Origin of the sequence: Bacillus sp. AFS040349 (assembly GCF_002577655.1) — a bacterium.
In the GTDB taxonomy this organism is placed as follows: Bacteria; Bacillota; Bacilli; order Bacillales; family Bacillaceae; genus Metabacillus.
Genome location: NZ_NUMC01000016.1, coordinates 54,349 through 97,381, shown reverse-complemented (window position 1 = coordinate 97,381; position 43,033 = coordinate 54,349). Strand labels below are relative to the sequence as shown.

The window sequence follows — 43,033 nt, the reverse complement described above, 5'->3', positions numbered from 1 at the left end:
CTTACTGTAGATAAAGGCCTGATAGTCAAAGAAGAGAGTACATGGATCTTGTGTTAACAGAATTGGATCGAGCCCAAGCCATCATAACTGACTATCTAGGTATGGCTGGACAAAAAAGCATGGCCAAAGAAAAAATAAACTTAACCGATACTCTAAATGATATCACTACGCTCATGACATCTTATGCAAACTATAAAACAGTAAAATTCAAATGTGAAATTGATAAGGATTTGTATGTTTTTGGAGACCCAATTAAGCTAAAACAAGTTTTTATTAATATTATCAAAAATTCCATAGAGGCTGTTCCAAATATGGAAGGTTTGGTAACAATTCATGCATGTTTATTGGAAAGCACAATACATATTAAAATATCTGATAACGGGATTGGAATGACTAAAGAGCAAATTGAGAGATTAGGAGAACCATACTATTCTTCTAAAGATGATGGAACGGGACTTGGACTGACGGTTACATATAGTATAGTTAAAAACCATGGTGGTTCTGTCAAATACATAAGTGAAGTTAGCAAAGGAACAGTTGCTATTATTTCTTTTCCTCTTTACTTCGATACCAGCTCGGATTATTCTCACCTTTTTAACGAGAATTTATCAGGTTAATAAGAAATAAAAGGTGACAGATATGATTCTGTCACCTTTACATGATTATTCTTCTTCCTCAGGTTTGACTTCTTTCTTATCGCCACGATTTGCTTCTTTTTCCGTTACTTCTCCACAGGCAATTCTAGCTCCTGAATCTCCTGCTGGCTGAGTCATGCCGTCATCCATTTTTTCCGTTATCACAATAGCTGCTCCATCTGGATCAAGAATAGAATTTTTCTTTCCACTTTTTAGGGTTAATTGAGGAGCCATTAATTCCGCTTCTGTTTTTCCATTTTCGGAAATAACATTTGGAAGGTCCCCTGCATGAGCACCTTCGGGATGCAAAAGCCCATGCTTTTTATCATCAGGATTCAAATGATCTCCAGCACTTTTAAAATCAGGTCCCTTACAAGTACCTTTTTCATGAATGTTTATTCCATGCTCACCTTCTGGTAACCCCTCTACCATCACTTCAAACTTTACACCTTCTGGTTGCTCAGATACTTTAATGGTACCAAGTGAATCACCACTTGCATTAAACATTTCAACATCCATTTTGGTGATTTCTTTTTCCATACAACCGGACAAAATAAAAGGAAAAACAAAGTACAAAGACAAAAATGTTTTACGTTTCATATTACCCTCCAATGAAATCGTTTGGCTATAGGGTATTTTTTGTCACAATGTATAAACTTATTCATTTTATGAAAAGTTGTCTTCCCTTAGTCTTAGTCTTGATCTTGCTTCGTTTGATTTATTAATTTTTCTACTTGTTCTTGTTCTTTTTTAGAAAGCTTCATGATAAATCGGAAAGCAAAGAAAGCTGCTATAGTAAAAATGATCATTGTAATCGCAGCAGGTATATATTCTGACTTATCCTCAGGAAAATATAAAAATAATCCAAAAATAGGAAATAATTGATTCATGTTTTCACGACCTTTCTTCCTCCTAACTATAGCAAGTTTTAGACGAATTCACTAGCTATTAAAAGTATAGTCAAGAAACAGTCACAAATGCGATTTTAAAGCCTTCATGGTACTATAAAAGATATAAAATAAATATCCAAGGGGTGAGAATAATGGATGAAAAGAAAATCGGAGATGTTGTAACAGGCATTTATAAAACAGGTAAATACATTGGTGTTATTACCGACATTAAACCTATGCATTATTTAGTACAAGTTAAAGCTGTCCTAAAGCACCCACAACAAGGTGATTTACATAATCCAAAACAGGTGGATGTCCAATTTTTTCACGAGAGAAGGGCATTGGCTTACAACGAACAAACAAACGTTCCAAAACAGATGGTAAAACGATTCGAAGACGAAATTCCAGAATATCAGCAGTCGCTAAGAAAAGCGCTGGATGTTATGAAGAAAGAACTTGAAGAAAATAATATTGAATGGGCTAAGGAATCCCTGAAAAGGGTTGATGTTCTTGAGAAAGAGTATTTCCCTCATTAATTGAAAGATGTTTACTCAATAACAATATTTAGCATTTACTTTTAAATATTGTTATTGAGCTTTTTTCATATACATAATTTTGTACATTATTTCTGCTTTATGTTGCATATTTATTTAATACCTTTGACAGATCAATTCGATCACCTATTGTTGTTGGGGATGGCTTTTGCAAGTACCTTTTATCCTCTTCAACTAATTTAAATAAATTGTACGTAGTTAGGGCATCATCTAATGCACGGTGATGTTTACCGGTAGCCTTTTTCCCATATTCCTCAACAGCCTTCCATAAGCCGGTTTGATTACGATCACCAAAAAACTTTTTATATTCCATTGATAAATCTCTAAATTTTCCTGTGAATGGAAATTCTTCACTACTCATTTGGCAATTATGACGGAGCACCTTCATATCCATATTGCCCCAAGTAATAACAGTTGTTGATGATCCATTATTATAATCATTTAGTACAGCTAAAAGCTCTGAAAAAGTCATTCCTTGATCAATTTTATTTTGCGAAATTTGCAGAAAAGTTTTACATCGCTCAGTTAATAAGGGGAATTTGTTCGGTTTAACATATGAGGAGAATTGCTCTTCAATTTGTTGGTTCTTAACAGAAACAATACCCACTTCAATAATTTCTGGATAAAAGCCCTTTGGATTCGCTTTTCCTTCCGGCATGGTAAATTCAAAATCAATAAATAATAATTGCTCTTGTCCCTCCAATCTGTTTCGCTCCTCCTTTAGTTTATTTTATTTAAACGTTAAGAAAATATTGGCAACATAGAAAAGTTTTTTACGTAGGTAATCAACATCCATAAGGGCTACTACTCATCACGCTTCGCCTTTCAGGCTCGCCAATCAACGAGTTTTCTTTATACGTTAAATAGGTATGAATTGGCAGCAAAGAGGGTTGATTCGACGTAGTGGCCAATTCTAAGTATGAAGTATAAGGGCAACTACGTTTCTGTCTTCGCCTTTCAGGCTCGCCAATCAACGAGTTTTCTTTATTATATCACCGATGCATTAAAAAGAACTTTAATTTTTCCAAAAATAATGAATTGTCCCTTGACTATTTTTAATTGACTAGATGATTATCTTTACTCTATCTTACAATATATTCAGCAACGATCATTATTAGGTATAATTTTAAATTGACTGTTGAAATTTATTGAGTTTTTCCGATATATAACATATAAATTGTTTATTCGTTTTGTCTCTGTTGTGTCGTTATAGAGCAGAATAAGTAGAAAGAAAGTGAATCAGTATGCGACATTTATTTGGTTGGGCTTGTATCTTTACTATGGTACCAATCTTCATCATATGTGTTTTTGTGGCAGGTAAAGAATCTCAAGCTATTAAAGGGATTAGTACCATATTGGATGAAAAAATACCCATTGAATCTGTTGATTTAGCACAAAACAGTTATGTATATGATCATGAGGGTCGCCTTATTTCAGAAATAACATCAAATCAACAAAATCGGATTTATGTTAAATACGAAAACATCCCTGAGATCGTAAAAAAAGCTTATCTCATTTCAGAAGATCAGCGTTTCTTTGACCATATAGGCTTTGATGCTGCTGGTATGTTTCGAGCAGTATTAATTAACGCGAAATCTGAATCGGTGGAGCAAGGCGGAAGCACTATTACTCAACAGCTGGCTAGAAACGTTTATTTAAATCACGAACAATCTTATAATCGAAAGCTGAGCGAACTCCTTTATTCCTATCAACTTGAAAAATCCTTTACAAAAGAACAAATATTTGAATACTACTTAAATGCTATTTATTTCGCTAATGGTCAGTATGGAATTGGAACAGCAGCAGATTTTTATTTTAATAAACAAATTCACGAACTACATCTAGCTGAACTTATCTTTATTAGTGCCGTACCAAATAATCCCACACAATACGATCCAGTTAAAAATTATAAAGCAACAAAAGTAAGACAAGAAAGATTACTACAAACTCTATATGAATTCGGAGCTATTACAGCGGAAGAGAGAGAGACCGCAACAAATTTTCCTATAAAACTTTCTATAAAGAAGGAAGTAGATATTCAACCAGATTATGTAACATATGTTCACCATGAGTTAAAGCAGTTGGTTGCTGCAAAAGAAGGATTAAAGGATCATAACCAAATAAATACACGTGTAAATGACATTTTAAGTCAAGGTGTGATCATTTATACAGCGTTAGAAAGTGAACGTCAAAATAAACTTGTTCAATCAATTAACACTTACATTCAATCCGATGATATTCAAGGTGCTGCTGCAGTCATTAATCATCAATCACATCAAATTGTTGCCCTTGCTGGAGGCACAAACTATAATAAATTTGAATTTAACCGCGCTTTTCAAGCTTATAGGCAACCCGGCTCTTCTATTAAACCATTACTGGATTATGCACCTTATATAGATGTAACCGGAGCAACTACCAAATCCCGAATCAACGCAGGCAGATTTTGCAGTGGTGGCTATTGTCCCAAAAATTATAGCGGAAGAAATTATGGCATGGTTTCATTGGAAACGGCTTTAAAATACTCCTATAACACTGCTGCAGTGCGGATGCTTCATGAAATTGGAATTGAAAAAGGTTTTTCTTACTTAGCGCCATTTAATTTTGCGAAAATCTCAAAACAAGATTATCACCTTCCAGCTGCCATTGGTGGGATGATGTATGGAATTTCTCCCCTTGAATTAACAAATGCATACACTACTTTTGGCAATAACGGTATATATTATGAAAATCATGCTATTGTTAAAGTAACTGATCAAACAGGCAAAACACTTTACGAATGGGGTGAGAATCCTATTCGCGTATGGAAGGAAACGACCAACAAACAGATGCGATCATTACTTTCTGCTGTTGTGTCAAGCGGCACAGGTAAAAAGGCTGCAATGAATAAAAGCTATGTAGGTGGTAAAACTGGAACTTCTAACGATTATCATGACTTATGGTTTGCTGGTTTAACGGATCAGTATACTGGTGTAGTTTGGATTGGTAAAGATCAGCCTGCTAACATTAGGAGTGTTTATGACAGAGGCTCACATCTTCTTATTTGGAAAGAAATGATGAAATAAAGACAAGTACTTCAAAAAGGGGGGAATAAAATTTGAATGCAGATAATCAGCCTATTCTTCTCTTTGACGGAGTGTGTCATTTTTGCGATCAAGCTGTTCAGTTTATTATTCGATACGATAAAAAAGCTAAGTTTCAATTCGCTGCTCTGCAGTCAAACACAGGACAAGAACTCTTGGAAAAATTCCAACTTCCGACTACTAACTTCAATAGTTTAGTCGTGATTAGGGGTAGTAGCTATTATACAAAATCATCAGCTGTTCTTGAAATCTGTAAACTTCTAGGTGGAACTTGGCAACTTCTATATCTATTCAAAATAGTCCCCAGACCAATTCGAGACCTGCTATACGACTTCATTGCAAGAAATCGATATAAGTGGTTTGGCAAAAAAGATCAATGTACAATCCCAAAACCTGAGGATAGAAAAAGGTTTTTACCTTGAACAATAAAAAAAGCTGAGATTGATGTTATCCGTCAATCTCAGCTTTTTTATTTTAGACAGGCAAGCTCGCCATCACACTATTATAAAGCCTAATACATAGATACAATGTTCCAAGTATAAAGATAAACCAAAAAAGAACATGAAATAGCACTAATCCTATTAAAGATAGCGAGGTTAATGACTGACTAAATTTATAAACGATAAAAACAAAATAAATCAGTGTTGCTAAAAGAAATATTCCGATGATTGCATAAGGATACTGAACAGCAGCAAGAGAAAGTGCCCCACCAATTAAATAAATGGAAGATCCTCCTCTAATTTTAGTCAAATTTTCACCTGCTACATCTTTTGAAAAAAACAAAAGCGAAAGCTCAGTAACCGTGTTTGCAATTAGTTTTAATGCTGAAAACAGCATAAAAAACAGAAGAGAAAAAACAGTAAATAACGCCAGCTTGATCCCACTATTAGAGAAGAATTCCAGCATTCCATCATAAATACCAAACACCTGCAAATAATCGATTACAATCATGACTGTAACGATCGATAACGAAGCACTAAATAATAAGATTGTAATTAGCGGAAAATAACTAGTAAAGTATGTATTTTTCATAAAATCAGTTTCCTTGCTAAATAATTCAGTTTCCATCCTATTATGAATTAGCAGATTCGCTTTGACAAGACTTCATGTAAATAAATAGAAATTCATATTTCTTTGTACTAAAAAACAGGATGTCTATAATTAACACCCTGTTAACGAAGTACAACGCGTACATATTCACGCGGTCGAAACTTTTCAAATACATTTGCTTCCTCTGTTAACGATTCAATCGGTGTTTCAGTATTTGTTAACTGTATGACTGAGTCCTCAAATGAAATCGTTTCGACATATTCTCGTTTTACTCTTTCATTTATATACCAAGCACTGCTAAACAAGGATGAAAACAAACATCCTGCGACAAAAATCTTTGTTTTGTGCATGGAATCACCTCAAACCTTAGGATGTTCTTAAGGTCTTTATAATATACAAGTTAGCAGAAATTTGTTATCATTTTTATGTTCATATGAACTTGAAATGAGCAATATTTGATATAATTTCATAGTGCTCCACAATCTGGAACATAATAAATCAGTAATACTGAGCCAGATTTGTTTTAAATACTATAAGGAGGTTAAAAGATGACATTATTACATGTGGCAATTTTATCACCATTTTTACTTGCCATACTTATTCCATTCCTGTATAAGTACTTTCGTAACATTCATACAGGCTGGTTTGTACTAGGATTACCGATCCTGCTCTTTGTTTATTTTATACAATTTCTAGATTCAACTATGCACGGTGATCAAGTCAGTTACACCGCAAATTGGATACCTACTCTTGGTATTAACTTTACTGCATACATAGATGGTCTTGGACTATTATTTGCCTTACTAATCTCTGGAATAGGTGCCTTAGTTGTTCTTTATTCGATCTATTACCTATCAAAAGAAAAAGAACAATTAAACACCTTCTATGTGTATTTACTCATGTTTATGGGTGCCATGCTCGGTGTTGTTTTATCTGATAACCTGATTGTTTTATACACATTTTGGGAATTCACATCACTTTCATCTTTCTTGTTAATCGGTTATTGGTACCACCGAGAAAAATCCCGTTACGGTGCACAGAAGTCTATGCTTATCACTATTTTTGGCGGACTTCTCATGCTTGGTGGTTTTATTATGCTTTATATGATGACTGGTACTTTCAGCATTCGAGAAATTGTTGGTCAAGTACCGGAAATAGCACAGCATGAACTTTTTGTTCCTGCTCTTATTTTAATTTTGTTTGGAGCTTTTACAAAATCAGCGCAGTTTCCATTTTATATTTGGTTACCAGATGCAATGGAAGCACCAACACCAGTAAGTGCTTATCTCCACTCAGCAACCATGGTTAAAGCTGGGATTTATCTAGTAGCACGTTTCAGTCCTGTATTTTCCGGGACACCTGAATGGTTTTGGATTGTTTCATCATTCGGTATTTTCACGATGTTCTGGGGATCATTCAATGCAGTGAAGCAGACTGATTTAAAAGGGATACTTGCATTCTCAACAGTCAGTCAATTAGGAATGATCATGTCAATGCTCGGTGTTGGTTCCGCTGCACTAGCTCTAGAGTCTATTGATGATAGCTACTATACAGTTGCGACGCTTGCTGCTATTTTCCATCTAATAAACCATGCTACTTTTAAAGGAAGCTTGTTTATGGTGGTTGGAATTATTGACCATGAAACAGGAACACGTGATATCAGGAAGCTTGGCGGTCTTATGAGTTTGATGCCAATTACGTTCACGATATCAATTATTGGAGCCTTTTCAATGGCAGGATTGCCTCCTTTTAATGGTTTTCTTAGTAAAGAAATGTTCTTTACTAGTATGATTCGTGTAATGGAAATGGATGTTTTCAATATTGAAACAATTGGTCTATTATTTCCGATTATCGCCTGGGTTGGTAGTATTTTCACTTTTATTTACAGCATGGTATTGGTATTTAAAACCTTCACGGGGAAATATCAACCTGAAAAGCTTAAGAAGAAGCCACATGAAGCACCAATTGGAATGCTCATTTCGCCGATTATATTGGCTTCACTTGTCGTTATTTTCTTCTTCTTCCCGAACATTTTAGCTTACACGATTATTGAACCGGCGATGGCTTCAATCATTCCGGGATTACTAGGTGATGAAGGACATTTTCATGTTCATATCTATCCTTGGCATGGATTCACTGTTGAATTATTCATGACAATAGGTGTTATTGCATTAGGTATTGTCGGGTACTTATCTCTTACAAAGTGGAGATCTGTTTATCGTCTAGTTCCTGAAAAGCTAACGCTAAATAAAGGATATGATGCAGCATTACATCAACTTGATCGATCTTCGTTCCGTTTAACTAGATTTTATATGACTGGATTTATCCGTGATTATCTAGCGTATATTTTCACCTTCTTTATTCTTATTCTAGGATCTGCCTTGGTTGCGACCGGAGGATTTTCATTCTCCCTGGCAGGAACTGCTCCAATTGGTGTTTATGAGGCAGTTTTAGCTTTTGTTATGGTAATTGGTACAGTGACAGTTTTATTTTCTAAATCCCGTTTGACTGCCATTATTGCTCTAGGGTCAGTTGGATACTCATTATCACTCTTTTTCGTCCTATTTCGGGCGCCTGACCTAGCTTTAACGCAATTATGTGTGGAAACAGTATCAGTAGCGTTGTTCCTGCTTTGTTTCTACCATTTACCGGAATTTAAAAAGAAAGAAAAAAAGCTTCACTTTAAATTAACAAACCTACTTATATCTCTAGGTGTTGGTACGATCGTTACACTTATTGCTCTATCTGCCAATAGCCAACGTGTATCAGAAACAATTTCAACTTATTTCATTGAAAACAGCTATAAGCTGGCTGGTGGAAAAAATATGGTTAACGTCATTCTTGTAGACTTTAGAGGCTTTGATACATTATTTGAAATAGCTGTTTTAGGGATTGCTGCACTAGGAATTTTTGGTATGATTCGCTTAAAAGTCAGAAGGGAGGAAAAAGGGTGAAAAAAGATATAAAAACAAATGATATCATCTTTCAAACTGTTACAAAGATTGTTGTGTTTATTATCATTATCTATTCATTACACCTTTTCTTTTCTGGACACTATACACCAGGTGGAGGTTTTATTGGCGGACTAATGACTGCTGCGGCACTCGTCTTACTGTTATTAGCCTTTGATATAAAAACAGTTGTCAATACCCTACAGGTTGATTATCTGAAGTTAACGGCAACTGGTTTATTAATTGCTGTATTAACAGGAATCGGTTCATTTTTCTTCAATGTTCCGTTCCTAACACATACATTTAGCTATGTACAGTTACCTCTGCTAGGAAAAACATCCTTAGCTACAGCGGTATTATTTGATTTAGGAGTTTACCTCGTTGTTATCGGTGTAACGATGACCATTATTCAAACGATTGGAGAGACGGAATAATGGAAATTTTAATGTCTATTGTTGTCGGGATCATTATTACGGCTGCGGTTTATTTAATGTTATCCAAAAGTTTATTACGAATTATTATTGGTACTGGTTTGCTAAGTCATGGTGCACATTTACTCATCTTAACGATGGGAGGACTAAAAAAAGGTGCTGCTCCATTGCTTGGTGAGCATGCAGAAGTCTACGTTGATCCACTTCCACAAGCTTTAATTTTAACTGCGATTGTTATTAGCTTTGGAGTCACATCCTTTTTCCTTGTTCTTGCCTACCGTTCATACCAAGAGCTTGGGACTGATGATATGGATCAACTAAGGGGAAATGATCAATATGAATAACTTAATTATCTTGCCAATTGTCATCCCATTTTTAATGGGAATACTTTTAATCTTTTTCAACAAACATATTACTGTTCAAAAATGGCTAAGTGCTGCTGCTTCATTCTTAAGTGTCATTGCTTCCATTGTGATCGTTCAGACCGTTCATACAAACGGCATTCAGACACTAGAGATCGGAAATTGGGCACCACCTTATGGAATCGTACTTGTTGCCGATATGTATGCTAGCTTGTTAGTGTTAACAACAAGTATAATTGGCTTTACATCGTTATTGTTTGCTTTCTCATCCGTAACAAGAGATCGAGAAAAGTTTTACTTTTATCCAGGAGTTCAATTTTTACTTTTAGGTGTAACTGGTGCTTTTCTAACAGGTGATATTTTTAATCTCTTTGTATTTTTTGAAGTCATGCTTATGTCTTCTTACTTGTTGATTGTATTAGGAAGCTCCAAAAATCAGCTTCGCGAGTCAATTAAATACATCTTAGTCAATGTTATTTCTTCGGCACTTTTTGTTATTGCGGTAGCGTATTTATATGCAGTAACAGGAACATTAAATATGGCAGACTTAAGTGTAAGAATAGCAGATATGGGGCAATCCGGGTTATTAACAGTCATCGCCATTCTCTTTCTAGTCATCTTTGGCTTGAAGGGTGCGATTTTCCCGTTGTACTTTTGGCTTCCTGCCTCCTACCAGGCACCACCTGCTGTTGTTACAGCATTGTTCGGCGCTTTATTAACAAAAGTTGGGGTTTATTCCATTACACGTGTGTATTCCGTTATTTTCTATCACGAGCCATCTTTTACACACCAAATACTCGCCTGGCTTTCAGCACTAACAATTGTTTTTGGTGTCATTGGAGCAATTGCCTATTGGGATATTAAAAAGATTGTCATCTATAACATTATTACTGCAGTTGGTGTTATTTTATTTGGAATCGCAGCAAACACTCCAAACTCAGTAGAAGGCTCTATTTATTATTTAGTTCACGACATGATTGTTAAAGGAGCATTATTCTTCTTAGTGGGTACAATTATTGCGATAACAGGCACTAGTAATTTACGTAAATTTAGCGGATTGATTGCTAGCCACCCTTTTCTTGGATGGATGTTCTTAATTGCCACTTTGGCTTTAGCAGGAATTCCACCACTCAGCGGCTTTATCGGAAAGCTAAAAATTATTCAGGGCGGCTTTGAAGCTGGTGAATACACAATTGCTTTCGTTGTACTGCTATCAAGTTTGTTAGTACTATACTCTGTAATGAAGATATTCATCCATGGTTTTTGGGGAGAGCCAAATAAAATCCCAGTTAATAAAGAGGCTACAAAGGGGTTAATACTCCCAATAGTCATCTTGCTTGTATTGTCAATTGCTTATGGCTTTGGGGTTGAATCACTATCACCTTATATTTCACAGGCTGCCGATACTCTGCTTGATCCATCAATCTATATTCAAGCCGTATTGAAGGAGTAGATCATATGGCATTTCAAATTTTACTTAACTTTATTTTAGGGTTCTTATGGATGTTTCTTTCGAATGATTATTCTTCCTTAGCTTTTGCTAAAGGGTACTTTTTCGGGATATTAATTCTTTTTGTTCTAAGACGTTTTTTTCAACACAGATTTTATTTATATAACGTGATTGCGATTATTAAGCTTCTCTATATTTTCTTAGTAGAGCTTGTTAAATCCAATGTATCTGTACTAAAAGTAATACTCTCTCCCAAGCTTAATTTAAGACCAGGAATTTTTTCTCTTGAGACGGAGCTTGAAAAGGAGTGGGAAATTACGATTCTTTCCAATCTCATTACATTAACACCGGGAACTCTCGTGCTTGAAGTTTCTGAAGATAATAAAACATTATATATCCATGCAATGGATATTGATGACGTCGAACAAGCAAAACTTGATATAAAAAATACGTTTGAAAAAGCGATCAAGGAGGTGAGCCGTTAATGTTTACGCTAGTTATGACCATTTCACTCATTATCGTTGCCATCTCGACTCTTTTATTCGTCTATCGACTAGTAAAAGGACCATCAACACCAGATCGTGTTATAGCACTAGATGCAATCGGGATCAACTTAATTGCAATAACGGCTATTATCTCCATTGTTCTTAACACAAGTGCTTTTGTTGAGGTTATTCTTCTATTAGGAATATTGGCTTTTATTGGTACTGTTGCCTTTTCTAAATACCTGGAGAAAGGAGAGATCATTGAAAATGATCGAAATCAGTAAATTCATTGTTGGCTTTCTTATTCTCCAAGGTTCGTTACTAAGCTTAATAGCAGCAATCGGAGTTGTTCGTTTGCCTGATCCGTATACTCGTAACCATGCTGCTTCAAAGAGTGCTACATTAGGTATCATTAGTATCCTATTGGGATTATTTATGTATTATTTACTTATTGATCACCATGCAAATTCTAGGGTGCTTTTAGGGATTATCTTTGTCTTTATCACAGCGCCTGTTGCAGGACATCTAATAAGTAGAGCCGCATATAATACCGGTGTTCCGTTGTGGGAGAAAAGTATTCAAGATGATTTAGCTAAAGCAAGAAAACATGAAAAAAGTAGATGAGCGTTGCTCATCTACTTTTTTATCCTCTAATTAACTAATGTCCTCTTGCTTTGCGCATGCATGATCAATATCATCGTTTAATAAAAGATTTCCTCATTTTTGTTTCTTCAAAATTGCCATTGTACATCTGGACAAGCATATCAGCTCTTCATCTTCATCTACGATCTTTATTTCCCATACCATTGTTGTTTTCCCACGATGTGCAGGTTTAGCATATGCTGTGACTACACCTGATTTTTTCCCACGAATATGATTTGCGTTTATTTCTAGACCTACACATACTTCTGTTTCATGATCAACTAGATTATAAGCGCCAATACTTGCTACAGTTTCTGCAAGAGCAACTGATGCTCCACCATGAAGTAATCCGAATGGTTGGTGTGTACGATGATCTACTGGCATTGTGGCAATCACACATTCAGGTGTAACAGTGGTTACTTCTATTCCTAAAGTCTCTATTAATGTATTTTTCACATTAAAATCCATTATGACCCGCCCCTTCACATAGTCTATTACTCTTAATAATTTACCTTGTTTACTATAAACAATTGTAAATATAGTCTATCATAAGGAGATTCTTGAAGCGAAAAATAAAAGTGCAAAACATCATTTAATGGCTTTAAAGAATTTAAGTGTGAATAATTACAGAAGTCGAAGATGAAATAAACTTCAGGCTTAGATGAAGATGACAGCTAAAATCCTGCAAAAAAATTCTTACTATTTCCTTAGAACAAACACAACAAAAATAAAATAAACAAACAATAAAAGTAATGTTGGAAGTACAGCCATAATATCCATTATAACCTCCTCATTTAGGAAACGCTTTCCTGATTCCTAAAAGGATATAATTAACATCTTAATGGATAAATATCATGGCTATATTGAGGATTTGTTTAGTTTTTGTAAAATTAAAGAAAACAGGAAATGTACTTGAAATAGAAAAGACCTGGCATTCGCCAAGTCTATATTTCAATATCTATTTTTAATCCATTTTCTCTTGATGTTTCAATTAAGAACGATCCTTTTAAAGCTTTGACCCGTTCACTAATACCTGAAAGGCCTGTTCTTTCTTTTTGATCACCTATTTCTTCATAATTAAAACCAATACCATCGTCCTCGTAATGGAGAACAATCTTATCTTTTATAAAAACAAGAATAATCACAACATTTGTTGCTTCTGAATGTTTATGAGCATTTATAAGCAATTCCTGTACAATTCGATAAATGTTTAATTGAGTATCAATATCCAAAGAAGCATTCATATTACCAGTATTAAGTCGGATATCAAAGCTTACAATGTCTTGATATTGCATAATGAGCTTATTTAATGCCTTAACTAAGCCTAAATCATAAAGTAACTGTGGTCGCAGTTCTTGACATGTTTCTCTTGTTTCTTTAATAACCTTCGTCATACTGCTGTTTATGCTTTGCAGCTGTTTTTTAAGAACATCAGCATCTTCTTCTGACATTGCCAATTCACATTGCCTTTTTAAAGAAACCAAGTCTTGAAGAACAGAGTCATGTATTTCCTTAGCTAAATGAGATCGTTGCTTTTCTTCTATAGAAAACAAAATCTTATTTAGCCAATCTGGTTTTCCTCCCTCTGTCTCTGTCTCAACCTTTTGTAAGTGTTGCATTAGTTCATCAATTTTCAAAAAGTTTTCTAATGAAACATTCGTGTAAAACGAAAGAGTTTTTAACCATGACACCTCATCACGAGTTAACTTAGGTGTGTTTAGTATAGACAAGCATACTAATACATAGCTCTTGTTATCAGTTACACCTATATTAATAACAAAACCTTTATCTATTTCAACAATCTTACCAATTTCATTTGACGCTTCTTTAATTTCTTTTAAATAAGATCTATAATTTTGTTCCTTTGCTAAGGGATCAACAGAAGTAATATTCTTTACCTTATCAAGCTCGATAAAATATGCCTTACTAACATGGAGTACATCCACAATTACTTGCTTTAATTCTGCAATAACCTGTTCCAAATTACTTGCTTTTCGTATACTTTGAGTATACTTAAAAATGCTGTCCTGATAATTATACTTTTCAGAAAACCTCTTTAATCTAAAACGATCATCTAAAACTTCCTTCACATAAAAAATGAACACCATAGCTAAGTAAATATAAACAAAAAGTTGGACAGAAGAAAAAGTTTGATTACTGTCTTTTAAAGTGAACATAATCATAACCATAATCAGAGTTGGAATTATGGCAAGTATTGAATAATATTTAAGTCTTCCTAACAAGAATTCTATATCGTATATCTTCGTTACCAAAAATTGATAAACTAATGAAAAGGGAATTAAGAGTAAAAAAGCAGATAAAAATATTGGCGAAAATACATACTTTTGAAAAATTACATACGGAATGACATAGAACAAAAGAAAAGGTGTAAAAGCTAAAACATTTGTTACAATTAATATTTTAACTAAATATGCTTGCTCTGAATATCTAATTTTTCTTAAACCTGAAAACTTTAAACTAAAAGTTAAAATAAGTAAAATAAGAAACGACATTAGTGTAAGCAACTTGTTACTTATTATGGTCATTCCCCAAAAATTATGAACTAATTCAGCCAAAATATTGATAAATACCAGCATATAACCAAATATAATATAAGAAAATCTGAAAAGTTCTTTTCCCAATTCTTTAAAATATTGATAGATAAAGTGTAAATAGCTTACTGGAACTAATGTAAATAATGCTATATTCACGTATCTACTTAGTAAATCTCCCCTTGAAGAACCACTTGCACTAAGATAAGCCATGGCTACTATTAATAAAAATAGGATTAATAAATGAGCAGACCGTTGATTTGTCTCTTTGTTTGATTTATTTATAAAATAAATACTAAACAAGCATAAAGCAAGAACTGTTAAAGGGATGATTATCATAAACAAAACCTGATTACTGAATAAAGTTGATGGAACAATATATTCTTTAGTTATTCCATTAGTTTTAAGTACCTTAACTGAGTTTATCTGTTCAAGGAGACCATGACTAACAGCTGGATCATGAAGCTGTGGATCTTTGTTATTTATTTCAACGATCTTATCCCCAACATGAATACCCACTTTTTCTGCCCAGGTTTTTGGCTCAATTTCAGAAATCAGCATTTCTTCATTATTTGTTTCAATTATTCTAGCTCCAACATATGGGTATTTATAATTTAAAATTATAATATAAAGGACAAAAATAATACTTAATATGACTAATAGTTGGAGCATCCTATTAAAGGTAAGACGCATCTAAATTATAATCACCTTTCAACATAAATTATTTATATTAATCGTTCAAAATTGTTCTTTACTAGTTAATAGAACAGCTTTTAATCTCTCAATTTGGTCTTGTTTAATTGGTAATTCATTTATTAATTTTGTTGCTTTATTTACAGCTATTTGTTTCATGACATTTAAATAATGCACAGTTCCGGAATTTAAGAGTTTGTTACTAAATTTTGTATAACTTCCAAAATAGGCTTCGACTGTTTTTTCACTTTTAAAGCCTTCAATAATATCCAAAGAATATTCGTTACACTTTTTTTGAAGGTAAAGAAAGCCTAATGATTTTTTTTGTGCTGAAATGTCGTTTTTATTTGGATTAAATAAATCTCTAAAGTCATTTTCAATTTGGGCAGCAATTCCAATTTGATACGAATATGTCTCAACTTTTTCTTCATTTGCACCAGCTAAAAGCATGCCACTTACAGATGCTAATGCAATTAAAGAACCTGACTTATACTTCATCATTTTGATACATTCATCTTCAGTAAATAAAGAGTTTTCCAAATCAAGATGCTGCCCTTCCATTGCTTGGAGAGAAAACCTAGTAAATGAATCAAGTATTTGAATCTTATATGGAGAAGATAATGATAATATCACTTTATGACTTAACGTATAAATCAACGTTGCCGCATTTAAAGCAATAGAATGGTTAATTTTCATCCATGGCTCTTCCATATTATCTAAGTCTTCAAGATCATCCAACATGTCAAAAGATAAGATTAATAATTGAATAGCAGCAGCAAGCCTCACTATTTCTGCATTCTTTCCCTCGAATGCAACATAATGTAATATGGCCAAATGAGCAAAATGAAAGTTGTCTTTTTCCTTAATAAAAGAAACAACAAGATGCTGTAATTCGCTCTCTTTTACTTGCGATTGAATGATCTGAATCATTTGTTGTTTAATATGTTCATTATCAACCATCTTTTGGCCAACCACCTGTCTAGCTTTATATGACTACTTGCTGAGATCTCTTTCATTGAATAAATCAATCATCTTCCATTCTCAACTAACCGCCAAATTATGTCAATAAAAAACAAAAGAAACTTGGTTTTATCCAAGTTTCTTAAGATACATTTAAAAATGCAAATTTATCATATTTATCGATACTTTTATTTATAAGCTGCAGCGATTCTTTTGATTCTTTTAACTCTTGTTCTATCTTTAATAAAAGCTGTGTCATTTCATCAATCTTTTGTTGATTCACAGTTTCACACTCCCTATTTGTTGGTAAGCGAATGTAAGGCCAACCTAGTCTGCTTTCTATAAGTTAAATTCTAATCTAAATAAGGTATTTTTTCACCGAAAATAATTCTTATGACTCAATGCGTGATGCCGCAAGTCAAACGCAATAGTTCAAATTATATATTTCTTCGTCTTACCGACTTTTTTTATTTTTGTTTCTACCTTAAGTCCTAACAAATAAACATTTCGTCTGTCATTTTGTTTTTATGGGTATATGGTAGCCCTATTTTCATATTTTGAGCGAAAATAATCCATTCCATTGAGCTTTAATTAAAAAACCAGATGAAAAGTTTTTAACACCCTAAAAAAGAGACCTATTTCAAATAGATCTCTCCTAACTTAAACAGTCAATATAGTCTTTGTAAAAATGTTTTCTGCCTCTGAAACAGCTAGTTGAATTAACTGAGATTTCATTTCTTGAGGACCATGGTACTCTAACGTGTAATCCTCAATTCCTGTTTTTGAATACAAACACTCCATTGTCACCTTGCAATTGTCCTTTAACACCGAAAAAACCGCAACCATCTTGTCATCTAACACATAAAATGTTGGCTGCACCATATCGTGTCTACAAGCCTCCTTAGAATAAAGAGAATTTTGAGGACTTGTCATAGGATGTGTACACTCATATCTTTAACATTCTCTGTTTGATGACAGTTTCCTTCAACTATTTACAAAATATTGTTAACATCGAAAAAAAAAGTGCGGGTAAAGTACCCACACTCGTTCCCGTAATAATAAATGTTTAATTCTCCTACTTTTCATCTAATTCCATAAGGTTTGTTGCCCATTCAATAGAAGATAAATAAATGCGGTTAATCTCTTCTTTTGGTATTTTCAAACCTTCTATATCCCAAGTTGATTTTTCAATACTTTCGGCCCAAAGTAACACGTGATATAAATCGTTTTCTTTCCCGAGCAAAGCATCTTGAATATCATCGGATAATGGTAGGTCCTTTAACACATCCTGGATATTTCGATGCATCAATGTATCAATTAATGAAAACATTCCTGTTAACATGAAAGGTGCTGACTGACCCATCCCAAGATAAACGGCAATCTGTTCACATAACTTCCCACGAACTAAGGATAACTTAATTACTTCTTGCATATTAATATCTTTTGGGTAACTTATATTTTTTAATGAAATAACATAAATCCATTTTTTAAGTTCATTTAATCCAAGTAGGACAATTGCCTGTTTGATAGATTCAATTTTATTAACAGGTCTAAAAGCCGGTGAATTAATTAATTTTAGCAGCTTATAAGACATAGAGATATCATGCTCAATTTCGGAGGCAATTTTATCAATATTGGGTTCTGTCTTTGCTATTTCTGAAAGTATATGATAATACGTTTTTAAATAAGAAGGAACATCATAACTTGAAACAATATGTGGTTTGCTAAAAAAATAACCCTGAAAATATGTATATCCCGTTTTCTTCGCAAATAAAAAATCATCTCTTGTTTCCACTTTTTCTGCTAAAAGTTCTATATTATGAGGACGATACCGTTCAACCATGGCTTTTTGTTCACTTTTGGATGTATTTAGAAAGTCCACTTTAATGATATCAACATAAGGTAATAATCTCGGTAATAAGGATGATTGCTCTTGGACATAAAAATCATCAAGCGCAATTGTATATCCTAATTCTTTTAACTCTTTACATGAAAGAATCAGCTCTTCACTTATTTCAACATTCTCTAATATTTCTACAACAATAGAGGAGGGATTAAAAAATGTTGGTACTCGGGATTTTAGCAGACTATCTGTAAAGTTGACAAAACAACGTTTGCCTTCTGATAAATCATGAATACCAATATTTAAAAAACTATTAATAATGACTTCTGTTGTAGCAAGGTCTCCATCAATATCTGGAAATATATTTTCCTTACTTCCTCTATATAAAAGTTCATATGCAAAAACTTCTTCTTTTATATTAAATATTGGCTGCCGTGCAACAAAAACCTCCATGCTTTGACCCCCGATACAAAAAATAACCAATAATTTGAATTTATTCTATTTTACTACATTTATCTTAATAATAAATCATATTTTGGTTATTTACTAACAATTGTGGGTCTATAGTATTATAAATGACTCAAAAAACTCAACGTTATTTTCACCCATCCGAAAAATGACAACCATAATGGTACACTCAGCAATGTGGCCCAAGCCATTCCTTTAAAAAAATTTTCTTCATGCATAGTGTTCACACCCTTTATAAAGATCTGTAGTCATTATTTTTTCCATGGTATTATTTATTAAACCTTAAGTAAGCGCTTACAGTCAGATTTTTCTTATTAATACTTACAATATTCATCCATAGACAGCATCATTCCTCTCTATATCATTCTTCTTTTTCCAACATCGTTTTCATCCTATGTATCTTCTCACCTCACTACCCATCCTTTCATATAGTAATGACATATAGGTAGGGAGTGAAAAAAATGCCTGCAATTAATGGTGAAAAATATTTGGAGCGCATGGATCAGCTACATCCTGATGTATGGATGAAGGGGGAAAAAATATCAGGGAAGCTCTCACGGCACCCAGTCTATAAAGGTGCCATGAAATCAAAGGCATCTCTGTATGACACTCAAGTTCATCCTGATTTTATAGAAAAAATGACCTTTACATCTCCTACATCAAATGAACGTGTAGGACTATCTTTTTTGCAACCCAGAACGAAAGAAGACCTAGAAGCAAGAAGATATATGATTAAAACTTGGGCCAAAAAAACAGCAGGAATGATGGGACGTACACCAGATTACTTAAACACAGCACTAATGACGTTCGCTGCTTCAGCTACTATTCTACGTGAACAAGGCGATGAGTTTTGTAAAAATCTACTCAATATTTATGAAGATGCCAGAGAAAAAGATCTTTCCTTCACACACAGCTTTATCAATCCACAAGTAAATCGTTCAACAAATTATCATGAGTTATCTTCACAACCAATTGCTGCAAAGATAATAAAGAAAACATCAGATGGACTTATACTAAAAGGGGCAAGGATGTTAGCAACACAAGGAGGTATGACTGACGAGGTATTCATCTTACCTACAGGTCAAACCGATGATTATGCCTTTTGTTTTAGCATTCCTACAGATGCAGATGGAATTAAATTTATCTGCCGTGAATCCTTTTATCAAGACGACTCTCAATTTAACTATCCACTTTCTTCTCGTTTCGATGAAATGGACACGATGATTGTCTTTAATAATGTAGTAGTGCCTTGGGAGAGAGTTATTTTTTATCACCGCAATGATCTTGCACATCAGCTTTTTGCAAGAAGTAGCTTTACACCACAAGCATTGCACCAGGTCATTATTAGACAAATTACAAAAACAGAGTTCTTAATTGGTCTTGCACAAAAAATGGTTACTGTTTTAAACGTAACAGAGTATCATCATATACAAGATAAAATTAGTGAAATGATTATTGGGTTAGAAACAATGAAGGCTCTTTTAGATCGTTCAGAGCTTGAAGCGAAGGAAGACGAATGGGGGACAATGGTTCCATATGTTCACTCTTTATTTGTTGCATCAAATATTTTCCCAAAACTTTACCCTCGAATGATTGAAATCATTCAATTAATAGGTGCCGGGGGAATGGTAGCTATTCCTTCAGAAGAGGATTTTGCTTCCAGCTTAGTTAGTGAAATTGATCATTTCTGTCAAGGATATGCATGTGATGCTGAAACAAAAGCGAAGCTTTTTCGCCTTGCATGGGATCTTACGATGAGCAGCTTTGGAACACGACAAACACAATATGAACGGTACTTTTTTGGTGATCCAAAGAGGCTAACATCAACTCTTTATCAGGGGTACCCTCGTGAAGAATACATTAGTTATGTTGAAAGTTTTTTAGAGCAAAATAGAGAGGCTTAATAGCAAAGCCTCTTTACATTTCCCCTACCCAATGTCCAATTTTACTTGCGAGCTCACCAGCAGTATCAGATTCCACTCTTTTCGATAAAGATGATTGAAGACGAAGACTTAGTTCTTCTCTTCCCTCTTCATAGCTAACGGTCGTAGACCACTCAATTTCCGGGATGGCAACCATACTGAATTCTTGTTTTTTATTTTCATAAATATAAACGTTTGTTATGAATTCTTCTCCATTTTTCACATTTGCTTTTCTAATTTTCACTATTCTTCATCCTTTCAGCAGTCTCTGACATTATTATAATTCATGTTTCTTTCAATTACAGCATTCACTATCCCAAAAAAAAACAAAAGAACTGATTTAGTAGGAACCTAAATCAGTTCTAGTAGATGATAACTCTTAACACAACTTAAAAGTTAAAAGTGTTTGGTTGATCCACAATATCACTATCTTCAAAATTTGTGATCGTAAACACATTTTCAATTTCGATAAAATCCCCTGTATTTAATGCCCCTGCACCAACAGATGACTCATCTTGACTTTTAGGTGACAAGCTAAACGTATCACCTACTTTAAAAACAGCTGCATCTCTTATCCTATTAAGCATGATAGGTCCAACCAATGCCGGCATATCCTTCCTCCTTATAACATAAATGTAAGATTAATTGTTCAACATTATATGAAAAAGAGGAAAAAAGGGTTCACGCCGAGCTTTATACTTCAGCATTCTTTAGCTCTTCTTTATATTTAGATCTTAATTTGATTAATCGAATAACATTTAAAACAACAGCTTTTAACACGGCATACGTTGGAACAGCAAGAATCATACCAATGATTCCTCCAAAGCTTCCAGCTCCTATTAACAGTAAAATAATTGTTAAAGGATGTGTGTTCAAACGTTTCCCGATAATTAACGGAGAAAGGAAATTCCCATCAAGCTGTTGAACAATAGTTACAACTAAAGCAGCAAGCAATGCTTTTGTCGGCGAATCTAATAAAGCAATAATGACGGCTGGAGCAGCACCGATAAACGGCCCCAAATAAGGAATTATATTAGCTACCGCGACAACAATCCCAAGAACAAGTGCATAATCAAGTCCAATTATAGTGTAACCTATGAAGCATCCAATCCCCACAGCAATGGACACAATTAACTGGCCTTGTATGTAAGCTGCTAACGTTTCATATAAATCTTGTAAAATCTTCAATCCTTCATGACGATATGTTGATGGTAAAACCTTTACTGCCGTAGAAGGTAGCTTATGACCATCTTTTAACATGTAAAAAAGAATAAATGGAACTGTAATAATCGTTAAGGTAATATTTGTTACAACACCAAGCACAGCTGTGAAGCTTGTTGTAATATTTTCCGGCAGGCTCTTCGCATAACCAGTCAATGTATCTTCAATTTGCTTAAATGACACATAATCCTGCTCCATGACCCATGTAAACCAGTGAGTTTGAGACATGTTAATAATAAATTGTGTAAACTCGTTTACGTATGAAGGGAAATTATTCACTAAATCTGTTATTTGTTCTGTTACAATCGGTCCAATAAATGAAACAATTCCTGTAACGACGCCAATAAATACAATATAAGGAATCAGGATGGCCAGCGTACGAGGAACCTTTCCTTTTTCAAGTAACTTCACTAATGGATTAAAAATGAAGAATAGAATTCCCGCAATAAGAATTGGGAAAAACAAAGTAGATGCAAAAACAATAATGGGTTCAAATAAAAAGGAAACCCTTGTTCCTACAAAAACAATTAATAACATTAATAAAATTTGCAATGTCCAAAAATGAACTTTTGATCTAAACACTCTACTTCCTCCAGTTTCTATAGACCTCATCTATTTTTCAGTATAGTCATCTATAACCTTCCTTAAGCAACTTAAACATTTGTATCTAACAGTATATACGACTATTCCTCGAAATTGTTTCAAAATAATTCAAATTTTCATATACTACAAATGTACATGATTTACTAGATCTTTACCAATCTTTTCTTTACGTAAACAGCTTAACCTAAAGAAAGCCAGCCCTGTTGTCGGACTGACTTTAGTGTTGAAATTATTCTTCAGCTTCCAATAATTGAAGTGTTTTTTCTTCTATTTCATGCTGAGAAGCCATTTGGATTTCAACAGAACGAATCAGGTGACCTTCCGTATCTAGAATATGAAACTCAAATCCTTCATACAGTATTTTATCTCCCTGCTTACTTTCCATGTTCTGAGTCAGAATCCATCCTCCAAGAGTATCAATATCTTCATCATCAATACTTAAGCCTAACATATTATTAATTTCGTAGATTAACACCTTTCCATCGACAACAAAATGTTTTTCTCCACGCTTTTGAATGTTAGGAACCTCATCCTGATCAAACTCATCACGTATATCTCCAACAATTTCTTCAATAATATCTTCAACCGTCACAAGGCCAGCTGTTCCACCATATTCATCCATTAATATTGCCATATGAACTCGTTCCTTTTGCATTTTAATCAAAAGATCGTGAATTGGAATCGATTCAATCACTTGTATGACTGGACGAATATATTTTTGAATAAGCGTATTTTTTCGGCCTTCAGGTGTTAAATAGTATAAATCAGTAAAGATTTCTTTAATATTTACCATTCCAAGAATATGATCTTTATCCCCGTTTACTACAGGGTATCGAGTAAACTTCTCGTTTCTCATAATATCAAGATTTTCCTGAAAAGACTTCTCTACTGATGTTGTTACGATTTCAGTTCTAGGAACCATAATTTCCTTTGCAATTCGATCGTCAAACTCAAATATTCTATTCACATATTTAAACTCAGATTGATTGATTTCACCACTCTTATAGCTTTCAGAAAGAATAATTCTAAGCTCTTCTTCTGTATGAGCAATTTCATGTTCTGATGCTGGCTTAAGTCCAAACATTCGAACAAGCAAATTTGCAGAACCATTTAATATCCAAATAAATGGAAACATGACTCGGTAGAAAAAAATCAAAGGTCGTGCAAAGAGCAATGTAATAAATTCAGCCTTTTGAATGGCCACTGTTTTTGGAGCCAATTCACCTATTACAACATGCAAGTAGGTAACCACTAAAAAGGCAATGACGAATGTTAATACACTTATAATTGATTCATTCACATGAAAACTGACTAGAAGAGGGTGTAGTATACTTTCCATCGTTGGTTCGCCAAGCCACCCAAGACCCAGAGCAGTTATCGTAATACCTAATTGACAAGCAGACAAATACTCATCAAGGTTAGATGTAACCTTCTTTGCTGCAAGTGCTGACTTATTTCCTTCCGCTATAAGCTGGTCAATTCGTGAGCTTCTTAGTTTCACGATCGCAAATTCCGATGCCACGAAAAATGCGGTAATTGCAATTAAAATCGCAACAATAATCAGGTTAACTATATCCAAAATAAGGAACTGCCTTATCGTGTTACTAGTATCTATCAAACTAATACACTTTTAAAAATAGACAGTTCCTTTCACCTCCTAAATTAAGAAAATTTAAACGAATATTATTCTTCGTCACCTTGTACAAAGATCATAACGAACTTTAGTAATTCAAATAATGCCATTAATGCTCCAGCTACATATGTTAATGCAGCAGCACCTAACACCTTATTAACGCCATGTTCTTCATTGTTAGAAATAATTCCTTCCGAAACCATTAAATTCTTTGCTCTCGAGCTTGCGTTAAACTCTACAGGTAAAGTGATAAGCTGAAACGCTACAGCAAATGAAAACAAAATGATTCCTAAACCAATTAAGTTAAGTTGGCCTAACAAGAATCCGCCTATTAATAAAAATGGGGCAACACCAGATGTTAGATTTACAACTGGAAACATTTTATGACGAAGCACTAAAGCACCGTATGATTGCTGATGCTGAATGGCATGCCCAACCTCATGAGCAGCAACTGAAACTGAAGCAATTGAATGTCCGTAATATACCGGTTCTGATAACCGAACAACTCGAGAAAGTGGATCATAGTGATCTGTTAACGTTCCTCTAACTGGCTCTACCTTAACTTGATATAGACCATTTTGATCTAAAATATGTCTCGCTACCTCAGCACCCGTTTTATGTGATGAAACAGCCACATCTGACCACTTCTTAAAATTACTCTTTACTTTAAATTGAGCCCATATTGATAAGCCTAATGCTGCAAAAATTAAAAAATCCATTGGGTGGAAAAACATTTGTTTCCGCTCCTCCTTTTCATATCTAAACGTTTTTGTGCACTTTTAAACTATTGTAATAGCAAATGCAATGTCTTCAGTAAAGCCTTGCTTTGTGAAGAGATTTGATTAGAAATCTCCATTTGAGAATCTTCATTTAGTTTATCAAAAATTGATTTGAGTTCTTTGATTTCTTGTTCCAGCTGCTTCATATGAGAAGCCAGAATTTCAGCATGTTTTAAGCACTGCTTTTGCTTTTCATCACATTGTTTATCCAGCCTCTTAAGCTCCAAACGTTCCTTTATATCTTTTAAACTCATGTGAAGTTCTTTGCACGCTTCGATAAAACGGATATCCTCAATTGCCTTTTCTGAATATAAACGATATTTAGATTCTGAAATGGTTTCAACATTCAAAAGACCAATTTGAGTATAATAATCAATCGTTCTTTTTGAGACATTTGCTTCCTTTGCTAATTCACCGATTTTATACAGCAAAACCCCATCTTATCACCTCGTACAATTGATACAAATATCTTATCTTCTCCAAACCGTACAGTCAAACGTTATACTTGTTATTTTAATCTTTATTTATAGAGTGTATTAGATATGTCATCTTTTTTGGTTTGCATTATGTAAATGGTTATTTAATCATAGAAAAAAACAGACCAGTTTAGGTCTGCTTTTCAATCATCAGTCAGGCATAACTGACACGATTTGTTGACATCGAACAAAGAATGTTGAATCTCCCACTCTTACGACAACGTGGTCTGGTTTGACATCCATTACTTTTCCTCTTAAGCTGTCACGAGTTGTTTGGATTACAGCAAACTTACCTACAAGAGTTTGCAATGTCTGATAAACATAAGGCTCAACAAGAGTAACCATTTCTGGGCCACCATGACTATGCATTTGATTATTAGGATAATTCATTATGAAGGCTCCCTCCCTTATTTTCATTTACACTATATGAGGGGAGCTAGGCCAATGTCACAAACATTTAAACTGTTTTGCGATACTCTGTCAAAAAATGCTCAATATCTTGATCAAGTCGTTCTATTTGTTTTATGGCATCTTCGTAGCTAATTTTTCTGTAGTGGTGTTTGCCAAAAGGTTCCTCATCCATTTCATCCGCTTTTCGGACAATGCGTTGTAATGTGTTTTTATCTATTGAGTTTTCCGGTAAATAAGAGTCTGTATGAAGTAAAATAGCAAGAGCAACTTCTTTAGCGTATTTGCGGTCTTCACCGAGTCTAATTAAAAGCTTATGTGCTCGTTCTGCTCCTTTAATGGCATGAATGTCATTTTTTCGATATGCTTCATAGTCCCATTCTCCATTTGTGTACCATTCATAGTGTCCGATGTCATGAAGCAATCCTGCCTTAGCTGCTATGTCGGGATTTACATCATGCTTAATGGCGAGCTGCACAGCATATTGGGCAACAGTAATCGCATGTGAAACTCCGGAACGATTCAAATATTTTTGTGCTATAGGATGTGTAAAAACATCGGTGATACTTACTCGTCGCATGGTAATCCTCCTTCAATAATATTCAGAATAATCTAACATATATATGTTATCCCTTCAAGTAAAAGGGGAGTTTTTCTTACAAGTTTCTTATTATACTTTAGTGATGTTCTTATATTTATATGATAAAAAGATGGAATTGGAACGTTTATTTCCATACTTTTCCCTTCCAACAGAAAAGGAAACTATTAAAATAGTTTCCTAAGACTTGATTGGGATATTAATTTTAAATGTAGTGGAATGCTTATTCGATTGGACATCAATCGAACCTCCATATTGATCAACCACCTTTTTAATGATTCCTAATCCATCCCCTCTTGCAACCCCCCGTTTCTCAGGTTTTGTGGAAAAGCCTGCTTGGAAGATTTTACTGAGGTGGTTTTTAGGAATTTCAGGACCAATGTTCTCCACTTTAAATATGTATGTTGAAGGTGTTTCTCTTGCTTCTATATTGATAAACCTTTCTGATTCTGTACCGAGCAGTGTTGCGTCAAATGCATTATCTATTAAATTGGAAAGAACTTTTATCAAATCAATAGAATTCATCTTTTTGAAGCTATTATGAGGATCTATATGTATATGCATATCAACCTTATCGTTTTGAGCTCTTACCCACTTTGATTGTAGCAAAATGAAAAGAGCAGGGTGATTAACTTTAACAGGCAATTCAAGCATTTCCACTTCTGCAGTTAAAGAATTCACATATTCAAACGCCCGATCCTCTCTACCGATCTTTAATAATCCCTGAATTACTTGAATATGATTAATAAAGTCATGCCGAATAGAACGCATTGTATGTAACATAGATTGAAATTCAACCTGATACGTTACTTCTGCATCTCCAACTTGTGATCTTTCTTCTTTTTGATAACAATATTGAAAAGTTATGAATATAGCAAAAGTAAATAAAACAAACAGACCACAAAAAATAAGATAAGGGATACTATTTTGTAACGCCTCTTTTTTCATAGCTTCTACGGTCTCGATGTTGGAATCAAGTACTAATGAACCTATTAAATCAACAGTTTGTTGTATGTTTGAATAGGCAGCATATAAATTTATAAAAGTGAGAAGCAAAAGGATAATAACGGTTAAAGAGATGATGGTACTAAACCTTTTTTGTTTTATTTTTTTTATGTCCATCACCTCTGCTTGTTTGTAGTCATACTTATCGTTCACAAAAATACGTAAGAATTATATTAAAACGACTTTTTTCACTATAGATATTATTACATCATCTGCCAATTTTTGCGAATCTTTTTTATAAATCTTGTTCTTTTTAGGTTCATATAAATTCTTTTATATCATATACTCTTCCATTATCTAGGGGGCCCTTCAATAAGTTATATAATGTTTTAGCAACAAATGATGTTGATCTAAGCATCCCTTTTTCATGAAAATACTTGAATTGTTCGAGCGAAGAAAAATGTTCTTCTTCTGCTTGTCTAATAGTTGTTTGCATTTCTGTATCCATAATTCCTGGTGAAAATGCAATAGTTGTCATATTTGCTTTTGCTTCTATAAACTCAGCACCAACTGTTTGAGTGTACATATTTAATCCTGCTTTTGTACTACAATAGAAACTCCAACCTGGAATTGGCCGATTTGCAGCTCCAGATGTAATATTGACGATAATTGTATGTACTGAGTATTTCTCCGCTTCTTTTATTATTTCTTCACTCATTAACATTGGAGCAAGCAAATTTACATTCACGTGTGAAATAATAGCATGTTCATTTGCATGCCCCCCCTTTTTAATAGGATTAATAGTGCCTGCATTATTTACTAATGTAATTTTTTCGGCTGCTTTAAAGTTAATTGACGACAACACCCTTTCAATCCCACTTAAAACCTGAGATGTGTCAGATAAGTCGCATGCTTCAAAACGTATTGTAGATTCTCTTTGTTCAGCTACTTGCTGAAGAGAGGAATTTATTGATCGTGATAAACAAATAACTGTATGATCCTTTTGTAGTATTTCTTCTACAAATGCTTCACCTAAACCTCTCGATGCCCCTGTAACGATGTAATAGTGCACAAGTTTCACTCCTTTTTCATACGTTCATTACAATTATATCCATCCCTGTTTACCTTAGCCATTCTTATTCATCAGAATATCTCGACAACACTCACAAATGACCTTTGACAAACATGTACCATAATACTACTCTTAAATCAGAATATACATATATAAATTGTTAACTAAAGTAGGGATAAAATGACGGGAAGTTCTTACGATCCATTTAAATACCATTTTGAAAGATTAGAGGATGTAGCGGAAAAAATAAGTGAAGTGCTTCAATGTCCAATTACCATTGAAGATGTTAATCATAGATTATTAGCTTACAGTACACATGACGACCGAACAGATCAAGCCCGAATATCCACCATTATCGGTAGACGTGTTCCTGAAAAAGTGATTAACAGCCTTTGGAAAGATGGGACAATCCCTAAGCTATTAAAAACAGATGAACCAATTAGAGTGAAAACCATTGATGAGGTAGGTCTTGGAAATCGAATTGCCATCTCTATTTGGAAAAATGATGAAGTACTAGGATTTATATGGGCATTGGAAATAGAAAAACATCTTCAAGAATCTGATTTACTCCTATTAAAAAAAGCTGCACAAGCCGTAAAAAACAAAATGCTAAATCTTCAGGTGCGAAAAAACAAAAAAATAGAAAGAAATCAGGAATTCTTTTGGAAGCTCTTAACTGGTCATATATCAACTGAAGACGAAATTACAGATGGCCTATATGAATTAAACTTACAGCTACCACCTCCTTTTTCGGTTGTTATCTTTAAGTTCCCACAAGAGTTAAATGATGAAGCTGAAAAAAAGCTAACATACTTATTGCAAACAACTCAGCAAGTGAATATTTTGCTTTTCACAATTGATTTTGATGAGCTTATTATTTTATTATCAGGAAAAAGTGACACAGCTTTAACAGATATTAAGCAATTTACTATATCTACTCTTAGCCAACTACATGAGAGATATTCCTACAAAGACGTTACAGCGAGTATTGGAGGAATCTTTACCGATTCAACTTTTATTGAAAAAAGCTACAAAGAGGCACTTGCAGTTCTCGCATTAAAAAAGCGATTTCCAAGTGAAACAATCGACTTAAATAGTTTTTCAGAACTAGGTTTTTATCAATATTTAGATATTTTATATGAACAACGAAAACAAACCGGTTATATTCATTACCCTCTCTATAAATTAAAGGAATACGACAAACAGCATAGTACAGACCTTGTTCGAACACTTGAAGTGTTTCTTGATCACGACAGTAATGTTCATGAAGCTTCCAAAGCATTGAATATTCATATCAACACATTGAACTATCGATTAAAAAGAATTTCCGAAATAGCTGAACTAAACTTAAAAAACATGAATCAAAAAATTACAATTTACTTAAATTTAAAGCTTGATCGAATGTCTTTGTGATTTTTCACAAAAAGGCACAAAACCTTTCTCATTTTTAAACAAAGATATTTAACTGAATTTTATTTATACTTGCGTTAATAAATAGAAACTTTTAAATATTGGCTTTTAAAGGAGGAAGGTTTTTTATGATTATTGGTGTACCGAAAGAAATTAAAAACAATGAAAACCGAGTAGCTTTAACTCCAGGTGGTGTTACACAGCTTGTTGCTTCTGGCCACCGTGTGTTAATTGAAAACAATGCAGGTGTAGGTAGTGGATTTGAAAATGAGGACTATGTCTTCGCTGGAGCACAAATCGTAGAAGAAGCTGCAAAAGTATGGGCAGATGCTGAAATGGTGATGAAAGTAAAAGAACCTCTTCCTTCTGAATATGCTTACTTTAGAAAAGGTTTAGTTTTATTCACTTATCTACACTTAGCTGCTGAGCCTGAATTAGCTCAAGCATTAAAGAAAAGTGAAGTAACGGCTATTGCTTATGAAACAGTAACTGTTAACCGCACACTTCCTTTGCTAACTCCAATGAGTGAAGTAGCCGGACGTATGGCTGCACAAATCGGTGCCCAATTTCTTGAAAAACCTAAAGGTGGTAAGGGAATCTTACTAGCTGGTGTTCCTGGAGTAAGCCGTGGAAAGGTAACAATCATTGGTGGTGGAGTTGTTGGAACAAACGCTGCAAAAATGGCAATTGGCCTAGGAGCCGATGTGACAATTATTGATTTAAGTGCTGAACGCTTACGTCAATTAGATGATATTTTTGGAACACAAATTAAAACATTGATGTCGAACCCAATGAACATCGCAACTGCTGTTGCAGAAGCTGATCTGTTAATCTGTGCTGTATTAATTCCAGGAGCAAAAGCACCAACACTTGTAACAGAAGAAATGGTAGAAGCAATGAAGCCTGGTTCTGTGATCGTTGATGTTGCGATTGATCAGGGTGGTATTGTTGAAACAGTTGACCATATTACAACTCATGACAACCCAACGTACGAAAAACACGGAGTTTTACATTATGCAGTTGCTAATATGCCAGGGGCTGTTCCACGTACATCAACCATTGCATTAACAAATGTAACAGTTCCTTATGCGCTACAAATTGCAAATAAAGGTGCATATCGAGCTATTAGTGAAAACCCTGCTCTTCAAGAAGGTGTGAATGTAATTGCTGGAGAAATCACTTATAAAGCGGTAGCTCAAGATCTAGGTTACACATACAAAACAGTTGAAGAAGTATTAGAAAAAGCTCATTTAATGAACTAAGTAAGTGGTTAAGAGAGGCAGAGTATTCTGTCTCTTTTTTCTGTATAAAAATATCTCACATATTTTTTGTGTTTTTTCACAAACTAATCCTGATATGGAAAAGGAGGTAATTACATGCAAAAAAATGCTAGAGGGTATGTTCAGGATTCTTGTTCAGCATTAGAAACAGCTAAGTCCTCATTACAAAATGCCCTTAATACAGTTGAACAAGATTCTAATCGAGAAAGAATTCAAAGTTCATTGCAATCCGTAGAGGCAGCACTTCAACAATGCGGTCAAACAGCAGATATTTTAGAGCAAGCATAACAACATACATTCTAATTCTAAGAGCTAGCACATGCATAGCTCTTTTTTTATGCTTCATTATCGCTTTAACTTTTGTTATCCTAACCGATACAAGACTTAAGGGGGTGAACTATTGGATATTGCAGCATTATCAATTGGATTGAGCCAAGCATCCTTAGGTCAAAATGTTAGTATTGCCTTAGCAAAGAAAGTAATGGAAACTTCACAGCAAAGTAGCGAGCAGTTATTAAAGGTTATGCAAGCTCCACACCCAACTCATGGCAATGTGATTGATGTAAAAGGATAAAACATCATCTTAGAATCGCTAGAAGTAAGCCCAGGAATGATAAAATCTCTTGGGCTTACTTCTTAAAAAAGTATTGTAGTCTAATTTTTTATTCTGTATTTGCATAAATCCCCAATTATTTTTCCATCCTTTTTCTTTTAACGACGAATTGCTACAAATTCCTTTGAAACTGTCGAAATAACTCTAAAACTATTCGTAAGAATTAGTTATATCCACCTAGAAGTTTGGTCATTATGAGTGTATCGGGCAAGACTAGACCAAACTATCATCCTAACTCACTTTTACTACAAGACACCCACGTCTTGCCCGTATTTATTTTATCAAGATAACTTCGTCATAACTCCTTAATCAAAGCTAAATCTTTCTTCTTCCCAAGGATCTCCTTGCATATGATATCCATTCCGTTCCCAGAAACCAGGATGATTTTTCTCAGTAAATTGAATTCCTCTTACCCACTTAGCACTTTTCCAAAAGTAAAGATGAGGAATAACTGCACGCAATGGAAATCCATGCTCAGGTGTTAAAGGTTCATCATTATAGGCATAGGCAAGTAAGCTTGTTTCTTTCATAAAATCCGCTAAAGGAAGATTTGTTGTCCAGCCTTCTTCAGCATGTATAATCACAAAGTTGGCCTTTGGCTTAAACTTAATGTCCTTCAAAAGGTCCCGAGTTTTTATACCTTGCCAGCTAACATCAAGTTTAGACCAGCCTGTTACACAGTGAATATCGTTAGTTAAGTTTGATTGAGGAAAATGCGTTTTAAGATCGTGTAGTGTATATAACTTTGGGTTTTCTACAAGACCGTAAATTTGCAAATTCCACTTCTCTATATCCTCATAGTACGGTACATTACCTGTATGTAAAACAGGAAAGGTTGTTGTTACGTTTTGATTTGGTGGTACACGGTCCGATGAAGATGTTTTTCTTTTTTTACCAAAGTACATTTATTTGAATCCCTCTCTTCCAACTCTTTATGTTAACCTATATAACAAACTGGTTGACAATGTTTCATTGGTCTATTATTCTTTTTTTAAGGATTATATCAAAAAGGGGGATAAACAATGAAAAAGAAATTAACTACATATGATCTTGCATTAGTTGGAATGTTTGCTGCTTTAATGGCGATAGGAGCAAACATAACATCTTGGGCACCGTTTCTTGAAGTAGCTGGTGTGCCTTTATCTATGCAGCCGTTCTTTTGTATTTTAGCAGGTTTATTATTAGGGAGCAGACTTGGTGCTTTATCAATGATCGTATATGCCTTAGTAGGAATGGCAGGAGCACCTGTTTTTGCACAATTTAGCGGTGGAATTGGTGTTATATTCGGAAGTACTGGTGGATTTATTATGTCTTATATTGTAGCAGCTTATGCAGCCGGTAAAGTGATTGAATTCAGTAAAGAAAAGAAGCTTCCTACATTTATGACAGCCTCTTTTGTCGGTATCTCACTTATTTATCTTGTCGGCACAACCTATATGTGGCTTGCATTAAATGTTTGGATTAATGCTCCTATGTCATATGGAGCTGCTTGGGCTATTATGGCTTGGTTTATTGTAAAAGATGTAGCTTTTACCGTTTTAGGTGCATTTATTGCTCCACGGATTTACTTTGCAGTATCAAAAGCAACATCAAAAAGAATAGCAGCTTGAATGAATACACCAAGGCATTTTATAAAGCCTTGGTGTTTTTTAAAATGTTTTTGTTAACCTTATTCTATTGAACCTTTATTTTCCTCAAGATAAAGCTGTTCTTGCTCAGCCGTCATCACGCCTGTTGCCTCTCCGATTGTACCTCCTTGAATTCTCCAAATTTTATTATGATCTTTGTCAGCTTCTGAGAAATCATCAACCGACCACCTATGTAAAATATCTAAAAATACTTCTTCATTTTCATATTGCCCAGTTTCAACAACTGCAATAAGATAGTTTATCCGTTCAGTTGTCATTTCATAATGAAGCCACTTTTCCTCGGCAATTACTTTTTGATGAGACATTCCATGCAGATAATTAAGTATATCTTCCTCTGTTAACTCAGTAGTATCTTTACCTCCGAATGGGTTTTCATCTAGATTAACTTCCTCTGAAGCCTTATCAACCTTCTCCTTTGATGTTTGTTCTTCGATATCAGCTTGGGCAGTAGATACAGCTTTTGAATTTACCATATCTAGCATAATGACACTAAAACACCCTAAACATATTGCACCTACTATCACACTAGCAACAAGTATTTTGTTTTCCTTCATCCATGACATGGAAGTAACCTCCTAAAAAAGGATAGTTCTATGATACAATGGATAATTTAATAGAGACAAGAGAAGACTTTGTCGAAAGAAATCACATCTAAACTTTTTTACTAATTTGTTAGTATGAATGTATAATAAATACTAGTTTTGGTTATAAAGTTAGTAGAGTAAACAAAGAGGGTGTGAAAAAATGAAGGCTTTAGTAATCAAAAGATATTTTTTAGATATAAATGAAAGAGAACAACTGGAAAGAGAGTTCACCAAACAAAATCCCGATTTAATTGAAAATATACTAGAATGGGATGATGAGGAGTTACTGGAGAAATTAAATATAGACAGAAAAAACTTGGTTTAGTAGACCAAGTTTTTTTCTGTTTAACCACTTATAACAAAACAGCTGCAATCCAGCCAAAGATAATTAACGGGATATTATAGTGCACAAAGGTTGGAACACATGTATCCCAAATATGATGATGATTTCCGTCAGCTGCTAGTCCAGATGTTGGACCTAATGTACTATCAGAAGCAGGAGATCCTGCATCTCCTAGTGCCGCAGCTGTTCCAACAATCGCAATTGTTGCCATTGGACTAAAGCCTAACTCCAAGCATAATGGAACGAATATCGTTGTAATGATTGGAATTGTTGAAAATGAAGATCCTATCCCCATCGTAATGAGCAAGCCCACAATCAGCATTAGGATGGCCCCAATTGTTTGATTTCCCCCAATTAAATTTGCTGCGTCTTCTACTAACTTTTCAACATGACCAGTTTCTTTAAGAACACTAGCAAATCCTGAAGCTGTAATCATCACAAAACCAATAAAAGCCATCATCTTCATACCTGAAGTCACAATCGAATCTGCTTCGTTTCGTTTTAAGACACCACCAAGAAATAAAACACTTAAACCTGCTAACGCACCGAAGATCATTCCTTCTACTCCGAGTTTCTGAGAAAGATAGAGTTGTACAGAAAGCGAAACTAGAATCGACACAATTGCTACAGTAATACTTTTCTTTGTATAAGTTTGACCTGATTGCTGCCCAGCCATTTCACGAGTTTCATATTGTCTTTTCTTACGATATGTAAAGAAAACAGCTATTAACAAGCCACATACCATCCCTATTGCAGGTATTGCCATAGCAGAGGGAATATCTGCTAACGAAACCGTTAAGCCGCTTTCCCGCATATTCGTTTGCATAATTTCATGGAAAATCGCCCCAAACCCTACAGGCAAGAACATATATGGAGTAATTAATCCAAACGTAAGAACAGTCGCAATTAATCGACGATCAACTTGAAGCTCATTCAATACTTTTAATAGAGGTGGAATAAGCACTGGAATAAAAGCAATGTGAACGGGAATGACATTTTGTGAGAAAATAGCCATGATTAAGATCATAAAAACAATTAGTGCCTTTGATAAAGCTTTTCTTCTTGTATCACCGTCACGACCTACTACTTTTATAACTGAAGATACCATTGCATCTGGAAGTCCTGAAGATGTTAGGGCAACTGCAAATGCTCCTAACAATGCATAACTTAGCGCAACTGTTGCATTGCCTCCCAAGCCTGCTGTAAAGGTATCTACTGTTGTGGCTAAATCAAGACCACCTGTTAGTCCTCCTATTAATGCGCCTATCACAAGTGCAAAAACAACATTTATTCTTAATAAGCTTAAAATAAGCATAGCAAAAACAGCAATAATAACTGCATTCAAATATAAAACCCCCAAAAATCCTTTAGTTTACTAATATGGTAGAGAATTAAACAACGAAAATTAATTTACCATACTTTTTTCGAGCCTGTCAATTGCGAAAGGAGAATTTTTTTGACGATTTTGATCATTTATTTGCTAATTTCAAAGTTTTATTTGGCGATTCCGGCTTGGACCCCTTATTTTGGACACAAACTTTAGAATACTTTTGTTTTTGTCGTTTTTCATTTTCTTCTTCACCTTTGGCATTTTAGATGATGTCACTTCAGCGTCAAGCCAAGATCGCTTGACCCTTTCGCTCCATCATCTACGTGTGTGTTAGGTGAAGAAGGAGTTACTCTGCCATCGCTATAAGCTGATTGCCATTTCTTCAATAAACCCAGTCTCCATATACTGTTTGTTAAATTGAAGAGGAGACATATAGTTTAGGCTACCATGGTATCGACGTTTGTTATAAAACTCTATATACTCATCTACTCTAAGATACGCTTCATCAAAACTGTCAAAAATATATCTCTGGTAACATTCACGTTCAATGATACTATGAAAGGACTCAATAAATGCATTTAGATTGGGTGATTTCGGTGGTATCCTTTCATGGAACACCTTATGGTGTTCACAGAACTCTCCGAAATCATAACTAGTAAATTGGGGCCCATTATCAGTCCGAATTATAAGGCTAAACTTCTCTTCTTCTTGTGGTAAATGCACCTGTCTCTTCAGGAGTGCTTCTTGAAGCATATTTGTTATATCTTTGGCTTTACACACTGGTCCACGGTAATATCCTACGATACAACGGTCAAACACATCAATTGCACAAGCTAAGAAGAAAAATCGACCACTACCGTTTATAGAGCCATATTTTATATCTAACTGCCATAATTGATTTGGTCCATTAATATAATGCTGTTTTGCTAGGCGTCTTGGGAAAGATGAAGCCTTCCTTCTTGGTAATAAAATACCTAGTTCACCACACATACGATATACCTTCTTATGGTTAATGTTAAGGTTGAATGTGTCTCTCAAATATTCGGTGAGCTTATGGTATCCGTAGACACCTTCTTCACCTTCAACAGCTTCCATTAATATTTCTTCAATCTTTTCATCAGGAACCATTACTCCTGTATGAGTCTTTGAATAGCCTGGATAAGGTCGTCCTTTTTTCACTACAGTCTTTTCTTTTTGTTTATTTATATGGTAATAGTACAAGGATCTTGGCACCTCCACTGCTTTTGTCAAAAGTTTTATTGGAAATCCTTCATGAGCCCATAACCTGATCTCCTGAATTTTCTCTTCTAACGAGAATCGCTTTTTTTTAGCAAGTTTCTTAGCATTGCGACTTCCAATTCTTTTTCTCCAAGCAGCTTCATTGCCTGTTGATATTTCTCTTTTAATTCATCTTTTGAAGGATTTTCCGATAATACAGTAGTCCCTTCTTTTTCCATAATCTCTTGAACATCATCTTCGTATTCTTTCATCCATTTTCTAAGTGTCTCACGGGTAATTCCTGCTTTTCTTGCAGTAGATGTTAAATTACCTGTTTCAAGTGCGATTCGTACATACTTCTTTTTTACATCCTCAATTACATCTATCTTCTTTTTAGGCATGTCTTTAGCCTCCGTCATTTAGATACTCTTAGCTTAGTCATAGTTTACTTTTTTTAATATTTCGTGTCTAAATGATTAAGGGGTCTAAAAAGATTCTTAGCATTTATTTGCTCTTTTGCTCTATATATTTGATTTTCGACAAAATCACGAAAAAAGGACCAACATTCACGCATGTCGGTCCTTTTTCTTTATTTCACTTCAAAATTCTCTACTAAAGTAGCTAATGTTCTTGCCATTACGCCAGTTGCACCTGTTGGTCCAAGTTCAGATTTTTGGGAAGTTGTAGCTGTGCCTGCTATATCTAGGTGTACCCATGGAGTGCCTTCAGCGAATTCTCCAATAAACGTTCCTGCCATAATGGCATGTCCTTCACGACCAGGTGAATTGTTTAAGTCGGCCATCTTGCTATTTCGAACACGTTTTTTATCGCCTTCAAATATCGGTAAACGCCAGACTGGTTCATCACATTCGTGTGATGCTTGAAGAACTTGTTCAAAAAACTCCTCATTATTAGTCATAGCACCAGTTGTTTCTGTTCCTAACGCAATAATTACACCACCAGTTAATGTAGCAACATCAACTAAATAATTAGCTCCATGAAATTTTGCATAAGTAATTCCATCAGCAAGCGCCAAACGACCTTCTGCATCAGTATTCAAAACCTCAATCGTTTTTCCACTTAATGAAACAATCACATCATCAGGTTTAAATGCACCACCACTAATCATATTATCTGTAGATGGGATTACAGCTACAACATTTTGTTCCGGCTTCATTTCACCGATGATCTGCATAGCTCCAAGTACAGATGCTGCTCCCCCCATGTCCGTTTTCATCCCGACAATTCCATCCTTTGGCTTAATGGAGTAGCCACCTGTATCATAGGTGATTCCTTTTCCAACAAGACCAATTACATCTGTCCACTCTTCTTTTCCCTGATATTTTAAGACAATCATTTTAGGTGGCTCTTCTGAACCTTTATTAACTGCTAGGAGAGCTCCCATCCCAAGTCGTTCCATATCCTCTTTTTCCAAAACTTCGTATTCAAATTGATATCTTTTTGCTAATTCAATTGAATAAGAAGCAAGCTCTGTAGCTGTTAGAAGATTTGGCGGCATATTAGTTAGCGTTCTTGCACTATTTGTTCCCTCACCAAAAGCATAACCAACTTCAAGTGCAGATTTAATTTCAAGGCTTTCTTCACTTTCAGTTAATACTGAGATAGTTTCAATATTTTTTTCAGGTTCATTTGACTTTTGTTTATAATCTAAAATCTTATAAGTTGATAAGGAAAAAGCTTCTGCAAGAGCATGTGCTGCTTCAACGTCGTTCATTCTTTCATTTGAAAACGTGTCAATCGCTACACTTATATGTTGGAGCTTTGCTTGTTGAATCGTCTGAAATAATTCTCCAAAAGCTCTTTTCACTCGAAAAAATGTAATGTCTGCTTCTTTCCCTAAGCCAACAAAGAAGATACGTTTTACAGCAAGTTTTCCAAGGGTATGTAGTTTAGTAACGGATTTATATTTTGTTGAGAGATCTCCGTCTTTCATTAACTCTGTTATTTGACCATTTAATTTCTCGTCAAGTTCTTTGGCATATCCAGTGAGTTTGCTCGTTTTTTGATATAGCCCAATAACTAATGTATCGTTATCGTTAAGTTCAATTGTATTTGCTGCATGTATAACTTTAAACATTCATAGCACCTCCATTATGTATGTATATCTATTGTATAGTACATATTTAAAAAAGTGTAATAAGACAAATCCAACTAACGAACTTCACCTTATTCTGACAATGTATATGCTATAATGAAGAAAATCTTTTTAACAATTTTCTTTATATTAGGAGTTTTATAATACATAATTGCCCTAAAAACGAAAGGAGCTTAATCTTGGAATTATTGTACAACTTTCCTTTACTCGCTGCACTGGCAGCCATTTTCTTTGCACAGTTTATTAAGGTACCGATTTATTTCTTTGTTTCAAAGAGGCTGGATTGGTCACTAATTACAAGTACCGGCGGTATGCCAAGCTCTCATTCGGCAGCTGTAACTGCACTTTCAACAGGAGTTGCTCTTGATCACGGACTTGGTTCATCCATTTTTGCTATTTCTGCTATCTTTGCGATCATCACGATGTTTGATGCAACAGGAGTAAGACGTCATGCCGGTGAACAAGCAACCGTTCTTAATCAGCTTGTTCTTGACTTTAACCGCTTTGTTGAGGAAGCCAAAGTATGGCCTAAAAAAGCTGAACAAGATAAACAAAAAAAGTTGAAGGAGCTACTTGGACATCAGCCGATTGAAGTGTTTTTTGGAGGATTAACCGGTATTCTTCTTGCACTATTGTTACACTACCTTTTTGTTTTGTAAGGAGGCTTTAAATGAGGCTTATATCCATCTGTCCCAGCAATACGGAGCTTGCAGTTTATCTTGGTTTAAAGGAGCAATTAGTCGCCCTGGATGATTTCTCTGATTGGCCGCTGGATTTATCACATCTTCCACGTTTAGGCCCAGACCTTTCCATTAATATGGATATGTTGGAATCTTATCTTCCTGACTTGGTGCTAGCTTCTCTTAGTGTACCTGGGATGGAAAAAAACATTGAAGAATTGGAAAAGAGGAAAATTCCACATATTGTTTTTAATCCTCAGTCATTTCAAGACATTTGCGATGATCTTCACACATTAAGTAAATTAACCGGAAAGCAAAAGGAAGCTGAAGGTGTTATTAAAGACTTTCAAGCTACTCTTCAATCATATAAGGAAATTTCTGATGGGATACAGAACCCACCTTCCATTTTTTTTGAATGGTGGCCGAACCCAATTTTTTCTCCTGGTCAAATCAACTGGTTAACTGAGCTAAGCAGATTAGCAGGAGCAAGAAACATTTTTGAAGATGTTGAATTAGCTAGCGTGCAGACAACATGGGAAGATGTTCTGAATCGAAACCCAGAATATTTTTGTTTATGCTGGGTCGGAGTTAAGCAATCTAGAATGAAATTGACACATGTACTAAAAAGGGAAAGGGCACAAACCCTTCGAGCCGTTCAAAATAACCAACTCCATTTATTAGAGGAATCATTGTTTTGCCGTCCCTCTCCACGGCTTCTCCTTGGTTTACAAAAGCTCGCCTATTTGTTGCATCCTGATATTTATCCCCGTCCTAATTAAAAGACAAAAAGCTAATGCTCTTTTCATTAGCTTTTTGTCTTATTTTTTATATATTTTTGCCTAAACACTTGCATTGATTCATCTTCATTTAAGTTTTTTAATTGTTCTTCCGTTAATGTTCCATCACCCATTTGAACAACGTATACTTCTATTTGCTTTTTACCCCAATTATTATAAACCTCTTTTACGGTTTCATAATATAAATCTAATTTGTTTCCTTTAATGGCTCCACCCTTGTCCGCTACCACTCCATATCCGTAGCCTGGGATAAAAAGTATGGTACCAATTGGGAAAACATCTAAATCTGCAGCAACTGTCGAATATAGATCTCTTTTTACTTTTACCCCTGAATAGGTAATCCCATAGCTAGGATGATCGGGATGTTTACCAGTAGACTCAACACCTGCCGTATAACCAGTTGCTACCACTTTTCTTGTCGGATATTGAGACCAGTCAATTGCTTCTTCCAGTGAAACTTCTTGATTAATTGCTTCAACACTCGAAGACACTTGTGTTCTAATCGATGGTTCACTGTTCATGGCTTTAAAAGTAAGTCCTAAAAAACGGAAAGTTTCATTTTCTTCAGCTTCAGTGTGTGTATGAACTAGTTTTTCATTAAAATCCTCATTATGATTATAATACCAATTGGAGAGATCTTTAGCCTCAACACCTGAAATTGCGCTATATGTTGTTGTTAATGCTCCCAGAAATAATAATGTCATGATTAGTCTTCTACTAACTCTCTTTATACTGATCATATGTTTCTTAAACACTCCTCTCACAAATCTATTCGTTCCCAGATTGTGAGAAAAGTATTCAAAATGGAGAAAAGTAAATTTTACCATATCTGTTTTTTATTGATTTCTAAAAGCGAAAAAAGCCTGACATTCCGTTGTCAGACTTTTTGGTAGAAAATATATTAAAACATCTGATATCCGCTTTTACGAAGCATTTTAATAATAACCCCTGAGAGAATCGCACCGATCAGTCCGCAGGATAAAATTAATAAATCTGCTAAAGCTAATGACATCATTTTATCCCCTAATTGTGAAAACGAATCACTAGGGCTTCTAAAATACTCTATAAATTTGACGTTATCAACTATGAAAATGCATACAATTGGATACACAATAGCCATAATCCAAGACATGCGTAAAAGCATATTCAATAAAAACCCAATACCAAAAAATAATACTAAAAATAATAACATGGATATTAATAAAACCGGTAAGCTCAACATGCCTATCACCTCCATTACACCACTATTAAGTGTACTGAACTAACGATAGACAGTCAATGCTTTGTCAGTGAACGTTTTATGACTTCTTCCCAGTGCCATCACAGTTATTACATGTTTCAGAGCCACCTAGTATTAGTTGAAAATACCCTTTCCCAGAACAATATGGGCATTCCTTTGTTTCAACCTTTGTTGTGTTCATTTCTGTCTCCCCTTTAGGATAGTAGTGGTTTTTAATAATATACCAATTATTCTGACAATTATAAAGGGAGAAAATCTCACAAAAAGGTTTGTGTAAGCGAATACATTTAAGCTTTTCTTTAAAATCCTCTCTTTATCATAGTATTGTGAATATTATAAAAACATAGTATATGTAGTATATCCAAAATGATCCCCAGGATTAAATTGATCATATTTATTTAACTTTGATTCAATGACGTCAGACGCTAGTTTTGTGATTAAGAGAGATGAATTTTTGTCCTCTACTAACTTTTTAGGATGTATAAAAGCTACTTCATCTAATTCCTCTTCTTGAACCTGTATTTCATTTGAATCTGCAAATAATGAAAAAATGACCATGTTATCACTTATCACTTCTTTTATTACCCCTGAACGAATTCCAACAACTCCAGCTATACTTGCAGAGATGCCTGTTTCTTCTTTAATTTCCCTTAATACAGCCTCATCAATGGTTTCTCCTTCATTAACAAATCCAGCCGGAAAAGACCATTTCCCCTTGAGTCCACCATATTTCTTTTTAACAACAAGCCATTCTCCTTCATGATTAGCCACAATTCCAGATACAGCTAACCATACATTTCCCCTTTTGGATTGAGTCAATATAGAGCCCCCCTTTTTTATTATTTTAACACATAGAGAAATAAAAAAGAGACAAAGGCAGATGCCTTGTCTCTTTTTCACAACTATTATAAAATGTTGAATTTTCCTTTTTTCAATACTAATGAAGGACCGCCAACCATGTATAAAGCACGGTTATCAATCATTTTCTTCATAAATGAAGCTTTAGTACCTACTAATTTTTTACCAAATACAACACCAACTGCATCGTCTTCACCTAATGATGCAACAGA

At 34.6% G+C, this 43,033-nt stretch carries 52 protein-coding genes (1 of these 52 cut by a window edge); 20 read left to right on the top strand and 32 right to left on the bottom strand.

Annotated elements, in window-relative coordinates:
* The first annotated feature begins 41 nt into the window (after positions 1-41).
* Positions 42-617 carry a sensor histidine kinase gene (locus COD11_RS04645; RefSeq protein WP_098795589.1) on the top strand — a complete coding sequence of 192 codons (576 nt, stop codon included), beginning with the start codon at positions 42-44 and terminating at the stop codon, positions 615-617.
* A gap of 45 nt (positions 618-662) precedes the next feature.
* Here COD11_RS04645 and COD11_RS04640 read toward each other — a convergent pair whose 3' ends face one another.
* Together COD11_RS04640 and COD11_RS04635 are read right to left on the bottom strand one after the other, a co-directional pair.
* The gene (locus COD11_RS04640) at positions 663-1,235 is read right to left on the bottom strand and encodes a superoxide dismutase family protein (protein WP_098795588.1); all 573 of its coding nucleotides are present in this window, start codon (positions 1,233-1,235) and stop codon (positions 663-665) included.
* Positions 1,236-1,327: 92 nt separating this feature from the next.
* On the bottom strand, positions 1,328-1,525 hold the full coding sequence (locus COD11_RS04635) for a hypothetical protein (RefSeq protein WP_098795587.1): 198 nt from the start codon (positions 1,523-1,525) through the stop codon (positions 1,328-1,330).
* 152 nt (positions 1,526-1,677) lie between these two features.
* Here COD11_RS04635 and kapB point away from each other — a divergent pair, with 152 nt between their 5' ends.
* Positions 1,678-2,061: a kinase-associated lipoprotein KapB gene (kapB, locus tag COD11_RS04630; protein WP_098795586.1), complete on the top strand. Its 384-nt coding sequence runs from the start codon at positions 1,678-1,680 to the stop codon at positions 2,059-2,061.
* 97 nt (positions 2,062-2,158) lie between these two features.
* Here the strand turns inward: kapB and kapD are convergent, their stop codons facing one another.
* The gene (gene kapD / locus COD11_RS04625; protein WP_231309790.1) at positions 2,159-2,737 is read right to left on the bottom strand and encodes a 3'-5' exonuclease KapD; all 579 of its coding nucleotides are present in this window, start codon (positions 2,735-2,737) and stop codon (positions 2,159-2,161) included.
* A 586-nt stretch (positions 2,738-3,323) separates the two neighbouring features.
* On the opposite strand from kapD, the gene COD11_RS04620 reads away from it, so the two are divergent.
* Together COD11_RS04620 and COD11_RS04615 are read left to right on the top strand one after the other, a co-directional pair.
* On the top strand, positions 3,324-5,141 hold the full coding sequence (locus tag COD11_RS04620; RefSeq protein WP_098795584.1) for a transglycosylase domain-containing protein: 1,818 nt from the start codon (positions 3,324-3,326) through the stop codon (positions 5,139-5,141).
* Between the two features lie 32 nt (positions 5,142-5,173).
* Positions 5,174-5,581, top strand: a complete 408-nt coding sequence (locus COD11_RS04615; protein ID WP_098795583.1) for a thiol-disulfide oxidoreductase DCC family protein — start codon at positions 5,174-5,176, stop codon at positions 5,579-5,581.
* A gap of 52 nt (positions 5,582-5,633) precedes the next feature.
* Here the strand turns inward: COD11_RS04615 and COD11_RS04610 are convergent, their stop codons facing one another.
* Together COD11_RS04610 and COD11_RS04605 are read right to left on the bottom strand one after the other, a co-directional pair.
* Positions 5,634-6,191 (bottom strand): DUF5366 family protein, encoded by a 558-nt coding sequence (locus tag COD11_RS04610; protein ID WP_098795582.1) that lies wholly within the window; start codon positions 6,189-6,191, stop codon positions 5,634-5,636.
* A 140-nt stretch (positions 6,192-6,331) separates the two neighbouring features.
* Positions 6,332-6,559: a hypothetical protein gene (locus tag COD11_RS04605; protein WP_098795581.1), complete on the bottom strand. Its 228-nt coding sequence runs from the start codon at positions 6,557-6,559 to the stop codon at positions 6,332-6,334.
* Positions 6,560-6,757: 198 nt separating this feature from the next.
* Between COD11_RS04605 and COD11_RS04600 the strand changes: the two genes are divergently transcribed.
* Genes COD11_RS04600 through mnhG form a run of 7 tightly spaced genes read left to right on the top strand, consistent with a single transcriptional unit; the run spans position 6,758 to position 12,512 of the window.
* Positions 6,758-9,163, top strand: a complete 2,406-nt coding sequence (locus COD11_RS04600; RefSeq protein ID WP_098795580.1) for a Na+/H+ antiporter subunit A — start codon at positions 6,758-6,760, stop codon at positions 9,161-9,163.
* A gap of 8 nt (positions 9,164-9,171) precedes the next feature.
* On the top strand, positions 9,172-9,594 hold the full coding sequence (locus tag COD11_RS04595) for a Na(+)/H(+) antiporter subunit B (RefSeq protein ID WP_098795599.1): 423 nt from the start codon (positions 9,172-9,174) through the stop codon (positions 9,592-9,594).
* The gene (locus COD11_RS04590) at positions 9,594-9,935 is read left to right on the top strand and encodes a Na(+)/H(+) antiporter subunit C (protein ID WP_098795579.1); all 342 of its coding nucleotides are present in this window, start codon (positions 9,594-9,596) and stop codon (positions 9,933-9,935) included. The genes COD11_RS04595 and COD11_RS04590 overlap by 1 nt, the downstream gene beginning before the upstream one ends.
* On the top strand, positions 9,928-11,406 hold the full coding sequence (locus COD11_RS04585; RefSeq protein ID WP_098795578.1) for a Na+/H+ antiporter subunit D: 1,479 nt from the start codon (positions 9,928-9,930) through the stop codon (positions 11,404-11,406). The genes COD11_RS04590 and COD11_RS04585 overlap by 8 nt, the downstream gene beginning before the upstream one ends.
* A gap of 5 nt (positions 11,407-11,411) precedes the next feature.
* The gene (locus tag COD11_RS04580; protein WP_098795577.1) at positions 11,412-11,888 is read left to right on the top strand and encodes a Na+/H+ antiporter subunit E; all 477 of its coding nucleotides are present in this window, start codon (positions 11,412-11,414) and stop codon (positions 11,886-11,888) included.
* Complete coding sequence (locus COD11_RS04575) at positions 11,888-12,172, top strand: Na(+)/H(+) antiporter subunit F1 (protein ID WP_098795576.1); 285 nt, start codon at positions 11,888-11,890, stop codon at positions 12,170-12,172. The genes COD11_RS04580 and COD11_RS04575 overlap by 1 nt, the downstream gene beginning before the upstream one ends.
* Positions 12,156-12,512, top strand: coding sequence for a monovalent cation/H(+) antiporter subunit G (gene mnhG, locus COD11_RS04570; RefSeq protein ID WP_098795575.1), 357 nt, complete (start codon positions 12,156-12,158; stop codon positions 12,510-12,512). Before COD11_RS04575 ends, mnhG begins: the two co-directional genes overlap by 17 nt.
* Positions 12,513-12,605: 93 nt before the next feature.
* Here the strand turns inward: mnhG and COD11_RS04565 are convergent, their stop codons facing one another.
* From COD11_RS04565 to COD11_RS04540, 6 genes are all read right to left on the bottom strand, one after another.
* Entirely contained in the window at positions 12,606-12,998 is a 393-nt protein-coding gene (locus COD11_RS04565; RefSeq protein ID WP_098795574.1) for a hotdog fold thioesterase, read from the bottom strand.
* Positions 12,999-13,474: 476 nt separating this feature from the next.
* Positions 13,475-15,775, bottom strand: coding sequence for a histidine kinase (locus tag COD11_RS04560; protein ID WP_098795573.1), 2,301 nt, complete (start codon positions 15,773-15,775; stop codon positions 13,475-13,477).
* 45 nt (positions 15,776-15,820) lie between these two features.
* Positions 15,821-16,735 carry a polyprenyl synthetase family protein gene (locus tag COD11_RS04555; protein WP_098795572.1) on the bottom strand — a complete coding sequence of 305 codons (915 nt, stop codon included), beginning with the start codon at positions 16,733-16,735 and terminating at the stop codon, positions 15,821-15,823.
* A 142-nt stretch (positions 16,736-16,877) separates the two neighbouring features.
* Positions 16,878-17,018: a DegQ family regulator gene (locus COD11_RS04550; RefSeq protein WP_098795571.1), complete on the bottom strand. Its 141-nt coding sequence runs from the start codon at positions 17,016-17,018 to the stop codon at positions 16,878-16,880.
* Between the two features lie 377 nt (positions 17,019-17,395).
* Positions 17,396-17,668, bottom strand: coding sequence for a hypothetical protein (locus tag COD11_RS04545; RefSeq protein WP_141549645.1), 273 nt, complete (start codon positions 17,666-17,668; stop codon positions 17,396-17,398).
* Positions 17,669-17,810: 142 nt separating this feature from the next.
* Complete coding sequence (locus COD11_RS04540) at positions 17,811-19,031, bottom strand: EAL and HDOD domain-containing protein (protein ID WP_098795569.1); 1,221 nt, start codon at positions 19,029-19,031, stop codon at positions 17,811-17,813.
* 476 nt (positions 19,032-19,507) lie between these two features.
* Between COD11_RS04540 and hpaB the strand changes: the two genes are divergently transcribed.
* Complete coding sequence (gene hpaB / locus COD11_RS04535; RefSeq protein WP_098795568.1) at positions 19,508-20,950, top strand: 4-hydroxyphenylacetate 3-monooxygenase, oxygenase component; 1,443 nt, start codon at positions 19,508-19,510, stop codon at positions 20,948-20,950.
* Positions 20,951-20,963: 13 nt separating this feature from the next.
* Here hpaB and COD11_RS04530 read toward each other — a convergent pair whose 3' ends face one another.
* The 10 genes from COD11_RS04530 to COD11_RS04485 form a co-directional block, all read right to left on the bottom strand.
* On the bottom strand, positions 20,964-21,212 hold the full coding sequence (locus tag COD11_RS04530; RefSeq protein ID WP_098795567.1) for a YueH family protein: 249 nt from the start codon (positions 21,210-21,212) through the stop codon (positions 20,964-20,966).
* A gap of 145 nt (positions 21,213-21,357) precedes the next feature.
* The gene (locus COD11_RS04525) at positions 21,358-21,579 is read right to left on the bottom strand and encodes a spore germination protein (protein ID WP_098795566.1); all 222 of its coding nucleotides are present in this window, start codon (positions 21,577-21,579) and stop codon (positions 21,358-21,360) included.
* Between the two features lie 82 nt (positions 21,580-21,661).
* Positions 21,662-22,771 (bottom strand): AI-2E family transporter, encoded by a 1,110-nt coding sequence (locus tag COD11_RS04520; protein ID WP_098795565.1) that lies wholly within the window; start codon positions 22,769-22,771, stop codon positions 21,662-21,664.
* A gap of 250 nt (positions 22,772-23,021) precedes the next feature.
* A complete protein-coding gene (locus COD11_RS04515; protein WP_098795564.1) occupies positions 23,022-24,371 on the bottom strand; it encodes a hemolysin family protein in 1,350 nt (449 codons plus the stop codon).
* 104 nt (positions 24,372-24,475) lie between these two features.
* The gene (locus COD11_RS04510; protein ID WP_098795563.1) at positions 24,476-25,159 is read right to left on the bottom strand and encodes a zinc metallopeptidase; all 684 of its coding nucleotides are present in this window, start codon (positions 25,157-25,159) and stop codon (positions 24,476-24,478) included.
* Between the two features lie 50 nt (positions 25,160-25,209).
* Positions 25,210-25,635 carry a MerR family transcriptional regulator gene (locus COD11_RS04505; RefSeq protein ID WP_098795562.1) on the bottom strand — a complete coding sequence of 142 codons (426 nt, stop codon included), beginning with the start codon at positions 25,633-25,635 and terminating at the stop codon, positions 25,210-25,212.
* 195 nt (positions 25,636-25,830) lie between these two features.
* Positions 25,831-26,070 carry a YuzF family protein gene (locus COD11_RS04500; RefSeq protein ID WP_379052935.1) on the bottom strand — a complete coding sequence of 80 codons (240 nt, stop codon included), beginning with the start codon at positions 26,068-26,070 and terminating at the stop codon, positions 25,831-25,833.
* A 67-nt stretch (positions 26,071-26,137) separates the two neighbouring features.
* On the bottom strand, positions 26,138-26,668 hold the full coding sequence (locus COD11_RS04495; RefSeq protein WP_098795561.1) for an HD domain-containing protein: 531 nt from the start codon (positions 26,666-26,668) through the stop codon (positions 26,138-26,140).
* Between the two features lie 198 nt (positions 26,669-26,866).
* Positions 26,867-27,808: a sensor histidine kinase gene (locus tag COD11_RS04490; RefSeq protein WP_098795560.1), complete on the bottom strand. Its 942-nt coding sequence runs from the start codon at positions 27,806-27,808 to the stop codon at positions 26,867-26,869.
* A gap of 142 nt (positions 27,809-27,950) precedes the next feature.
* The gene (locus COD11_RS04485) at positions 27,951-28,703 is read right to left on the bottom strand and encodes a (S)-benzoin forming benzil reductase (RefSeq protein WP_176550975.1); all 753 of its coding nucleotides are present in this window, start codon (positions 28,701-28,703) and stop codon (positions 27,951-27,953) included.
* A 180-nt stretch (positions 28,704-28,883) separates the two neighbouring features.
* Here COD11_RS04485 and COD11_RS04480 point away from each other — a divergent pair, with 180 nt between their 5' ends.
* The 4 genes from COD11_RS04480 to COD11_RS04465 all read left to right on the top strand — a co-directional run bounded on the left by COD11_RS04480 (position 28,884) and on the right by COD11_RS04465 (position 31,967).
* On the top strand, positions 28,884-30,116 hold the full coding sequence (locus COD11_RS04480) for a sporulation transcriptional activator AdeR (protein WP_098795558.1): 1,233 nt from the start codon (positions 28,884-28,886) through the stop codon (positions 30,114-30,116).
* A gap of 125 nt (positions 30,117-30,241) precedes the next feature.
* Positions 30,242-31,375: an alanine dehydrogenase gene (gene ald, locus COD11_RS04475; protein ID WP_098795557.1), complete on the top strand. Its 1,134-nt coding sequence runs from the start codon at positions 30,242-30,244 to the stop codon at positions 31,373-31,375.
* 114 nt (positions 31,376-31,489) lie between these two features.
* Complete coding sequence (locus COD11_RS04470) at positions 31,490-31,681, top strand: hypothetical protein (protein WP_098795556.1); 192 nt, start codon at positions 31,490-31,492, stop codon at positions 31,679-31,681.
* A 112-nt stretch (positions 31,682-31,793) separates the two neighbouring features.
* On the top strand, positions 31,794-31,967 hold the full coding sequence (locus tag COD11_RS04465) for a YjfB family protein (protein WP_098795555.1): 174 nt from the start codon (positions 31,794-31,796) through the stop codon (positions 31,965-31,967).
* Between the two features lie 344 nt (positions 31,968-32,311).
* Here COD11_RS04465 and COD11_RS04460 read toward each other — a convergent pair whose 3' ends face one another.
* Positions 32,312-32,911, bottom strand: coding sequence for a sulfite oxidase-like oxidoreductase (locus COD11_RS04460; RefSeq protein ID WP_098795554.1), 600 nt, complete (start codon positions 32,909-32,911; stop codon positions 32,312-32,314).
* Between the two features lie 117 nt (positions 32,912-33,028).
* Here COD11_RS04460 and COD11_RS04455 point away from each other — a divergent pair, with 117 nt between their 5' ends.
* A complete protein-coding gene (locus tag COD11_RS04455) occupies positions 33,029-33,616 on the top strand; it encodes a biotin transporter BioY (RefSeq protein ID WP_098795553.1) in 588 nt (195 codons plus the stop codon).
* 59 nt (positions 33,617-33,675) lie between these two features.
* On the opposite strand, the gene COD11_RS04450 is transcribed toward COD11_RS04455, so the two are convergent.
* Positions 33,676-34,218, bottom strand: coding sequence for a DUF6241 domain-containing protein (locus COD11_RS04450; protein WP_098795552.1), 543 nt, complete (start codon positions 34,216-34,218; stop codon positions 33,676-33,678).
* Between the two features lie 181 nt (positions 34,219-34,399).
* Here COD11_RS04450 and COD11_RS26690 point away from each other — a divergent pair, with 181 nt between their 5' ends.
* Complete coding sequence (locus COD11_RS26690) at positions 34,400-34,564, top strand: hypothetical protein (RefSeq protein WP_176550974.1); 165 nt, start codon at positions 34,400-34,402, stop codon at positions 34,562-34,564.
* Positions 34,565-34,592: 28 nt separating this feature from the next.
* On the opposite strand, the gene COD11_RS04445 is transcribed toward COD11_RS26690, so the two are convergent.
* The 4 genes from COD11_RS04445 to COD11_RS04430 form a co-directional block, all read right to left on the bottom strand.
* Complete coding sequence (locus tag COD11_RS04445; RefSeq protein WP_098795551.1) at positions 34,593-35,927, bottom strand: Na+/H+ antiporter family protein; 1,335 nt, start codon at positions 35,925-35,927, stop codon at positions 34,593-34,595.
* A 345-nt stretch (positions 35,928-36,272) separates the two neighbouring features.
* On the bottom strand, positions 36,273-37,202 hold the full coding sequence (locus COD11_RS04440; RefSeq protein ID WP_231309791.1) for an IS3 family transposase: 930 nt from the start codon (positions 37,200-37,202) through the stop codon (positions 36,273-36,275).
* 17 nt (positions 37,203-37,219) lie between these two features.
* Positions 37,220-37,531 carry a transposase gene (locus COD11_RS27240; protein WP_098795549.1) on the bottom strand — a complete coding sequence of 104 codons (312 nt, stop codon included), beginning with the start codon at positions 37,529-37,531 and terminating at the stop codon, positions 37,220-37,222.
* A 188-nt stretch (positions 37,532-37,719) separates the two neighbouring features.
* The gene (locus COD11_RS04430; RefSeq protein WP_098795548.1) at positions 37,720-39,228 is read right to left on the bottom strand and encodes a leucyl aminopeptidase; all 1,509 of its coding nucleotides are present in this window, start codon (positions 39,226-39,228) and stop codon (positions 37,720-37,722) included.
* Positions 39,229-39,425: 197 nt separating this feature from the next.
* On the opposite strand from COD11_RS04430, the gene COD11_RS04425 reads away from it, so the two are divergent.
* Together COD11_RS04425 and COD11_RS04420 are read left to right on the top strand one after the other, a co-directional pair.
* Positions 39,426-39,905, top strand: coding sequence for a divergent PAP2 family protein (locus COD11_RS04425; protein WP_098795547.1), 480 nt, complete (start codon positions 39,426-39,428; stop codon positions 39,903-39,905).
* An 11-nt stretch (positions 39,906-39,916) separates the two neighbouring features.
* A complete protein-coding gene (locus COD11_RS04420; RefSeq protein ID WP_098795546.1) occupies positions 39,917-40,705 on the top strand; it encodes a cobalamin-binding protein in 789 nt (262 codons plus the stop codon).
* Between the two features lie 26 nt (positions 40,706-40,731).
* Here the strand turns inward: COD11_RS04420 and COD11_RS04415 are convergent, their stop codons facing one another.
* The 5 genes from COD11_RS04415 to COD11_RS04400 form a co-directional block, all read right to left on the bottom strand.
* Positions 40,732-41,463 carry a 3D domain-containing protein gene (locus tag COD11_RS04415; RefSeq protein WP_098795545.1) on the bottom strand — a complete coding sequence of 244 codons (732 nt, stop codon included), beginning with the start codon at positions 41,461-41,463 and terminating at the stop codon, positions 40,732-40,734.
* A 161-nt stretch (positions 41,464-41,624) separates the two neighbouring features.
* A complete protein-coding gene (locus tag COD11_RS04410) occupies positions 41,625-41,945 on the bottom strand; it encodes a YuiB family protein (protein ID WP_098795544.1) in 321 nt (106 codons plus the stop codon).
* Between the two features lie 76 nt (positions 41,946-42,021).
* Entirely contained in the window at positions 42,022-42,144 is a 123-nt protein-coding gene (locus COD11_RS26685; protein WP_176550973.1) for a YuiA family protein, read from the bottom strand.
* 152 nt (positions 42,145-42,296) lie between these two features.
* A complete protein-coding gene (locus tag COD11_RS04405; RefSeq protein ID WP_098795543.1) occupies positions 42,297-42,782 on the bottom strand; it encodes an NUDIX domain-containing protein in 486 nt (161 codons plus the stop codon).
* 86 nt (positions 42,783-42,868) lie between these two features.
* Positions 42,869-43,033, bottom strand: partial view of an NAD(P)/FAD-dependent oxidoreductase gene (locus COD11_RS04400; RefSeq protein ID WP_098795542.1) — the 3' portion only. It continues 1,050 nt past the right edge of the window; the window shows 165 of its 1,215 coding nt (coding positions 1,051-1,215); the start codon falls outside the window, past its right edge; it ends in the stop codon at positions 42,869-42,871.

What these genes read in the sequence shown, in the direction of transcription:
- COD11_RS04500 (WP_379052935.1), bottom strand. Translation starts at nt 26,070, where the DNA reads ATGAATTATCCTAATAATCAAATGCATAGTCATGGTGGCCCAGAAATG.
- COD11_RS04575 (WP_098795576.1), top strand. Translation starts at nt 11,888, where the DNA reads ATGTTTACGCTAGTTATGACCATTTCACTCATTATCGTTGCCATCTCG.
- COD11_RS04645 (WP_098795589.1), top strand. Translation starts at nt 42, where the DNA reads ATGGATCTTGTGTTAACAGAATTGGATCGAGCCCAAGCCATCATAACT.
- COD11_RS04580 (WP_098795577.1), top strand. Translation starts at nt 11,412, where the DNA reads ATGGCATTTCAAATTTTACTTAACTTTATTTTAGGGTTCTTATGGATG.
- COD11_RS04480 (WP_098795558.1), top strand. Translation starts at nt 28,884, where the DNA reads ATGACGGGAAGTTCTTACGATCCATTTAAATACCATTTTGAAAGATTA.
- ald (WP_098795557.1), top strand. Translation starts at nt 30,242, where the DNA reads ATGATTATTGGTGTACCGAAAGAAATTAAAAACAATGAAAACCGAGTA.
- COD11_RS04540 (WP_098795569.1), bottom strand. Translation starts at nt 19,031, where the DNA reads ATGGAGGTTTTTGTTGCACGGCAGCCAATATTTAATATAAAAGAAGAA.
- COD11_RS27240 (WP_098795549.1), bottom strand. Translation starts at nt 37,531, where the DNA reads ATGCCTAAAAAGAAGATAGATGTAATTGAGGATGTAAAAAAGAAGTAT.
- COD11_RS04490 (WP_098795560.1), bottom strand. Translation starts at nt 27,808, where the DNA reads ATGGACATAAAAAAAATAAAACAAAAAAGGTTTAGTACCATCATCTCT.
- mnhG (WP_098795575.1), top strand. Translation starts at nt 12,156, where the DNA reads ATGATCGAAATCAGTAAATTCATTGTTGGCTTTCTTATTCTCCAAGGT.
- COD11_RS04460 (WP_098795554.1), bottom strand. Translation starts at nt 32,911, where the DNA reads ATGTACTTTGGTAAAAAAAGAAAAACATCTTCATCGGACCGTGTACCA.
- kapD (WP_231309790.1), bottom strand. Translation starts at nt 2,737, where the DNA reads ATGCCGGAAGGAAAAGCGAATCCAAAGGGCTTTTATCCAGAAATTATT.
- hpaB (WP_098795568.1), top strand. Translation starts at nt 19,508, where the DNA reads ATGCCTGCAATTAATGGTGAAAAATATTTGGAGCGCATGGATCAGCTA.
- COD11_RS04510 (WP_098795563.1), bottom strand. Translation starts at nt 25,159, where the DNA reads ATGTTTTTCCACCCAATGGATTTTTTAATTTTTGCAGCATTAGGCTTA.
- COD11_RS04525 (WP_098795566.1), bottom strand. Translation starts at nt 21,579, where the DNA reads ATGCCGGCATTGGTTGGACCTATCATGCTTAATAGGATAAGAGATGCA.
- kapB (WP_098795586.1), top strand. Translation starts at nt 1,678, where the DNA reads ATGGATGAAAAGAAAATCGGAGATGTTGTAACAGGCATTTATAAAACA.
- COD11_RS04455 (WP_098795553.1), top strand. Translation starts at nt 33,029, where the DNA reads ATGAAAAAGAAATTAACTACATATGATCTTGCATTAGTTGGAATGTTT.
- COD11_RS04620 (WP_098795584.1), top strand. Translation starts at nt 3,324, where the DNA reads ATGCGACATTTATTTGGTTGGGCTTGTATCTTTACTATGGTACCAATC.
- COD11_RS04495 (WP_098795561.1), bottom strand. Translation starts at nt 26,668, where the DNA reads ATGCGACGAGTAAGTATCACCGATGTTTTTACACATCCTATAGCACAA.
- COD11_RS04590 (WP_098795579.1), top strand. Translation starts at nt 9,594, where the DNA reads ATGGAAATTTTAATGTCTATTGTTGTCGGGATCATTATTACGGCTGCG.
- COD11_RS04555 (WP_098795572.1), bottom strand. Translation starts at nt 16,735, where the DNA reads ATGGTTGATAATGAACATATTAAACAACAAATGATTCAGATCATTCAA.
- COD11_RS04410 (WP_098795544.1), bottom strand. Translation starts at nt 41,945, where the DNA reads ATGTTGAGCTTACCGGTTTTATTAATATCCATGTTATTATTTTTAGTA.
- COD11_RS04640 (WP_098795588.1), bottom strand. Translation starts at nt 1,235, where the DNA reads ATGAAACGTAAAACATTTTTGTCTTTGTACTTTGTTTTTCCTTTTATT.
- COD11_RS04605 (WP_098795581.1), bottom strand. Translation starts at nt 6,559, where the DNA reads ATGCACAAAACAAAGATTTTTGTCGCAGGATGTTTGTTTTCATCCTTG.
- COD11_RS26685 (WP_176550973.1), bottom strand. Translation starts at nt 42,144, where the DNA reads ATGAACACAACAAAGGTTGAAACAAAGGAATGCCCATATTGTTCTGGG.
- COD11_RS04635 (WP_098795587.1), bottom strand. Translation starts at nt 1,525, where the DNA reads ATGAATCAATTATTTCCTATTTTTGGATTATTTTTATATTTTCCTGAG.
- COD11_RS04565 (WP_098795574.1), bottom strand. Translation starts at nt 12,998, where the DNA reads ATGGATTTTAATGTGAAAAATACATTAATAGAGACTTTAGGAATAGAA.
- COD11_RS04585 (WP_098795578.1), top strand. Translation starts at nt 9,928, where the DNA reads ATGAATAACTTAATTATCTTGCCAATTGTCATCCCATTTTTAATGGGA.
- COD11_RS26690 (WP_176550974.1), top strand. Translation starts at nt 34,400, where the DNA reads ATGAAGGCTTTAGTAATCAAAAGATATTTTTTAGATATAAATGAAAGA.
- COD11_RS04470 (WP_098795556.1), top strand. Translation starts at nt 31,490, where the DNA reads ATGCAAAAAAATGCTAGAGGGTATGTTCAGGATTCTTGTTCAGCATTA.
- COD11_RS04415 (WP_098795545.1), bottom strand. Translation starts at nt 41,463, where the DNA reads ATGATCAGTATAAAGAGAGTTAGTAGAAGACTAATCATGACATTATTA.
- COD11_RS04600 (WP_098795580.1), top strand. Translation starts at nt 6,758, where the DNA reads ATGACATTATTACATGTGGCAATTTTATCACCATTTTTACTTGCCATA.
- COD11_RS04545 (WP_141549645.1), bottom strand. Translation starts at nt 17,668, where the DNA reads ATGACAAGTCCTCAAAATTCTCTTTATTCTAAGGAGGCTTGTAGACAC.
- COD11_RS04420 (WP_098795546.1), top strand. Translation starts at nt 39,917, where the DNA reads ATGAGGCTTATATCCATCTGTCCCAGCAATACGGAGCTTGCAGTTTAT.
- COD11_RS04560 (WP_098795573.1), bottom strand. Translation starts at nt 15,775, where the DNA reads ATGCGTCTTACCTTTAATAGGATGCTCCAACTATTAGTCATATTAAGT.
- COD11_RS04430 (WP_098795548.1), bottom strand. Translation starts at nt 39,228, where the DNA reads ATGTTTAAAGTTATACATGCAGCAAATACAATTGAACTTAACGATAAC.
- COD11_RS04450 (WP_098795552.1), bottom strand. Translation starts at nt 34,218, where the DNA reads ATGTCATGGATGAAGGAAAACAAAATACTTGTTGCTAGTGTGATAGTA.
- COD11_RS04610 (WP_098795582.1), bottom strand. Translation starts at nt 6,191, where the DNA reads ATGAAAAATACATACTTTACTAGTTATTTTCCGCTAATTACAATCTTA.